Raw genomic sequence first — 54,933 nt, 5'->3', positions numbered from 1 at the left:
GATACCCAGGAAGGAGGCTGCCGAGAGGTAGTCCCCCGCGATGGCGGTTCCGTTCTGAGAGCCGGTGAAGGAGCGGCCGGCCGCGTAGTAGTCGGCTGCCGTTTTGTTGTTCCGGCTGGCGCGGAAAACAATCACCATGGTGACGGCGACGAACAGGCCGAAAATGCCCATGTTCAGCAGGGTGCTGTCCTTGAGGGCGGCGACGTCCACGGCTGTGGCGATCCCGATCATTTGTTTACCCCGCCCACTCGGTTGCCGTCCTTATCAAATTCGTGCCCTTCGATCTCGTCGCGGATTTCAGCGGCGATGGGGTCCAGCCGCCGGTTGGAGTAGCTGACGTACCAGCTGGTGATCGCAAACGTCGAGACGAACTGGAGCAGGCCCAAAATCAGACCAACGTTGATGTTGCCCCAGACCTTGGTGGACATAAAGCCCACGGCGTAGTCCGCCAGCAGGACGTAAGCGAAGTACCACAGCAGGAATGCGACTGCCATGGGAAAGACAAAGCTGCGGTGACGCTTGCGCAGTTCCTGGAACTGCCCGGTCGACTGGACTTGTTCAAAGTCCACGGACGCCGCTGCGTCCGGAGTATGGGCATCGTTACCCATCGTTCCTCCTCGTTGAGACTTGCCTGAACACACCCAACGGCGTGCCCGGTAAAAAGGGGTACCGCAAATGTGACTGCAATCACTGTGCTTTCTGCCGGGCACCGGATTCCAGACCCTACCGGCGGGCGGTCGCTCAACGGTCGGGATGCTGCGACAAACGGCACCCGCAGCTACGCTGGGCACCATGCCGGACTCCCCCCTCCTGACCGCCGCTGCTGTTGCCGTGATCGCCATGGCCGTCGCCGTCGTCGTCGGCCTGGGGCTCAAGGTGCTGCGGTCCTTCAGGGACCTCGGCACGGACGCCGAACGCGCCACCTACCACACCCTGCACGCCGCGTCCCAGGCCGGGCAGCATCTCCGGCGCGGCCTCAATCCTGCAGGCGCGGCGAAAGCCAGCCGCCAGCTGCGCACGCTGTTGGCCTGCGAGGCATTCGCCATCACAGACACCACCGGGGTTCTTGCGTGGGATGGCGCGGCAGAGGAGCTGAAGCCCGAGTTGATGCGGCTGGCTGAAGGAGTGCTGGCGGGCGGGCGGACGGCGGTGCTTCCGGCAGGGCGCCCCACAGGGCCGGGCGGCGCTCCACGGGACGGTACCGGCGGCCCTCTCGCCGCGGTGATCGCCCCGGTGCGGGCCGGGACGCGGGTCGTGGGCGCCGTCGCTGCCTTCGCGCCGTCGGCGGGTGCGGGACTGGTCCGGGCCACCGGCGAGGTGGCCGACTGGGTGGCCGTGCAGGTGGAGCTCGCGGAGCTGGACGCATCCCGGACGCTGCTGATGGAGGCGGAGGTACGGGCACTCCGCGCCCAGATCAGCCCGCACTTCATCTACAACTCGCTCAACGCGATTGCGTCCTTCATCAACACCGACCCCGCCCGCGCCCGGGAACTGGTGGTGGAGTTCGCCGATTTCACCCGCTACTCCTTCCGCCGGCACGGCGACTTCACCACGCTCGCCGAGGAGCTTCGCTGCATCGACCGCTACCTCCTCCTGGAACGCGCCCGGTTCGGCGAGCGCGTCCAGGTCAGCCTGCGGGTGGCGCCGGAGGTGCTTAGCACCGTCATCCCCTTCCTCAGCCTGCAGCCGCTGGTGGAAAATGCCGTCCGGCACGGGCTGGAGGCCAAGGAAGGGCCGGGGCACATCAGCATCAGCGCGAATGACGCAGGCGCGTTCGCCGAAGTGACTATTGAAGACGACGGCGTGGGCATGGACCCGGCCCAGCTGCAGTCCGTACTGGCCGGCCACACCGACGGCGAGCACGTGGGCCTGCGGAACGTGGACGCCCGCCTCCGCCAGGTCTACGGCAATGACCATGGCCTGGTCATCGACACCGCCCCCGGGGAGGGAACGCTGATCACCATGCGCGTCCCAAAGTCGCAGCCGGGCAACGATGCCTGATGTGCGGAACTGATATGGTGCCCTGGAGCTCCCCCTGATCCGGCTGCGGGCGGCGGAAGCTAACCTAGGAACATGATTAACGTCCTCGTCGTTGATGATGAGCTGCCCGCCGTTGAGGAACTGGCTTTCCTCCTGGGGCGGGACGACCGCATCGGCACCGTCCTCCGCGCCACCTCGGGCAGCGAAGCCCTCCGGGCTTTGGCAGCCGGCCCGGTCGACGCCGTCTTCCTGGACATCCATATGCCGGCGGTGTCCGGGCTGGATATCGCGCGCGCCATTTCGGCCAGCAGGAATCCCCCTGCAGTGGTTTTTGTGACCGCGGACGAGGACCACGCGCTGAAGGCCTTCGAACTCGCCGCCGTGGACTACCTGCTCAAGCCGGTCCGGGCCGAACGGCTTGCACGCTCGGTGGGACGGATCAGCGAACTGCGCGACGGCGGCACGGCGCCTGAGATGATCACCGTCGACCAGGGCGGTACCACCAGGATGATCAGGCGTGACGACGTCACCTACGTACAGGCCCAGGGCGACTACGCAAGGCTGCACACCGCCGATGCGAGCTACCTGATCAGGGTACCCCTGGCCGACCTCGAGCAGCAGTGGGCGGACGCCGGGTTCATCCGGACGCACCGCTCCTACCTCGTTGCCCTGAAGCATGTGACGTCCATGAAGCTGGCTGCGGACGGGCCCAGTGTCACTGTTGCGGGTGCCGGCCTTCCGATCAGCCGGCGCCACCTGCCAACGGTGCGGGAGAAGCTGGGCGCCACCCGGATCAGGCCGCACGCATGACGAGGGTTCGCGTCACGGCACCGCGCTCCGCGGCGCTTCCTCCCAGGGACAGCCGTGAAGCGGCGCAGGACTCCGAGGTGGGGCAGGTCTTCGTCCGGTCCCTGATCCGTTCCCAGCTGCGGCTGGCCCTGGTAGTCGCCGGCGGTTTCCTGCTGATCCTTGGGGCATTTCCGCTGCTGCTGGCCGTCGTTCCCGGCCTCACGGAGACGCGTATAGCCGGTATCCCCTTCGACTGGATTCTCCTGGGGGCAGGCATCTACCCGCTGATCGGGCTGAGTGCCTGGCTGTACGTCCGGACTGCCACCCGCAATGAGGCGCGCTACCGGGACCTGGCCAAGGACCAGTGACGGAACCATGAATCCAGGCGTGGCCATAGCCGCGCTCGCAGTGGTGTCCGTGGCCACTGCGGTCATCGGCTTCTACGGCCTGCGGATCTCGCGGACCACGGGCGATTTTTATGTTGCTTCCCGGACTGTCCGGCCCTGGTGGAATGCCTCGGCCATCGGCGGTGAGTACCTCTCGGCGGCAAGCTTCCTCGGGGTTGCCGGCCTCATCCTGCTGTCCGGGACGGACGCCCTGTGGTTTCCGGTGGGCTACACCGCCGGCTATCTGATGCTGTTGCTCTTTGTTGCAGCCCCGCTGCGGCGCTCAGGCGCGTACACAATCCCCGACTTTACCGAGGCCAGGCTCGATTCCCGGGCTGTCCGGAAGGTCACCAGCCTGGTGGTGGTGCTGGTGGGCTGGCTGTATATTGTGCCGCAGCTCCACGGCGCCGCTTTGACCATCCGGATCACCACCGGGTTGCCGTCCTGGGTGGGATCGGTGGCTGTGGTGATTGTTGTGTGCCTGACGGTGGTTGCCGGCGGCATGCGTTCCATCACTTTCGTCCAGGCTTTCCAGTACTGGCTCAAGCTCACGGCCCTGGCGGTTCCCATCCTGTTCATCATCTTTATGCTCGCTGGAAACGGGACGCCCGCCCTGTCTCCGCCTGCCGTGAACCCCACGAATCTTGCCCCCGCCGGGCTGTACCAGAACGTGTCGCTGCTGGTGGCCCTGCTCTTCGGCACCCTCGGGCTGCCCCACGTGCTGGTCCGCTTCTACACCAACCCGGACGGGCAGTCGGCCCGGCGGACCACGCTGATTGTCCTGGGCCTGCTGTCGGTGTTCTACCTGTTTCCCACCGCGTACGGACTTGTGGGCAGGATGTTTGCGCCTGGCCTCGCACGCGCCAACCAGGCCGATGCCATGGTGCTGCTGCTCCCCGGCGAACTGGTGGGCGGTGCCGCCGGCGATCTGCTGTCAGCTTTTGTGGTGGCGGGCGCTTTTGCCGCCTTCCTCTCCACCACGTCCGGCTTGGTGGTCTCCCTTGCCGGCGTCATCAGCCAGGACGTCCTGGGCGCCGGGGTGGGCGGCTTCCGGCTGGCGGCGGTGATCTCCATCGTGGTGCCCCTGGGGTTCGCCCTCATGACGGATTCGCTGGCCCTCGCCGGAAGCGTGGGTTTGGTTTTCGCGTTCACCGCGTCCACTGTGTGCCCGGTGCTGCTGCTCGGCATCTGGTGGCGGGGACTGACAGACGCCGGCGCCATCGCCGGGATGGTAACGGGCGGCGTTCTCTGCGGCGGCGCGATGATTGCGGGCTCCGTAGCGGGCGCGAACAACCTCGCGCCCTGGCTGGCCCAGCCTGCAGCATGGACAGTGCCGGCGGCCTTCGCAGTGATGGTCATGGTTTCCCGCGCCACCGTCCAGAGGGTCCCGAAGACCATGCCCCGGGTAATGACCCGCCTCCACACTCCGGAACGGCCACTCGCCACTGAAAGGTGACCCCCAACATCGTTCTTTCCCAGCCCGGCCGGAGCCTGGAACCAGGTCAGTCGATGGCCGCCATCAGTTCAACCACACGGTCCAGGAAGGCGTCCACCTGGGTTTCCTCGTACCCGTCCCGGCCAACAGCGGGACGGAAAACTGCGCGGCGGATGTTGTCGACGCTGAGCGGTTTGTCCTGTTCGAGGTAGGCGATGAGTTCGTGGCACAGCCGGTCGACGTCGGCCGTGTTGTAGCTACGGACCTTCTTCTTCGCCGGCCGGCGGAAGCGGTCGCCGTCGGGGCGGTGCAGCCGGCCGCGGAGGATGCCGGACAGGTTTCCAATCTCCCGCAGCCAGGCTTCCTCGCCACGGGCAGCGATCAGCTCGTCCCGCTCGCGGCGGGCGAAGGCGTCCTCGAGGCGGTCCAGTGCTGCGTCCACGACGGCGGCGGAATAACCGCCCTTGACGGGGTCGAATGAAACTGCCCTGACAACGGCACTGGTAACAGGTTGCGGCGCAGCCTCCGGGGTTTCAAGTGACACCCGCGCCCGCTGCAGGAACTGATCCACCTGCTTGGCGTTATAGCCGTAATCGCTGCGCTGCACGCGCTCAAAGGACGCAGGGATCTGCCGATGAATGTCCAATGCCACTTTTGATTCCTTCGATGCTCTTCAAGCCGTTACTCTGCACCAGTCTATTGGCGCCCGGGCCCGGCGGGGGTTGTGTGTCAGGCCCCGGAAACGAGCCCATACAGGACAAAGGCCGCCGGGGCTGCAAAAACGATGGAGTCCAGCCGGTCCATCACGCCGCCATGTCCCGGCAGGATGCTGCTCATGTCCTTGACGCCGAGTTCGCGTTTCACCATCGACTCGGCCAGGTCACCTGCAGTGGAAGCCGCCACCAGTCCCACCGCCAGGACCACGCCCACCCACCAGGGCTTGTCCAGCACAAAGAGACTGGCAAGGATGCCGATCAGTATTGCGCCGCCGATGGAACCGGCAAATCCTTCCCAGGATTTCTTTGGGCTGATCTTGGGCGCCATCGGATGCTTGCCCAGGGAGGCGCCCACCAGGTAACCGAAGGTGTCGTTGGACACGACCAGCAGCAGCATCACCGCCACCTGCCATGCTCCGTCCGGAATTGTTCCTCCCGGCCAGAGGCCCAGCGGAGTAGCGCCGCCCGAAGCGTGCAGCGGGAGTGCGGCGAAGCTGATGAAGAACGGCACCCAGCCCAAGGTGAAGACGCCTGCGAAGATGCTGTTGGCCGAGCCCGCAGCGCTTTCGATGGGCGGCCACAACAGCACTGCCACCGAACTGAGGAGCATGGCAAAGAGCAGGCTTTCAATCCCGCCGAGGTAGGCGGCAAAAGGCATTGCCACTGTGCCGGTCATGACCGGCACAATGGGCATCCTGGTGCCGTTCGCCTCCAGGGCGCGGTAGATTTCCCACACCCCAAAAACAGCGAACGAAGTGGTGACCGCAACAAATCCGAGCGGGAGGAACAGCAGTCCGCCGAGCACTGCGAAGAGCATGGCCAAACCCACCACCACCGCGGCCGGAAGGTTCCGCCCGGCCTTCGGCGTGGGGTTGGTCCTAGGCTGCTTCCCCCGTGTGCGCGCCCGTTGTGCCGGGGCCTGCTCTGCCTGGCCCATCAGACTTCGAGCAGCTCTGCTTCCTTGCGCTTGAGCAGCTCGTCGATGCCGTCCACGTGCGCCTTGGTAAGGCCGTCAAGTTCCTTTTCGGCGCGGGTGCCCTCATCCTCGCCGGCTTCGCCGTCCTTGACCAGCTTGTCCAGGGTTTCCTTGGCCTTGCGGCGGATGTTGCGGATGGAGACCTTGGCGTCCTCGCCCTTGGTCTTGACGATCTTGACGTATTCCTTGCGGCGTTCCTTGGTCAGTTCCGGAATGGTGATCCGGATGACATTGCCGTCGTTGGACGGGTTGGCGCCGACTTCGGAGTCGCTGAGCGCCCGTTCAATGTCGCGCAGGGCGGTCTTGTCGAACGGGGTGATGAGGATGGTCCGGGCGTCCGGGATGGCGAAAGAGGCGAGCTGCTGCAGCGGGGTGGGGGAACCGTAGTATTCCACCAGGACCTTGTTGTAGAGGCCGGGGTTTGCGCGGCCGGTACGGACGGCAGCGAAGTCTTCCTTGGCTACCTCAACGGCCTTGTCCATCTTTTCTTCGGCTTCGAGCAAGGTTTCTTCGATCACGGTCTCTCCTGACGATTCTGGTGCAGTCCGGGACGCCGGGGCCATGCACACACGTGGTTCTCTGTTGCTGCTTCCGCCCCTGGTCCCGAAGGCAGGGGCGGAACTGTCCTGAAAACATCCTAGCCGTAGCTAGGCGGTAACCAGGGTGCCCAGCTTTTCGCCCAGGATGGCCCGGGTAACGTTGCCTTCACCCTCCATGCCAAAGACCACCATCGAGAGATTGTTGTCCTTGCACATGGTCATCGCCGTCTGGTCCATCACGCGGATGTCGCGGCGGAGGGCATCGTCGTAGCTGAGGGTTTCAAGCCGCTCGGCGGAGGGATCCTTCTTCGGATCTGCCGTGTAGACGGCGTCCACACCGCTCTTTGCCATCAGGACGACGTCGGCATGGACTTCGAGTGCACGCTGGGCGGCCACGGTGTCGGTGGAGAAGTACGGCAGGCCGGCCCCGGCGCCGAAGATGACCACGCGGCCCTTTTCCATGTGCCGGATGGCGCGGCGGGGAATGTAGGCTTCGGCTACCTGCCCCATGGTGATGGCGCTCTGGACGCGGGTTTCGACGCTGGCCTGCTCCAGGAAGTCCTGCAGGGCCAGGCAGTTCATCACCGTTCCGAGCATGCCCATGTAGTCGGCCCTTGAGCGGTCCATGCCGCTCTGGGAAAGTTCTGCGCCGCGGAAGAAGTTGCCGCCGCCAACCACGATCGCCACTTCCACCTGGGGGACGGCTGCCGCGATCTGCTTGGCGACGTCGCGGACAGTTTCCGGGTCAACGCCAAGCTTTCCGCCGCCGAAGACCTCGCCGGAAAGCTTCAGGAGGACCCGGCGTCGACTTTTCTCTGGCTGGATTACAGTGTTGACGGCTTCCATGATGCCTTCCCGTTGGTGAGTCTGAAAAAAGGTTATCCTGCTGGGGCCAGTGCTCGGAACCGGCCGCGTGCATGCAAAAGGGGCGGCCACCGAAGTGGCCACCCCCTTGCAGTTTCGACTAGGAGCCGACGCGGAAACGCGTGAACGCGGTTCCCTTGACACCGGCCTCTTCGAGGACCTGTGCAACGGACTTCTTGGCGTCCTTCGCGAATGCCTGGTCAACCAGGACCTCACCCTTGTAGAAGCCGGTCACGCGGCCTTCGACGATCTTGGTGAGTGCGGCTTCGGGCTTGCCCTCGGCCTTGGCGGTCTCTTCGGCGATGCGGCGCTCGGACTCTACCAGCTCGGACGGGACGTCGTCGCGGGTCAGGTAGTTCGGTGCCATGGCAGCAATGTGGACTGCAACATCGTGGGCGGCAGTGGCAGCGGTTTCGCCTTCACCGTCAACAGCGAACAGCACGCCAACCTGGGCCGGGAGGTCCTTGGAGGTCTTGTGCAGGTAAGCGTCAACCGTTGCGCCCTCGACGCGGGAGATGCGGCGGACAACAACCTTCTCGCCCAGGACAGCGCCTTCTTCGACGACGACCTCGGAGAGCGGCTTGCCGTCAACTTCGGTGGCGAGCAGGGTCTCGAGGTCGGCTGCGCCGGATTCAACGGCAACGGCCAGGACCTTGTCAGCCAGCTGGATGAACTTGTCAGCCTTGGCCACGAAGTCGGTCTCGCAGTTGACCTCGATCATAACGCCGACGCCGTTGCTGACCTTTGCGGCCACCAGGCCTTCAGCGGTGGAGCGGCCCTCGCGCTTGGTAGCACCCTTGAGGCCCTTGATGCGGATGATTTCGATGGCCTTCTCGGCGTCACCGTTGGCTTCGTCAAGAGCCTTCTTGACATCCATCATGCCGGCGCCGGTGCGCTCGCGCAGGGCCTTGATGTCCGCGGCAGTGTAGTTCGCCATGTGAACCCCTCTGTCTAGAAATTTGTTGTGGTGTACGGACCGACAGGACAGCAGCCCACGTGGTGGGCCGCCATCCTGTCAGCAGCTCCGGCACCGCAGGCGGCGCCGGAGAATCCGGATTTACTTGTGTTACTTGGCGTCTTCAGCCGGAGCAGCAGCGTCTTCTGCGGGAGCAGCTGCCTCGGCAGCAGCCGGTGCTTCAGCTTCCTCGGCGGGAGCAGCAGCTTCTTCAGCCTTGCTGCCTTCGAGGAGCTCGCGCTCCCACTCGGCCAGCGGCTCTTCCGGAGCTTCGGTGGTGCCGGTGGCGCGGTTGTTGCGGGCGATGAGGCCTTCGGCAACGGCGTCGGCAACAACGCGGGTCAGGAGGTTCACGGAGCGGATGGCGTCGTCGTTGCCCGGGATCGGGAAGTCGACCTCGTCCGGATCGCAGTTAGTGTCCAGGATGGCCACAACCGGGATGTTCAGCTTCTTGGCCTCGTCAACGGCGAGGTGCTCCTTCTTGGTGTCCACGATCCAGAGCACGGAGGGCGCCTTGGTGAGGTTGCGGATACCGCCGAGGTTGGACTCGAGCTTGGTGAGTTCACGCTTGAGGAGCAGGAGCTCCTTCTTGGTGTACGCGGAGCCGGCGACGTCGTCGAAGTCGATCTCTTCGAGTTCCTTCATGCGCTGGATGCGCTTGGCGACCGTCTGGAAGTTGGTCAGCATACCGCCGAGCCAACGCTGGTTCACGTAGGGCTGGCCAACGCGGGTTGCCTGCTCGGCAATCGCTTCCTGGGCCTGCTTCTTGGTGCCGACGAAGAGGACGGTGCCGCCGTGTGCAACGGTGGCCTTCACGAACTCGTAGGCGCGGTCGATGTAGGACAGCGACTGCTGCAGGTCAATGATGTAGATGCCGTTGCGCTCGGTGAAGATGAAGCGCTTCATCTTCGGGTTCCAACGGCGGGTCTGGTGTCCAAAGTGGACGCCGCTGTCAAGCAGCTGGCGCATAGTTACGACGGGCATGCCGACGCTCCTTCCGGCAGGTCATTCATGAGAAAGCCCCAAGGCTTCTTACCCTGCCAATAGTTGACGGTTGATTAGCGTGGCCCGGGCGGGCCGTGCTCCTGGCATCCATCGCGCTTCTCATCAGCACCCGGGGGCGCTGACCGCAAGAAGCATGATCCTCCACTGGAGGGCTGGATGCGCGTAGTCAGCTGCCGCTCCCCCACACTCCTGAATGAGACGTGCCGACGCAAACCCGGACAGGGGCGTATACCGTTGGAAAAACCGTTGGGATAGCCGCCGGACGGAAAGCGTTGAGGGCGCAGCAAACTGCTCCATCAAGTGTACTACAGGCGCCCGCACCCGGAGGACAGCAACGGCGCCGGCCGCCAGCCTTATCCACATAGGCCAACCGGCCCCTGCCGGCCCTTCTCGAACCGGCGCACGCTGGGCATATGACACCACCTGCACTGCTTGCAGCCCTGCTCCTGCTGCCCGCTTCACTTGCCCCCACCGGGGAGACGCTGGCCTTCGCTCCGGTACCCATGCGCACGGAGGCGGCGCCCTCCTGGCAGTGGCCGCTCTCCCCCCGCCCTCCCGTTGTGCGGGACTTCGACCCGCCGCCCAAGCCATGGCTCAGCGGCCACCGCGGCGTGGACCTGGGAACAGCGTCCGACGGCGCCCAGGTCACCTCGCCGGCGGCGGGCACCGTGAGCTTCGTGGGAGTTGTGGTGGACCGGCCGGTCATCACCATCGACCATGGCAACGGCCTTCGCAGCAGCTTCGAACCGGTAGAGAGCAGCCTTGCCGCCGGCAGCGCGGTGGGCGCGGGCCAGGCAATCGGCACGGTCCTCCCCGGCCATTGCCCTGCCGCTTCGTGCGTGCACTGGGGCGTCCGGCGTGGCGAGGACTACGTGAATCCGCTGCAGTTTGTGATGGACCTGCGGCCATCCATCCTGCTGCCGCTCGGAGCGCCGCCATAGAGCCCGGACCGTGCAGGGCTGGACCGGTCGGAAACGCGTCAGACGATGGCGGAGATACCGGTAATGGCCCGGCCGGTCACCAGGGTGTTGATTTCGTGCGTCCCCTCATAGGAATAAATGGCTTCGGCGTCGGCGAAGATCTTGGCCATTTCAAAATCGGTCACGATGCCGTTGCCGCCCAGGAGGTTCCGGCCGATGGCCACGCTTTCACGCATCCTTGCAGTGGTGAAGGCTTTAGCCAGGGCGGACTGCTCGTCTTTGGCCGTGCCGGCGTCCTCCAGCTGGGACAACCTCACCATCATGCCCATGGAACTGACGGCGTTGCCCAGGATCTGCACCAACTGGTTTTGGACGAGCTGGAAGGAGGCCAGCGGCCGGCCGAACTGGTGCCGCTCCACGGCATAGCGCCGGGCTACGTCGAACGCGGCCAGCTGCTGCCCCACGGCCTGCCAGGCGACGCCGAGGCGCGTGACTTTCAGGACCTTGTTGACGTCGCGGAAACTGTTGGCGTGGGCGAGCTTGTAGAAGTCCGGCACCACCACGTTGTCCAGCGTAATGTCGGCGTTCTGGACGGTGCGGAGGGCGATTTTGTTCTCGATCTTCTCCGCACTGAAACCCTCCAAAGTGGTGTCTACCAGGAAGCCCTTGACCTTGTTGTCGTCAAGGTCCCGCGCATAGATGACGACCCAGTCCGAGAAGGTGGCGTTCCCAATCCAGCGCTTGGCGCCGTTCAGGATCCACGAATCACCTTCGCGGCGCGCCGTAGTCCGTGTTCCGCCGGCCACGTCGGAGCCTCCGAGGGGCTCGGTCAGGCCAAACGCGCCGATCTTCTTGAGCGCGTAGATGTCAGGCAGCCACGCGTCCTTTTGCTCCTGGGAAGCCAGCGCTTCGATGGAACCGGTGAAGAGCCCGTCGTGGACGCCCATAAAGGTGGAGATGGACGCATCGGCGCGCGTTACCTCGGCGTGCATGAGGCCCGCAAACAGGTTGGAGTGACCCTGCCTGCGCACCGGACTGACCAGGTCAATGTCCGCCAGCTTCGGAATCAGGTCCATGGGGAATTCGCCGCGGTTCCAGAAGTCAACAGCGATGGGACGGACCTCGCGGGCCAGGAAATCCCTGACCTCTGCCAGCCGGTCCTGCTCTTTTCCGCTCAGCAACTGCTCGAAGGAATAGAAGTCGCCATCGGCATAGGGAAGGTTGTTGAGGTCGGCGGCAGAAGTGGACATGGTTACCTCGCAGGTGATCAGCGGTGACCGGGGCTCTCCGGGAAGGAGCACCGTATGTTACTGCTCAGTAACATACCTCAGTTCGGAGGCTTAGGAAACAAGAACCTGCTCGCGCCTAAATACCCCAGGCGGAAACACGCCGCTGTCCTCCTTGACGTCGCCGGGAAGGAGCTTGCAATGGCGATGGCTCATGCCAACGTTAATGACCGGCCAACGTCGAACTAAGACGCATCATCAGCTGCTTCGCCGGCCGCTATCCGCTCAGCAGTCACCCGGTACGCCTGCTCGATGTAGTCCTCCAGGTCCCTGGCAGCAACGCGCCAGGTACGGTGGACGCCGATCTGCAACCCTCGCAGCTCACCCGCCGTCAACAGCTGGCGGACAGTCGGCTCACGGATAGCCAACTCCTCGGCTACCTGCTCAACCGTCAGGAATCTGGCGCGCTTCGGCACTGCTTCATTGGTTACAGTCATCTGGCCACCATAACCAAGGTCAGGGTGCCTTGGAACTACTCGGCACCATCACCGGTCCGGGCGTCCGGCGACAGAGGTAGTTCCATAAATTCATACAACTCCCGCCATGCGTTATCCAGCCGCATCTCAGCCAGGACGGCCTCCTCTTTACCTGCAGCCGTACCGCGCTGCCGCAACTCTTGGAGCTCGTTGTACAACGCCTCAACCTGGTCCAAACGCTTTTTAAACTCCATGTCCGCCATCGCAAAAGACTAACCGACCAACTCGTGAAAGTGGGCGGTCGTGCCGGTGCTGTCGTATGAAGGCAGTCTTATGAAGCGCGAGGCAGTATTCCTGTGGAAGCGCCGTTTGCCGTTCCTGGCGTCCAAGGGCAAAAGAGCCCTGCTTCCCTTCTGTGCAAGGGAAGCAGGGCTCTCTCTGAGGTAGGGCTACTCGGACTTGAACCGAGGACCTTAGGATTATGAGTCCCGCGCTCTAACCAGCTGAGCTATAGCCCCCTATGCCCTGGCTGGTCTCCGCGAAAGGGATGTGCCTGCAGGGCAGAATTACTCTAGCAAACCCCGGAAAGCGTTCAGACCACTTTGTCCTCGAAGCTCGCGCCCCGGTACAGATCCTCGAAGGTCTGCAGGGTCCCCTCGATGCTGTGGGGTTCCACCATCTGCCGGCTGACCTGGCCCATGGCGGCGCGCTGGTCGGCGGGCAGCTCAAGAACCATGGTGATCTTCTTGGCGAGGTCATCGCTGTCGTTCGGGGTGAACAGGTACCCGTTCTCGCCGTCGCGCACCAGGTGCGGCAACGCCATGGCGTCCGCCAGCACAACCGGCGTGGAGGCGGACATCGCCTCGAGGGTTACCAGCGACTGCAGCTCTGCAGTCCCGGGCATGCAGAAGAGGTCGGCCCTGATATACGTCTTCCGCAGGTCCTCGTCGCTGACCAGGCCCAGGAACTTCACCCTGTCCCCCAGCCCGAGGCGCTGGACGAGGTTTTCGAGGGAGGAACGGACCTCGCCGCCGCCCACGATCTCAAGGTGAACGTTCAGCTCGGGGGGTGTTTTGCTGATGGCCTGAATGAGGACATCCACATGCTTTTCCTCGGCGAGGCGGCCGGCAAACACCACGGTGGGGTGCGGGTGCGGTTCGATGTGCTCCCCCGGCTGGAGTTCGTAGGCCGCCGAATCGATGCCGTTGGAGAGCGGGAGGACCTTGCGGAGGAAGGCGTGCTGGTGCATGGCCTTGGCCGCCAGCGGGGTGGGCGTGGTGACCACGTCAGCCCGCCCCATGACCTTGCCCATGTCCTTCCAGGAGATCCGTCCAATGATGTTTTTGAACCACTGCGGGAACGGCAGGAACGGATTGAGGTTCTCCGGCATGAAGTGGTTCGTGGCGACGATCCGGATGCCCCGCTTGTCCGCCTCGTACAGGACATGCTCGCCGATCATGTAGTGGCTTTGGATGTGGACGACGTCGGGCTTGACCCGGTCAAAAAGGAGGCTGATCTCCTTCTTGATTTCCCACGGGAAGCACAGGCGGAAGTACTCATGGGTGGGGGCGGCGTGCGAGCGGAGGCGGTGCACGGTGGCTTCTGACCGGAACTCGGTGAAGCTCTTCCCGTTGTCCGCACGGCAGGCCAGCACGTGCACGTTGTGGCCCCGGCCGGTCATTCCTTTGGCCAGCCGGTAGCCGAACTGCGCGGCACCGTTGATGTGGGGCGGGTAGGTGTCCGCGGCGATCAGGACGGTCAGGGGTTGCTGGTCTGCGGGCGTGGTCACGTGGAGAACTCCTGATGGTCACGGTGCGGACAGTGGCACTGACAGCACGGTTGGCCGGTGGCATGGCGCCGGGGCCTCGTGTAGTTGCTGGCGAAGGGACTAGTGGGACGGCCTGCCCGCGGCCTTCCGAGCGTCTTTTTTGCGCTTGGTGACCTCGGGGTGGTGCCGGGACAGGGCTATAACTCCCACGATAGCAAGGGATGCCGCCGTTCCCATCGCAATGGCCATGACGGCGTGGACATCCGGGCGGAGTTCACCAAGGATGGCAATGCCGATGGCTATCCCTACAAGGGGATCGATCACCGTGAGTCCTGCGATCACCAGGTCCGGCGGACCCGAGGAGTAGGCGTTTTGGACAAACCATGACCCCAGACCTCCGGCAGCAAGAAGGGCCACCACGGAGTACCACTGCACGTTCAGCAGGAACAGCCCGTTGGGATCGAGCAGGTGCTTGCCGATGATCCGGGTGAGGACGGCCACGAATCCAAAGAGGACGCCGGCGCCCAGGATGTAGACGAAAGCGTTGATCCGGTGCTTGAACATTACGGCCAGCGTGCCGAAGAGTCCGACGGCGAGGGCGAGCAGCAGCACAATGGTGAGTTCGGCGTCGGGGCTCACATGGTTGTTTTCCTGGGTGACGTTGACGGCCAGGAGGACAAAGAGCGCAGAGCCCGTCACACACGCGGCGATGGCCACCACGGTTGCCCGGTTGATGGTGAGGTCCTGGTCCTTGGCGTTGATGACGGTTGTGATGACAAGCGCGATGGCGCCGATTGGCTGGACTACGGTGAGCGGGGCGGACACGAGGGCCACGGCGTTCATGGCCATGCCGGCACACAGCAGCAGGAGGCCGAAGACCCAGCGCGGGTTCCGAAGGAGGCGGAGGAAACCGTTCGAGCTAAGTGCCAGGCCGCCGGTGTCGGCTTTGACGGCGCTTCCCTGGCGCTGGGCTCCAAGGGCAAGGCAGAAGGCTCCAAGCAGCGCAAGCACAACGGCCACCCACACCATCAGGCGGTCCCGCCGTCGTGGTGCTGCTGCATCCTGCCTTTGCGCAGGATGGCCCAGAAGTAGTTGTAGGCGGCGATCCAGTGGCCGATCAGTCCAAGGCCCAGCACTATCCACGCGGCGACGAACAACCCATCCGAGAATGGGGTGTCCAGCCGGGACAGGACAAGCATCGGCGTGCCCAGGAGCAGCAGCCCGGTGCGCACCTTGCCCACTGCGCTGACGGGAAGGTCCGGATGGCCGCCGAAGAAGGACAGGGTGAGGACCAGCAGCACGGCGTCCGGGATCACCAGCGCTGCCAGGTACAACCAATGCACGACGCCGGCAATCACCAAAGTGACGGCGACGGCGATCAGCGCCAGCCGGTCGGCAATGGGATCAAGGACCCTGCCGAGCTTGGAGGCCTGGTCGAAGCGCCGCGCGACGTAGCCATCAATCCAGTCGGTGCTTGCCATCACGGCGAGGACCACCACACCGGCGCCGTATTCCTTTTGGGCCAGGACCAGCCAGACAAAGAGCGGCACCCCCATGAACCGCACGACTGTCAGCAGGTTGGGGATGGTGAAAACGCGGTCGTGATCCACCTGCGGCCGTCCGGGACGGGAGCCGGCACCGATGAACTTCACGCCGTCCCCCTTTCCTTCCTGCTGCCCTCCGGGCGCGGACTTATGATTTCTGCCTGCGCCCCTGCCGCGCGCTGCCCGCCGCCAGGGCCGTCGAAAAGGCGGCTGCTAGTAGGTCCGGAGGAGCTTGCGGACCAGGACTACGAACACGGTACCGGCAGCCGCGAGGGCAGCCAGCGGTTTCCAGCGGCTGCCCAGGCCGCCTGCGGACTCCGACAGAGCTGCCAGCCGGTGCCCGGCAAGATCCTTGCCCCGCACCGCGAGAACCTGGCCCTGGCGGAGTTTGCCCTGGGCGGCAGCCAGCAGGAACTGCGCCTGGGTTTTGACGTCGAGCTCTTCGCCGAGATCGTCGCGGACCTCGGTGAGGTGGTGGCGGCGCTGGTTCAGGCGGCGGGCGAGTTCCGGCTCGGATGCCTGCGGGAATTCCTGGTTGTGCTCCGCCGCCTTTGCTTCCTTTTCCGCCTTGGCTTTCGCAGCGGCCTCCGCCTTGGCCGCCTTGGCAGCTTTGGCTTCGGGACTCTGCGGATCGAGGATTGCGGGGTTGAAGGCCGAACCCTCCTTCGCGATGCCGATATCGTGCTTGATGCCTCGGATGGTTTCCTCGGGCAGCAGGGGCATGGCCTTCTTGAACTTACGCATGCCGATGAGGCCGCCGATGAGTGCTATCAGCAGGAATGCTGCGGAGACCAGGAGGGCGGCCAGCCACGCGGGCATGATGGTGGCCAGGCCCATGATGGCGGCAACAATCAGTCCAACCACAAGGAAGAGGAGGAAGACGAGGGCTACGGCGAGGAAAGCTGCGGCAACCCCGACCTGGATGCCCTTGCGCTTGAGCTCTATTTTCGCGAAAGCGACTTCGTCATTCAGCTGGCGGGGCGCCAACCGGAAAAGGAGTTTAAGCGTCCTGGGCAGCGCAGCGATACGCAATCCCTGGCTGGTCCGCCCGCTGTGACGTCCGCTCATCGGTTCCGCCTTACTGTTTCATGGTCGATTCGGCTTCCATGTGCTGCGGGAAAGTGCAGCTGCACAGTCCCCGGCACCAAAACTATCATTCAGGTTAAGGGCGAACCTCCGGGCTTGCCGGACGGCGCGGCCTACAACGCTGCAGAATTCCTGTGTGCCCCGGCCTAGGATTGATTTCCGTGACCATCCCCAGCAATCCGGGCGATCTGTTGAGCCGCCGCCGGAAACTTTTGTACATCCTCCTACTCGGCGCCCTGACGGCCTTGGGTCCGTTCACGATCGACCTCTACCTTCCTGCCTTTCCCGCGCTGGAAGCGAGCCTGGGCGTAACCGAGGCCCAGGTCCAGCTGACCTTGGCCGGGACCACCGTAGGCTTTGCCCTTGGCCAGTTGGTGGTGGGTCCGTTCAGCGACAGGTTCGGCCGCAGGACTCCCCTGATCCTGGCCACCGCCCTGCACATCGCAGCGTCCCTCGGCGCCGCCCTGTCCACGGACATCACCACCCTGGGCATTTTCCGCGTCCTGATGGGCGTGGGTGCCGCCGGCGGAGGCGTTGTGGCGATGGCCATGGTGCGGGACCTGTTTTCCGGCTATGCCTTGGTCAAGATGTTTTCCCGCATGTCCCTGGTCAGCGGACTGGCACCGATCCTGGCCCCCGTCATCGGCTCACAGCTGCTGCTGGTGATGCCGTGGCCGGGGATCTTTGTGTTCCTCGCCGCGTACGGCACGCTGGTCATCGTGGCCGCCCTGTTCCTGGTGCGCGAGACGCTGCCGCCGGAGAAGCGCCAGCAGAGCGGGCTGACTGCCCGCCAGCGCTACCGGATCCTCTTCACGGACAGGGTCTTTGTTGGCCTGCTGATGGTGGCTGGCCTGAACTTCGGCGGCCTGTTCACGTACCTTTCGGCCTCACCCTTCCTGTTCCAGGACGTTTTCGGTTTTTCCGCCCAGGAATACGGCCTGCTGTTCGGCATCAATTCCCTGGGCATCGTGGCCGGCATCCAGACGAGTTCGCGCCTCATCCGGCGGGTGCCGCCACAGTGGATCCTGGTCGGCGCCACGGCCTGGATGTTCGTTATGGCCATGCTGATCGTGGTGTTCGACCAGCTGGGATTCGGACTCTGGGGCGTGTTGGTGCCGCTGTGGTTCTACATCATGGGCACCGGCTTTATGTTCCCCTGCGTTCAGGTACTCGCCCTGGCAAGCCATGCCGCCCAGGCCGGCACCGCGGCCTCCCTGCTGGGTTTCGCGACCTTCATGATGGCCGGGCTCATCTCCCCTGTCGTTGGCTGGCTGGGCATCACCAGCGCCGCTCCCATGGGCGCCGTCCAGGGAGCCTGCATCCTGCTCGCCATCGCGGCCCTCTGGCTTGTGGTCCGGCCGCGCACCGTGCCGTCGATCCACTGAGCGGTCCGCCCCGTGAAAAACATGAAACGAAAGCCGCACCGGAACGGACGGGGACTTTTCCTCGGCGTGGTGCTGGGCGCCGTCGCCGGCTACTTCGCGGGACGGGCCCTGGGCAATCCGGCCATGGGGATCGCCCTGGGAGTGGTGGCCGGCGCGGCCCTGCTGTACCGGGTCAACCCGGGTCCCTGGAAACGGCGTGACGAGCCCTAGACGGTAGCCGCCGCGCGTTCCGCATCCAACCGGCGTACCTGCCCTCCGCATCTGCGCGGGCATCTGCCTGTGCCGCCACTCCCGGGATAAAATAGTGTCCGTGCCCAGCTGGCAGGATCATCCGCCGCTTCCGGCCACGTGGCAACGGTGCGATACCGGGATACTGCCACTGTGGTGGGACCGGTTGTGTGCCCAGAGCGGCGAGCAGTCCGCAGCCCTCTACGCGGCAGGACTCTTCACTGAGGACCGCCGCCGGCCCATCGCCCAGTGGCACAACCCCGCCTTCGCAGCGGCCCTGCTGGTGGCTCCTGAAACCTCTCCGGAGTGGCCTGTGCAGCGCTTCGGCATCTTCTACGCGCCGCCGGACACGGGCTTTGTCCGCGTCCATTCCGCGCCCCATGAATGGAACCCGCGCCAGCCACGGAAGTCGCCCACCGAAAAGGAGGCATTCCTCGCCGCGATCGCCGAGGCGGAGCGGTTCCTTCAGGTGGAAATGGACTTCGTCTAGGAAAGAAAAAACCCCCGTCCCTCCAGTGGAGGAACGGGGATTTTTCTGTTGGCTCCTCCTGCTGGACTTGAACCAGCAACCCTTCGATTAACAGTCGAATGCTCTGCCAATTGAGCTAAGGAGGAATGAAGCAGGTATGACATTAGCAAAGGATTCCGGCCTAGGGAAATCGGCGCTTTTGCCGGCCAAGTTATGGTTCGCGGCCATAAAAAATCCCCGTTCCGGAGACCCGGAACGGGGATTGTGCGCTCCTCCTGCTGGACTTGAACCAGCAACCCTTCGATTAACAGTCGAATGCTCTGCCAATTGAGCTAAGGAGGAATGAAGCGGGTATTAGCCTAGCAAACACCCTTGCTGGAAGCGAAATCGGGAACAGCAGCGGCGCGGCCTAGGCATCAGAACGCAGGGCGCGGCGTTCCATTTCCAGCATCATGAGCTCCCGGTTGAGCCGCTGGTACGTTTCCGGATCTGCGGCCGGGTCCAGCCGTTGGAGCTGGCCCATCTTCTCAGCCTTGACCCGGGTGATCTGGAGCTCGAAAAGCCGCGACAGGATGTCCCGGCAGTATTTCTGCACTGCTTCCTCCGTGCTGGCAGGCAACGGCACCACGGCCAGTTCAGATACCAGCGGCCGCAGCGGCTCCGGGACCTCGTGCATCACGTGCTCCACCCAGCGCACGGGGTCAGCGGTGAGGGCAGGGTCGGTGGCCCGCATGGCGTCATGGACCGCCTGGAAAGCCGGGGTGGCGAAACGGGCCGCGGAGAAGCGTTCCCAGGTTCCGCCGGCAAGCAGAGCCGGCTCCTGCAGCGCAACCTCCAGCGCCTGCCGCTCCATGGACGCCACGGGATCACGCGGGTCCGGGCGGTGGAAGGACGGGACAGCGCCCGACGCCGGCCCGGCAGCCACCCCGGGCCCGCCCGGTTGGGGGGCGCCTGAGGCAGTCCGGGGACCGGGGGCGGGAGGCCCGCCCTGGTCGCCGCGCTTCGCGGCGTTCTTCACTTCTGCGGTCACCAGGCGCAGCACCTCGTTCGGGTCCGGCATACCCAGCCAGCCCGTGAGCGCCTGGCAGTAGCCCGTGCGGGTGGAAGCGTCGCGGATGGCTGCAACCACCGGAACCGAAGCCTTCAGTCCCTGCACGCGGCCTTCCACGGTGTCCAGGTTGAACTGCTTGAGCGTGGTGCGGATGGCGAATTCAAACAGCGGACGCCGGGACTGCACCAGCGCGTGTACTGCCTCGTCGCCCTTGCTTTGGCGCAGGTCGCACGGATCGGCCCCCGAGGGCTCCACGGCCACAAACGTTTGCGCGGTGAAGCGCTGGTCCTCTTCAAAGGCGCGCAGGGCTGCCTTCTGGCCGGCGGCGTCGCCGTCGAAGGTGAAGATCACCTCTCCCCCGGTGCCGTCATCCGAAAGCAGCCTGCGGGCAATCTTGATGTGCTCGGTGCCGAACGCGGTGCCGCAGGTGGCCACCGCCGTCGGAATCCCCGCCAGGTGGCACGCCATAACGTCCGTGTAGCCCTCCACCACCACCAGCTGCCGGTCCTTGGCGATGTTGCGCTTCGCGAGGTCAATCCCGTACAACACCTGGGATTTCTTGTACAAGGTGGTCTCGGGGGTGTTCAGGTACTTGGGGCCCTGGTCGTCCTCGTAAAGCTTGCGGGCACCGAAGCCGATGGTGTCCCCCGCGATGTCCCGGATCGGCCAGATGAGGCGGCCACGGAACCTATCGTAGATGCCGCGGTTCCCCTCGGAGAACATGCCGGTAAGTTTCAGCTCGGCGTCCGTGAAGCCCCGGCCGCGGAGGTGCTTGAGCAGCGCATCCCAGCCTTGCGGGGCGTATCCCACGCCAAACTGTTCTGCGGCGGCACGGTCGAACCCGCGGCCGTGCAGGAAGGTCCGCGCCTCCGCGGCGCCGGGTGTCAGCAGCTGCGCCTGGAAAAATTCGTCGGCGATTTTGTGGGCATCCAGCAGCCGCTGCCGCCGCCCGACTTCCTCGCGGCTGGGACCGGTCCCGCCGTCCTCGTACCGGAGCTCATAGCCAATCCGGGAAGCCAGTTTTTCCACGGCCTCCTGGAAGGAGCTGTGGTCCTGCTTCTGGACGAAGGCAATGACGTCGCCGTCCTCGCCGCAGCCGAAGCAGTGGTAGCGGCCCACCTGGGGCCGGACAGTGAAGGACGGCGACCGCTCGTCATGGAACGGGCACAAACCCTTGAAGGTGCCCAGCCCGGCGCCCTTGAGCGTGACGTAGCCGTCAACCACTTCCTTGATGTCCGTGCGCTGGCGTACTTCGTCGATATCTTCACGTTTGATCAGCCCAGGCACAGAGCCATCCTAGCCCCGGGCACTGTCAGCACCGGCCGGGCGTAACGGCACCCTATTGCGTTCCTCACCACAGCGACGGAAGGCTCCCCACCAGCCGTTCGTACATGGCCAGCGCCGAGCCGTCAGTGAGTGACGCCACCTGGTCGATCACCACGCGAAGGCGTGCGCCGTCGTCGGGCCCGTCCCGCCAGTCAGCCGCGAACATCGGCTCAAGGTGCCGGTCGCCGGTGGCGCTCAGCGCCGTGACCAGGGCGTGCAGCACTTCGCGCTGGCGTTCGTAGATGGGCTGGCGGTGCTCGGTAGTCATCACAAAGGTGGTGGCCAGGCCCTTCATGACGGCGATCTCCATCACGGTCTCATCCGGCACCATGAGCTGGGCGTTGTACCGGGTGAGGTTCTCCGGACCGTAAACGGCACGGGTGGTTTCCAGGGCGCTCTGGCAGAACCGGCCGATCAACTGGCTGGTCATGTTCTTCAGTGCCGCCATGGACTTGCGGCTTCCGTCCGCTTCGCGCACCCACACGTCCGTGGCCTCCAGCCGCGCCAGGGCGGCATCGATGGCGGCGGGATCGTTGTGCGGGAGGTACCACTGCTTGGCGTACCCCACTACCCGGGCACGGTGGTCCGGGTTGTCCATCCAACGGAGCTGGAAGTGTCCGGCGACGATCGCGTCCTCGACGTCGTGCACAGAATAGGAGATGTCATCGGCCAGGTCCATCACCTGGGCCTCCAGGCAGGACCTGCGTTCTGGGGCACCTTCGCGGATCCAGTTGAAGATGGGCAGGTCGTCCTCGTAGGCGCCGAACTTGCTGGTGCGCTGTCCGTGAATCACCGGGGCTTCCAGCGCCGACCAGGGGTACTTGGCTGCGGCGTCAAGGCTGGCCCTGGTGAGGTTGAGCCCGGCCGGCTGGTTGTCCGCCGTCAGCACCTTGGGTTCCAGGCGCGTCAGCAGCCGGAGGGTCTGGGCGTTGCCTTCGAAGCCGCCGATGGCGTGTGCAACCTCGTTCAAGGCCGATTCCCCGTTGTGGCCAAACGGCGGGTGGCCCAGGTCGTGGCTTAGGCAGGCGGTATCCACCACGTCCGGGTCGCAGCCCAGGGCGCGGCCCAGCTCGCGGCCCACTTGGGCCACCTCGAGGCTGTGGGTGAGGCGGGTCCGAACGAAGTCGTCGGTGTCCGGCGCCACCACCTGGGTCTTGGCGCCCAGCCTGCGGAGCGCGGAGGAATGCAGGACCCGCGCGCGGTCACGCTCAAAGTCGGAACGGTAAACGCTTTTGGGCGGTTCCTCCACCCAGCGGGCCGAATCATGGGTCTCGTAGCCCGGCAGCACCGGTGCGCTGGTCCTGGTCTCAGCCACCGGAGACATCCAGTTCCGCGGCCGAAATGTCCCGCGACTGGTCCGCGTTCAGCGCCCGGGATTCCAGCCAGTCCTTGGGCAGGGCCGGCTTCTTTGGGGAACCGGCGCGGCCGCGGGGACCTTCGGCGTCGCCTCCCGGGTATGGCGAGTCCAGGTCCAGTTCGGCCAGGGTGTCCCGCAGCACCTGGAGGCTGGTTACCAGCGCCAGCCGGGTGCGCAGTTCGCCGCCCACCACGTAGCCCTTGAAGTACCAGGCGATGTGTTTGCGGATCTCGCGCAGGGCCTTGCCTTCGTCACCGAAGGTTTCCACCATGAGTTCAGCGTGGCGGTACACCCCCTCGGCCACCTGGCGCAGGTTCGGCCGGAAGCGCGTGTCGCTGCCTTCGAACGCGGCCTGCAGATCGCCGAACAGCCAAGGCCGGCCCTGGCAGCCGCGGCCCACCACCACCCCGTCAACACCTGTTTCGCGCACCATCCGGACGGCGTCTTCAGCGGACCAGATGTCACCGTTGCCGAGCACCGGAATGTCGGGCAGCGCCTCGCGGAGGCGTGCGATCGCGGACCAGTCGGCCTGTCCGGAGTAGAACTGCGCTGCCGTCCGGCCATGGAGGGCGACGGCGGCAACGCCGGAATCGCGTGCGATCCGGCCGGCGTCGAGGTAGGTGAGGTGGTCGTCGTCGATGCCCTTGCGCATCTTGATGGTCAGCGGGATGTTGCCCTTGGAGGCTTCCTTGACGGCGGTCTGCACGATAGAGGTGAAGAGGTCGATCTTCCACGGCAGGGCCGAGCCGCCGCCGCGCCGGGTCACCTTGGGCACGGGGCAGCCGAAGTTCAGGTCGATGTGGTCCGCCCGGTCTTCCTCCACCAGCATCCGCACGGCCTGGCCCACCGTCACCGGGTCCACGCCGTACAGCTGGACGGAACGCACTTTCTCGTCGTCGTCGTGCGAAATGATCCGGAGGGATTCGGGCGTCCGCTCCACCAGGGCGCGGGAGGTGACCATCTCCGCCACATACATGCCGCCGCCGTATTCGCGGCAGAGCCTGCGAAAAGCCGAGTTGGTGATGCCGGCCATGGGCGCCAGGATCACCGGGGTGTCCACGGTGATGGGGCCCAGCTTCAGGGGCGGGAGTTCCAGCCTGGGTGCGGGAGTAGTTGCTGCAACAGTCACTTATCCATTGTTGCAAAGCCGGGCAAATCGGGAGTGCCGTCAGTTCCGGCCCGTCCCCAGGCAACCGGTGCCGGCAGTTCCGGCCCGAACATGGTGCCCAGGAGGGCGGTGGAAGTCCGGGCCGAGAAGCCGTGGGCGAAGTAGGCCTTGGCTTTGTTCAGCGGAAGCCTGCTGGCCTTGCTGGGCCACACCCTGCATGCAGTTTTCGGTGGCCACGCTTTGGATGGTGCCGGTGTCGAAGATAACACCCGGCGCGGCGGAGTAGGGGTTGGCCAGGGAAATTCCCTCCTTGCTCCCGGAGGACCACTACATTGCCATGCCGGCCAGGGTCAGGAGGGTCAAGGGAATCAGCACCGCCGCGAGGATGCGGTTTGCCTTCCGGCGCGCGGCCATCGCCTGGGGCGTCGGCTCCGAATGACCTGTAGAAGCGTGGGAGTGACCGGACCCCATCAGCAGTAGAACCTCATACGTTGCACTCTACGTCCGCCACCATAGGGTTGATAAATGGATCGCCAGAACCGGGAGGAACAGGGCATGGCCAACGGCAGCACCGAGGAAAATCACAGTTCTGACACCGCACGGATGCCCGCCGAAACGGACCACCAGGCCGTCCTCAGCGTGCTTCCATCGTCCGGGCCTACCTTGGGCATTGCCCTGGTGCTGCACGGCGGAAAATCGCACAGCCGCGAGCCGGTGGAGGCGCGCCACCTGAGCCCAGCGAGGATGGTCCCCTTCGCAAGGCACCTGCACCGGGCCGGCAGAAAGCATGGCCTTGCGGTCTGGTCCCTTCGCAACAGCGTGCGCGGCTGGAACGGGGCGGACATGACGCCGCTGCAGGACGCACGCTGGGCCCTGGAGCAGATCAGCAGCCGGCATCCCGGCGTTCCCGTGTTCCTGGTGGGGCATTCGATGGGTGGCCTGACGGCTGTCTGCGCTGCCGATCACCCGCAGGTGGAAGCAGTTGTGGCACTGGCGCCCTGGCTCAGCCCCGGGACTCCGGTCTCGGCCGTGGCTGGCCGGAAGGTGCTGATCGTCCACGGCACCATCGACAGGTGGACCAGCCCGTCGGCGTCGCTCGTTTTTGCCCGGCATGCCGCCGCAGAGGCTGAATCCATGCAGTACGTAGCACTGAAAGGCGCAGGGCATTTTATGTTCCGCAAAGTCCGGCTGTGGCACACGCTCTCCACCGGGTTTGTCCTGAAGGCCTTCGGCGAATCAACCGGGGCTGACGTCGAATTGCCGCGGGGGTTTGAGCAACTGCTGCCGGCATCATCGGTTCAGGTGACCCTGTGAGTCCCTTCCCCTGGGCGGACTTTGCGGCCGCCCTGCCCTGGACGGTGCTGACCGTCGTCGCAGTCCTCGCGGTGACGTACGCCGTGGCCGTCCGGCAAAGACGCCACTCGGTGATGGACGTGGCCTGGGGACCCGGGTTCGTGGCGGTTGCCGCGGTGTCCTGGTTCCTCTCCGCCGGGGAAGGCGATGACGCCAGGCGGCTGCTGCTCCTCCTCCTGACCGCGGTGTGGGGCCTGCGCCTGGGCACCCATATCGGCTGGCGCGCCCGCGACGGCCACGAGGACCCGCGGTACGTTGCTTTGCTTGGCGCTGCCCCCGGCAACAGGGATATTTATGCGCTGCGGCGGGTCTACCTGCCCCAGGGGTTGGTGATGTTCTTCGTTTCCCTGTCCGTCCAGGTTGGAATGTTCGCCACAGGCGGGCTGGGCTGGCTTGCCGTCCTGGGCGTCCTGCTCTGGCTCACCGGATTCTTCTTCGAGGCCGTGGGCGACTGGCAGCTGCAGCAGTTCAAGCGGGACCTGCGCCGGCGCGGAACTGTCCTGGACACCGGCCTGTGGCGCCTGACCCGGCACCCCAACTACTTTGGCGACGCCGCCGTATGGACGGGGTTGTTCCTGATCGCCGCCGACTCATGGCCGGGAATCCTGACCGTCCTCTCGCCTGCATTGATGGTGTGGACCCTGGCGGCGAAGACGGGCAAGCCGCTGGCGGAGCAGGCGATGTCCGGACGGCCTGGTTACCGCGAGTACGTTGAAGCGACCAGCAGCTTCATCCCCTGGCCGCCTAAACGAACCTGACGCAGTAAGTGACTCGCAGTTAACGTCCCGGCACCGCGTTATGGGAGCGTCAACTGCGAGTCACCTGGATGCTGCCTAGTCCGAGACCACCAGGGTTTCCGGCCCGGCGAGGCGTGCCTTGCCATTGTCCAGCAGGGGCTCGACGGCGGCGCGGAGGGCCGTCATCGAATCGTCCAGTTCCAGCATCACCGGGTGCTGGTAGGCAATCAGGGCGAGCATGTCCCGGACCGCCTCGGCAGCATCACCGGCGTCCAGCGCGGGCTCGTGGCCGACGAAGACGTCCGTGGGCGTTTCCGGCCCGGCATCCTCCTGGTTTGGTGCCGCGTCAGGGTTTGCCGGCGCCGCATAGCTGACGGCAAAGGCACGGATCCGGCCCCTCTTGCTTGGGGCCACACCGGCGCCAAAAGCGGATTCCGGGCGGGCGCGCAGCACGATGGCGCCATGGGCGCCGGTGAGGTCGTCCAGGAACAGCCGCTGCACCTGGCCCACGGACAGCACGCCCGGGGAATCCCAACCGTGGATCGCGGTGTAGTAGCGGCCCACAACGTCGGTCAGTTCCACTGAGCCGGTGGCCAGGTCCATTACGACGTCGGAGCCGGCGTTTTCGTCGTTGGCCGGCCTGCCGCCGTCGTCATCCGCGGGGAACACCGGAAGCCGGAGGGCGCCCGGTTCAACTACCACCAGCCGGGAACGCTGGATGGGCGAAAGGCCGAAGTGCTCAGCGAAGGCGGCGCCCGGGGTGCCCGGCTCCACCTTGGCGCGGAGTTTTGACACGCCCGACGGCGACTGCTCCGCTTCCCGGCGCAGCATGGTCAGGAGCGTCGCGCCGATGCCCGAGCGCCGGTGGTCGCGCGCCACCTCGATGTAGGTCCAGAGCCGCTCCGGGTGCAGGGAGGCCTCGTAGACGACGCCCGCCGCGACCGGGATTCCGACGCCGTCCACTACATCCTCGGCCACGATGCAGCGGCGCCAGGGCGTACCGCTGCCCCCGGCCGATGAGACCGCCAGCGCGCCGCGGAACTGCCGCGCCTGGTACGTTTCGGGGCCGCCCCAGATCTCCAGGAGGGCCAGGTCATCGCCCTCGCGCCATGCGCGGTATTCGATGGCCACTGCTACGCGCCGATCAGGCGTGCGGCCAGGTAGCCCTCCACCTTGTCCAGGGAAACGCGTTCCTGGCTCATGGTGTCCCGCTCGCGGATGGTCACGGCCTGGTCCTCAAGGGTGTCGAAGTCCACGGTGATGCAGAACGGGGTACCGATTTCGTCCTGCCGGCGGTAGCGGCGGCCAATGGCGCCGGCATCGTCGAAGTCGATGTTCCAGTTCTTTCGCAGCTGCGCGCCAAGGTCCTTGGCCTTCGGTGACAGGTCCTCGTTGCGGCTCAGGGGCAGCACGGCGGCCTTGACCGGGGCCAGGCGCGGATCCAGCTTCAGGACGGTGCGGACGTCCACGCCGCCCTTGGCGTTGGGCGCCTGGTCCTCGGTGTAGGCGTCCACCAGGAACGCCATGAAGGAGCGGGTGAGGCCGGCGGCCGGTTCGATGACGTAGGGGGTGTACCGCTCGTTGGTGGCCTGGTTGAAGTAGCTCAGGTCCTGGCCGGAGGCCTTGGCGTGGGTGGAGAGGTCAAAGTCGGTGCGGTTGGCGATGCCTTCCAGCTCGCCCCATTCCGAGCCCTGGAAGCCGAAGCGGTACTCGATGTCCGTGGTGCCCTTGGAGTAGTGGCTCAGCTTTTCCTGCGGGTGCTCGAAGAAGCGCAGGTTTTCCTCCCGGATGCCCAGGCCGGTGTACCAGGACATGCGCTCCTTCATCCAGTACTGGTGCCATTCCTCATCGGTGCCGGGCTCGACGAAGAACTCCATTTCCATCTGCTCGAACTCGCGGGTACGGAAAATGAAGTTGCCGGGCGTGATCTCGTTGCGGAAGGACTTGCCGATCTGGCCGATGCCGAACGGCGGCTTCTTGCGCGAGGTGGTGAGGACGTTGTTGAAGTTCACGAAGATGCCCTGGGCCGTTTCCGGGCGCAGGTAGTGCATGCCTTCCTCGCTGGCCACCGGGCCAAGGAAGGTCTTCAGGAGGCCGCTGAATTCCTGCGGCTCGGTCCATTCACCGCGGGTACCGCAGTTGGCGCAGGCAATGTCCTTCAGGCCGTTCTCGGCGGGGCGGCCCTTCTTTTCCTCGTATTCTTCCTCGAGGTGGTCCGCGCGGTAGCGCTTGTGGCAGGAAAGGCACTCCACCAGCGGGTCGGAGAAGACCTCAACGTGGCCGGAGGCTTCCCACACCTGGCGGGGGAGGATGACGGAGGAGTCGAGGCCCACCACGTCCTCGCGGCCGCGGACCATTGACTGCCACCACTGGCGCTTGATGTTTTCCTTCAGCTCGGCGCCGAGGGGCCCGTAGTCCCAGGCAGAGCGCGAACCTCCGTAGATCTCACCGGCCTGGAACACAAAGCCCCTCCGCTTGGAGAGGGAAATGACCTGGTCGAGAACGGATTTTGCTGCCATGGGGTAACTCCAATTTCTACAGGGCCGCTGGGTGCGGTCCGCGGTTTTCAGGCCCCGGGCAAGCCGGAGGCGCATGACCGCTGGCTGCCGCGGGGGCGGATGAAGGAAAGATGCGAAAAAGCTGCGTGTCCTAGCCTACCGGTGCCTACCTGCGGAGCGCGCCCCGCGGCCAGGGCAGGGTTGCCAGGATGATGGCGGCCAGTGTCAGGATGGTGCCGAGCACTGTGGCCGGGGCAACCACGGTCCCCGGCGCCGGCAGGACCACGTCAAGGGCAAGCGAGCCGAGCAGCTGCCCGGCGATCATGCCCAGGCCCGTGACCAGGACGCCCAGGCTGCGGACCAGCAGTGCGCCCAGGCCGATGAACACGCATCCCATCGGGCCGCCGACGTAGTACCACCACTCCCCCGGCAGCGGGTTGCCGGCGCCAACCACGGCCAGCTTGATGGCGTACGCCGTCCAGAGAACCACCGAACCGGCCACGAAATTGACCAGGGTGGCGGCGATCGGTGTGCCGTAGTGAACGGTGGCTGTTCCGTTCATGGCCTGCTGGAAGCTCATCAGGAACCCGGCGGCGACGGGGAGCAGAAGCGGAAGCAGCAGGTCCGCCGGCCCGCCGTCGGACGCTGTTCCGGGCCCTGCGCCCGCGGCGAACCGCGGGGACACTGCCCAGGCGACGGCGGCAATGGTCAGCAGGCAGCCGACGATCCGGATCCCGGTGACCGGCTTCCGGCCTGCCGGCCCAATCCCCAGCCGGTCCACGAGCAGCCCGCTGACGGTCTGCCCGGTGACGGTGGCAACCGTGAAGAGGGCCACGCCCAGGATGCCCACCGTAAAGGACTGAGCAAAGACGAACAGCGCCCCGATGCCGCCGGCAAGGACGTAGATCCGGGGAAACGCCCGGGTGCGGACGGCCGGCAGGATGCTGGCCAGGCCGGCCCGGCCGCGCGGCAGGAGCAGCGAGATCAGGATCATCACCACGAGCCCTGTGCTGAAGCTCACCACGGAAGCGGCGATGCCGTCGTTCAACCGGGCACCCAGCGCACCGTTAATCCGGCCCTGCAGGGGAATGGCAAGGCCTGCGCCCACCGCTAAGGGAAGGCCTGCAAGCAACGGCAGGCGATGGGTGGAGGTCACTGAATCCACCTTACGTCAGGCATTATTGCTTCATGAGCAACCGTGTTGAAGACATCCCCATCCGCGACAGCATGATCCGCCTTGGCCAGCTGCTCAAGCTCGCCAACCTGGTGGAAGACGGCGTTGAGGCGGCGGACCTCATCAAGAACGGGCTCGTCAAGGTCAACGGGGAGATCGACGACCGCCGCGGCCGCCAGCTGCACAATGGCGATACCGTCACGGTCAACGGGCAAACGGTCCGGGTGGTGGCACCCCAGGCTGGCTAACCTGCCGGGCCCGCACCCGTCGTCGTCCGCCTACTTCTTGAGGACCTCGTGGGTGAGGAATTCACCCACGTGGCCGATCTCCTGCTGGTTGATTCCGTGCCACATGCCTGTGTACTGGACCTTGGTGAGTTTGACGTGCTTGCGGACCCAGCCCATGGTGTAGTCGATCTTGTCCGGGGTGATCACAGGGTCCTGCTGGTCCCGGCCCCAGAACAGGGGAACGGTGCCGTCCAGTTCGTCGTCCCTGAAGCTGGGATCGTCGCCGGCGTCCACCACAAAGCCTGAGAGCCCGACGACGGCCGCGAAGTCGGTGGGCCGCTGCCGCAGGAGCGTGGTGGCCATGGCCATTCCCATCGAGAAGCCGAGCAGGGAAACCGAGGGATGCCCCACCTTGATGGTGTCGATCCAGTCCAGCACAAAGGACGACGCCGCCTTGACCCGCTCCACGGAGTAGTCAATGGACGCCGTCAGCGGGAACCAGGTGAACCCCGGGCCCATGGCGATGGGAGCCCGGATGGAAGCGACGGCGAAGTCCCCGGGCAGCAGGTCAGCCAGACTGAGCAGGTCCTGTTCGTTGGCGCCGTAGCCGTGCAGCAGTACCAGCAGCGGCCTGCCGTCGCGCTGGTCCTCCTCATGGGACCACAGGACAACAGGGGCAGGAAATACTTCGGCTTCAGTCATGGTTTCCATTGTTACAGCTACCGAAAGGTAACAACCTACGTTCGCGTAGCCAGTGAAGCGGAAGGCAGGATAGGACCGTGACTGACACAAGTGCCATTCAATCCCCCACTGCCCGCGCCGGATCCCACCCCTGGACCCGCTACGTGGCAATGGGCGATTCCTTCACGGAGGGCATCGGCGACCCCGAGCCCTCACGCCCAGGCGGCTACCGCGGCTGGGCGGACCGGGTGGCGGAGGAACTGGGCCGTACGCAGCCCGACTTCGCCTACGCGAACCTGGCCGTGCGCGGCAGGTTGCTGCAGCAGATCGTGGACCAGCAGCTTGCCCCGTGCCTGGCGCTCAAGCCGGACCTCGTCACCCTTTCGGCCGGCGGCAACGACCTGCTGCGCCCGGGCGGCGACCCTGATGCCCTGGCTGAAAAGCTCGACTCGGTGGTGCAGATCCTGGCCATGGGCGGTGCAACGGTGGTCCTCTTCAACGGACCGGACACCGGCTCCTCGGTGCTGGGCAGGATCCGCAGCAAGGTGGCCATCTACAACGAAAACCTGCGTACCGTGGCTGCCCGGCATGATGCCGTTATCGCCGACATGTGGTCGCTGCGGCAACTCAGCGACCCGCAGATGTGGGACCGGGACCGGCTGCACTTCTCCCCTCTTGGCCACCATACGATTGCAGCCATGGTGCTGGACTCGCTGAATGTGGAGCACACGCTGGAGCCGCTGCAGCCCAAACCACTGCCGCCCCGCACCTGGCGCGAGGCGCGCTCCGGGGACCTGGTGTGGGCCCGCGAGTACTTTGTGCCGTGGGTACTGCGCAGGCTGCGCCACCAGTCTTCGGGCGACGGGATCACCGCAAAGCGTCCGACGCCGGGTCCCATCTTTGGTCCGGGCGTTCCACTGGGATCCGGCGAGGGTCCGCTGGGCACCGCTGAGCCTGCCCGGCGCTAGCGCCCGGGCGATGCTTCCGGACAGGCGGCGGCCCGCCGCGTCACGAACCTCTCTCAATACAGCTAACTGGCGATGGATATGGAACCGGATGCGGTAGTACGGCAGCGGCTTTCCTCCCAGCTGCTCCGGGAACCAGGCGCTCCCTCGCCGGAGGCCGCCCTGCGCAACCTGCTGGCCGTGCAGGCACAGGAATTTCCCTACGCCAGGTGGAGCCTCGCCCAGCGGGTATCACGCAGTGTTGAGCCGCCGGTGACGGCAGCGGACATCGAGGGCGCAGTGGCCGATGGCCGGATCCTGCGCACTCATATCCTTCGCCCCACCTGGCATTTCGTCCACCGGGACGACCTCCGCTGGCTGTCAGCCCTCTCGGCCCCACGGCTCCACCAGGCCAACGCGGCGACGTACCGTCTCACCGGAATCGATACAGCAACTGCCACCCGGGCCGGGGAGGTGCTGGCCGGGGCTGTGGCGGGCGGCAACCACCTCACCCGCGAGCAACTTGCCGCTAGGCTGCAGGCGGCCGGAATCAGGGCCAGTGGACTGCGCCTTGCGTACATCATCATGCACGCCGAGGTCAGTGGCGTCCTTGTCAGCGGCACGCCTGTCCGCAGCCGCGGCGGGGCGCTAAAACAGACTTATGCCCTCTTCGACGAGCGGGTTCCGGCCGCCAGGCAGCCACCGCCTGCCCGCGAGGAAGCGCTGGCTGAACTGGCCTTCCGCTATTTCTCCAGCCGCGGGCCCGCCACGGCCAAAGACTGCGCCGGCTGGTCGGGTTTAACTTTGACAAACGTCCGGAAGGGGCTACAGGTGTCCAGGGAGGCTCGGCCCAATGCCCTGGCCGCCAACGTGATCGACGGCGTCGAGCATTACTTCGCTGCCGACCAGCCCCGTCCGCGGGCACAGGCCGGACGGGCTACGGTCCAGGGTCCCCTGGTGGACCTGGTCCAGTGCTACGACGAATACATCATGGGCTATTCCGCCACCCGGCATTACATGGGCGGCGGAGCTCCCGCATTTCCTTTCGAGGGCCAACCGATGCACGTGGTGCTGCTGGACGGGCGGATGGCCGGTTCCTGGCGGCATACGCTGCTTCCCGGTCGGTGTGAGCTGGATATCCGGCTCTCCAGTTCCGATGACCGGCCGGGTTCCCCGCTGGCAGCCGCAGTGCAGGAGGCAGTGGACCGGTACGGCGCCTTCACTGGGCTCCCGGCCGTCCGCGTGCACTACGGGGCTAAGCTGGAAGGACACACATGAGAGGCACGGCACCGTGAGCAACTTGTTTTTCTGGATCATCATTTTGTCATTCCTGATCCCGATGGCCATGCGGATGTACCGGAAGTCTGTCGCCCGCAGGAACCATGAGCAAAGCTTTTCCGGGCGCTACCCTGAGCAGTTTCCCGGCGGAGGGCAGTTCCCGGGCGGCGCCCAGTTCCCCGGCGGCGGCCAGTTCCCCGGCTCGGCCGGCCCGCAGAGCAAACAGCCCCGGGACGGCTACACCCAGCAGGACTATTTCGGCGGCGGATTCCGCGAGCTTGACCGCCCACAGCCGCTGCCGCCCATCCAGCCGGTTCCACCCATGGACCAGCAGTTTCCGCCGTACGGGCAGCCCCAGCCGGAACAACCCCGGCAGGGGCAACCCCAAGCCCCGCAGCAGCCCGCGGCACCTGCCACTCCCCCGCCGCCGTCGGCCCCGCAGGGCTACCGCGCACGCAAGCTCGCCGAACTGGATGAGAAATACAGCAATGGGGAACTTTCCGTGGAGGAGTACATGGCCCGCCGCGGCGAGATCATGAACGGCTGACCTGCGTCAGACCACCTGCGTCAGTCCACCTGCGTCAGTTCACCTGCGTCAGTCCACCTGCGGAAAGCCCAGGTCGATCACGGAGGTCGCCGGGTCCGGCCACCGCGTGGTGACCACTTTGCCCCTGGTGTAGAAGCGGATGCTGTCCGGCCCGTACATGTGCGTATCGCCGAACAGGGAGTTCTTCCAGCCGCCGAAGGAGAAAGTCCCCACCGGCACCGGGATGGGCACGTTGACGCCCACCATGCCCGCCTCGACGTCGAACTCGAATTGGCGGGCGGCGCCGCCGTCGCGGGTGAAGATGGCAACGCCGTTGCCGAACTCGTTGTCGTTGACCAGGCGGACCGCATCGCTGTAGGTATCCACACGGACCACGGACAGGACGGGGCCGAAGATTTCGTCGTCGTACACCTTCATGCCCGGCTTCACGTGGTCCACCAGGCTGACCCCGATGAAGAACCCCTTGGAATCGAACTGCTGCGAACGGCCGTCGACAACCACCGTGGCACCCTCGTTTTCGGCCCCCGCCACATAGGAGGCCACCCTCTCCCGGTGTTCGGCGGTGATCAGCGGGCCCATCTGTGATGCCGGGTCGGTGCCTGGTCCGATGGTCAGGGTAGCCATCCGGCTCTGGATGGCCGCCACAAGGTCGTCCGCGATGGCGCCGACGGCGACGAGAACGCTGACCGCCATGCAGCGCTCGCCTGCCGAGCCGTAGGCAGCCGAGATGGCGGCATCGGCCGCCATGTCCAGGTCCGCGTCCGGCAGGACCACCATGTGGTTCTTGGCCCCGCCAAGGGCCTGGACCCGCTTGCCGTGGTCGGCAGCACGCTTGTAAATGGACTGTGCGATGGGCGTTGAGCCCACGAAGCTGACGGCTTTGACGTCCGGGTGTTCGAGCAGGACGTCCACCGCTTCTTTGTCGCCCTGCACCACGTTCAGCACACCGGCCGGCAGTCCCGCTTCAGCGAAGACTTCCGCAATGAACACGGCGGAGGACGGATCCTTTTCACTGGGCTTCAGGAGCACGGTATTGCCGCATGCCAGGGCACTGCCGATCATCCAGAGCGGCACCATGGCCGGGAAGTTGAACGGGGTGATGCAGGCCACGACGCCCACGGGCTGCCGGACGGAGTGGACGTCCACGCCGCTGGAGACCTGCTCGGAGCGTTCCCCCTTGAGCATGTGGGACAGCCCCGTGGCGAACTCGATGTTCTCGAGCCCGCGGGAGATTTCCCCTTCGGCGTCGGAGAGTACTTTGCCGTGCTCACTGGTCAGGATGGCGGCCAGCTCGGACTTGCGCTGGGTCAGGATTTCGCGGACGCGGAAGAAGATGTTGGTCCGTTTGGCCAGGCTCGTTGCCCGCCAGGCCGGCAGCGCTGCCGCGGCGGCGGCAATGGCTTCTTCTACCCGGGCAGCGGAAGCCAGTGCCACCTGCTTTTCCTGCTCTCCGGTAGCAGGGTTGTAGACGGGGCCGAAGCGCTCGGCATCGGCAACGCGGCTGCCGTTGATGTAATGCGGAATGGTGTGCATGGAGGTCTCTCTTCTACTTTGCTGAATCCAGGGATCCGTCGGCGAGCTTGATGATCATGGAGCAGTCCTTGCCGGACTCGCCCGCATCGATGAGGCGCTGGTACAGCTGCTGAACGTGCTTGCCGATTTCGAGCGGCGTGCCCGTGTCCTCGGCAGCGCTGATGGCCAGGCCGATGTCCTTGTTGGCCAGCTCGGCGGTAAACGTGGGTGCGAAGTCATTGTTGGATGCAGCGGTGGGGACCACGCCGGGAACGGGGTACCAGGTGCGCAGGGCCCAGCTGTCCCCGGAGGAAACGGAGGCGATGTCCCAGAACACCTTCTTGTCCAGGCCCAGCCGGTCCGCCAGCACGGCACCCTCGGCAGTGGAGGCCAGGTTGATCAGGAGCATCAGGTTGTTGCAAATTTTCGCCGCCTGGCCGGTGGTGGCTCCGCCGGTTGGGATGATGTTGGCTGCCATGGGCTCGATGTAGCGCGTGGCGTCGGCCACGGCGCCCTCTTCACCGCCCACCATAAACGTGAGCGTTCCTGCCTTGGCACCGCTCATCCCGCCCGAGACAGGGGCATCAACGAAGCGGAAGCCGGCGGCAGCGGCGGCGTCGTGCAATTCCCTGGCGGCGGCGATATCGATCGTGGAGGAATCGATCAAGAGTGTGCGCGCATCCGCGTGCGCCAGCACCCCGTCCCCGCCCAGGTAGACAGCCTTGGCATGTTCGCCCTTGGGAAGCATGGTGAAGACGACGTCGGCGCCCGCCACTGCCTCGGCGATGCTCCCGACCGGCTTCACCCCGCCCGCCTCCGCAGCGGCGAGAGCGGCTGGGTTGAGGTCGAATCCCCGAACGTCGTGACCCGCCTTTGCGAGGTTTCCCGACATGGAACCGCCCATGTTTCCCAAACCGATCCAACCGACTACTGCCATGGCATAAGCTCCTTTGCTGTGCCTCCGGCCGAGGGCAGCCGAAAGGTCTGTGTCCACCATCACACCCTGCTAGAGTGCAATCAAGGGGAAAAATCACAGATGGCATGTGCACTGATGCACACGAAGGAAAGGGCACCGGGTGGCGCGGCTTCCGAGTCCGGACGACTTACTGATTTTGCTCACGGTGGCCCGCCTTGGACGCTTCAACGCCGTCGCGGAAACGATGGGCACCACCCACACCACCATCTCCCGCCGGATCCTCGCCCTCGACAAGCAACTCGGCGGCCGCACCCTGGAGCGCAGCCCGCACGGCTGGGAATTGACGGAGCTGGGGGCTTCGGCCGTGGCGGCGGCGGAAACGATCGAAGAAACGCTGGGGTCATTGGCTGCCGTTACGGGCCAGGACCGGGACGCCCTGTCCGGCATGGTTCGCCTGAGCACCTCCGACGGTTTCGGCGCCGAATTCGTAACCCCTGCGCTGGTCCGCCTCCAGCAGCGGCATCCCATGCTGAATGTGGAGATGCTCAGTGCCACGCGCAAGGTCAGCCAGAACCGCTCCGGTGTGGACCTGGAGGTGGTGGTGGGCCGCACTGACGTGAGCAACGCACAGGCCATCTTCCTGACCAACTACTTCCTCCGGCTCTACGCCAGCCCGGCCTACGCCGCCGAGCGGGGCCTGCCGGAAACGCCCGACGGCGTGGGGCAGCACGGCTTCGTCTCTTACGTTGAGTCAGCCCTCCAGGTTGCCGAACTGGGCCACCGGTCCTCGCAGCTGCCCACGCCGAAGTCCAGCTTCCAGGCGACGAGCATCTTTGCCCAGGTGGAGGCGGTGCGCCGCGGCGCCGGCATCGGTTTGCTTCCAAACTTCATGGTGGCGCGGAATCCGGAGTTCGTTCCGGTGCTCCCCCACGCCTTCCAGCGCCAGGTGCCCATCTGGGCCGTGGCACGGCCGGAATCGCTGCGGTCCGCCCGGGTGCAGGCCGTGATCGCTGCGCTGAAGGAAGAAGTTACCGAACGCCAGGACTTGCTGGCTGCCTAGGTCTTGGTCATCCGGAGCCGTGTTTCAGGCTTGGAAGAGCCGCCTCACAACCTGTCCCGCGGCCAGCGCGTCGAGGCCCTCGTTGATCTCGTCAAGCGGCCGGGTGTCGGTGTGCAGCAGCTCAACGGGAAGCCTGCCCTCCCGCCAGTACGACAGGTACAAGGGGATGTCCCGGCCCGGAACGGCGTCGCCCATATACGAGCCCAGCAGCCGCTTGCCCGCCCCCGCGAACTGGAGCGCGGGCACAGTCAGTTCCGCTGTGGGGTGCGGCAGGCCCACCGAGACCACGGCGCCGCCACGCGTCACGTGCTCGAGGCATGATGCGATGACCCGGGCTGACCCCACAGCTTCAATGGCGGTGTCCACGCCGTCCCCGGCGGCCTCCTGGATCAGGCGGGGAGCCTCGTCCGGGGTCCCCACGGCGGTTGCCCCGCATTTCAGGGCGAGGCCGTGCTTGCCGGCGTTCGGATCGATGGCGATTACGGAGGAGGCACCAGCGAGCGCCGCGGCCATGACGGCCGAAAGCCCCACGGCGCCGAGTCCGAAGACGGCTACGGACTGGCCTTGCTGGACGGCCGCCGTGTTGAGGACGGCTCCCATCCCGGTGAGCACGGCGCAACCGAACATTGCCGCAACAGTGTCGGGGACGTCCTCGTCGATGACCACCACAGATTCCCGGGCCACCACCGCGTAATCGGCGAAGGCCGAAACCCCCAGATGGTGGTTGATCCGCTCCCCCGCGGGCGTCCGCAGCAGGGCCTCACCATGCAGCAGGTCCCCCGACCCGTTGACTTCCGCCGCGCGGTGGCAAAGTGCAGGGCGGCCCGCCCTGCACGCCCGGCAGTCACCACAGCTGGGAACGAAGACGAGGACCACGTGGTCCCCGGGGGAGACATCCGTCACCCCTTCACCCACCGCGGCAACCCGCCCAACAGCCTCATGTCCCAGTGCCATGGGAAGGGGCCTGACGCGGGAGCCGTCCACCACGGACAGGTCCGAGTGGCACAGGCTCGAGTAGGTGATCGTGATGCCCAGCTCACCGGCGCGGGGTTCCGGCCGGTCAAGCTCCTCGACCCGAAGGGGATGCGCTTCGGTGTAGCTGGTGCCGGACGGGACGGTGGAGTAAAGGACGGCTGCTTTCATGGGAGATCCTGACTTCGTCGAAGGTGCTGACACCCAACTGCCCGGGCCTGCGGGGTCGCGGGTCCGGGCAGTTGGTGCTACGTGGCTCTGGTGGTGCCAGTGACTATTTCTTGCCGGCCGCGAGCAGGTCGGCGGTGCCCTTGGCGTCGGCTGCGTCCACATCGTGGAGCGAGATGCCGCGGGTCTCCTTGAGGAAGAACACGGAGATTGCGGTCACGATGCAGGCTCCCAGCAGGTAGAGCGCCACCGGAGTGGAGGACTTGAAGCTATTCAGCAGCGAGGTGGCGATGATCGGTGCCAGCGATCCGGCGACGATGGAGGTCACCTGGTAGCCCAGGGAAACACCGGAGTACCGCATACGGGTGGGGAACATCTCGGCCATGATGGACGGCTGGCCCGCATACATCAGCGCGTGGAACAGCAGGCCGATGGTGATGGCGGCCAGGATGACGATGTCGTTGCCGGTGTCCATCATGGGGAAGGCGAAGAAGCCCCAGGTGCCGCCGAGGATGGCGCCTGCCATGTAGACCGGCCGACGGCCGAACGCGTCCGACATCTTGCCAACGAGCGGGACGGCGCAGAAGTGGATGAAGTGCGCCACGAGCAGGAGCAGGAGGATGCGGGAGGTGTCAGTCTGGACGACGATCTTCAGGTAGGTGATGGAGAAGGTCACCACAAGGTAGTACAGGATGTTCTCGGCAAAACGCAGGCCCATGGCGGTGAAGACACCGCGCGGGTAGCGGCGGAAGACTTCGGCCACACCGTAGCCCTTCTTCTCCACCGTGACTTCCTTGCGGGCTTCAATGAAGATCGGCGCATCCTGGACCTTGGTGCGGATGTAGTAGCCAATGATCACGATGACGGCAGACAGCCAGAAGGCGACGCGCCAGCCCCAGCCAAGGAATGCTTCCTGGGAAAGCGTGGCCGAAAGGGTGAACAGCACGCCGGTGGCCAGGAGGTTGCCCATCGGTACGGCTGACTGTGGCCAGCTGGACCAGAACCCGCGGGACTTGTTGGGGCTGTGCTCGGCAACAAGCAGCACGGCGCCGCCCCATTCACCGCCGACGGCGAAGCCCTGCACGAAGCGCAGGAACACCAGGAGGGCCGGAGCCCAGTAACCGATCTGGGCGAAGGTGGGCAGGCAGCCCATCAGGAAGGTGGCAACGCCCACCAGGATGATGCTTAGCTGCAGCAGCTGCTTGCGGCCGAACTTGTCACCGAAGTGGCCAAAGACGATGCCGCCAATGGGGCGGGCCACGAAGCCCACGGCATAGGTGACGAAGGCGGCGATAATGCCATCCAGTTCGGTCCCGGAATTGGGGAAGAACATTTTGCCGAACACCAGGGTGGCGGCGGAGGCATAGAGGAAAAACTCGTACCACTCAACAACAGTGCCGGCCATGGAGGCCGTAACGACTTTCTTCAGGCCTGAGGCCCTGACGTCGGTTTCCTCGGGCCGCTGTGCGGCGGAGCTTTCCGTACTCATTTAGTGAACTCCTTCGGCGTCGTCTTCGACACCACTGGGACAGGCTGTGGCGGATACGCGTGATTTCGCCACGAACCGCCGGGTCCCATTGAGTATGGTCTGCCTCTCCGCCCAGCTCAACGGCGAATCATGCAGAGCCCATCTGCATTAATGCACATATTCGGGCTTTCGGGAGGTCGGCCTATGCCAAAAGGTGCTCGCGGAGCTGCGATCCGAGCTGGCCGATCTCGGTGAGGAACCCGTCGTGCCCGATGGGCGCCTCGATGACGTGGACGTCCACCTCCCCGGGAAGCGCCCGCGCCAGCTCCCGCGACTGGGACGGGAAGTAAAGCCGGTCCGAGTCCACAGCGGCGATGAAAAAGCGCGCATTGACGCTGGACAGGGTCTGGGCGAGCGGCCCCCGTCCCCGGCAGATGTCGTGGCTCATGAGCGCCTCGGTGATCGCGATGTAGCTGTTGGCGTCGAAGCGCTGGACCAGCTTGCTGCCCTGATGATCCAGGTAGCTCTCCACCTGGTAGCGCCCGCGGGCTGCCAGCTGCTCGCCCCGAAGCGGCGACTCGGGGGCCTGCGGCGCGCGCCCGAACCGTCCGTCCAGTTCCACCGGGGAGCGGTACGTGATGTGCGCGATGCGCCGGGCAAGGGCCAGGCCTTCCTCGGGGGCGGGTCCGTTGTAGTAGTCACCGCCGTTGAAGTTGGCGTCCTGCCGGATGGCGAGGGTCTGTGCCTGGGCAAAGGCGATCTGCTCGGCAGTACTCGCGGCGCCCACGGCAATCACAGCACAACGCCGCACCCGCTCCGGGTACATAACAGCCCATTCCAGCGCCCGCGCCCCTCCCATCGATCCGCCCAGCACGGCAAACCAGCTCTCGATCCCCAACTGGCCGGCCAGGCGGGCCTCCGCCACAGTGCTGTCCCGCAGGGTCACCAGCGGAAAACGCGAGCCCCAGGGCGCTCCGTCCGGAGCAAGCGACGACGGGCCGGTGGACCCATAGCAGCCGCCCACGATGTTGATGGACACTACGAAGAAACGGTTGGTATCCACCGGCGCACCCGGCCCGGCGAGTTGTTCCCACCAGCCGGGTTCTTCGGTATCGCCCCGGGTTACGTGGGTGCTGCCGGTAAGGGCGTGTTCGATGAGGACGGCGTTGCTGCCGTCCTCGTTCAGGGTGCCCCAGGTTTCGTAGGCCAGGGTGACGTCCGGCAGGTATCCGCCGGCTTCCAGCTTCAGTCCTCCGATGGAGGCGTAGCGGACAATCCCGTGTTCGGGGACGGTGGTACGGGTGACGGTAACCGTCATGGCAAGACCTCTTCTACGCGCTTGCCCGCCGTCGAATGACCGGCAGGCCAGGTCTTCACCCGGGGCACCCCACCGCGGAAGGAGGGTTGCCGGCCAGCAAGCCGGGGCTGTCACTGGCACTCATGACCTGGTTCGAGTGTACGAAACAGGCCCTGCCTGCCGCCAAGAGTGTGACTGGTTGTGACTTCCCCGGCCCGCCGCCGCGCTGGTGCCCTGGGTACGGTTAGGCGCCGGTGGCCTCCTTGGCCGCCCGGAAGCCGGCCTCGAGGTCAGCCAGGATGTCATCGATGTGCTCGATCCCCACGGACAGCCGCACCAGGCCGGGGTTTACGCCGGCAACCACCTGCTGCTCCGGTGAGAGCTGGCTGTGGGTGGTCGACGCTGGGTGGATCACCAGGGAACGGACGTCACCGATGTTTGCCACGTGGGAGTGCAGCTCCAGCGCGTCCACAAAGCGCTTGCCCGCCTCCGCGCCGCCGGCGAGGTTGAACGACACAATGGCGCCGGTGCCCTTGGGGCCGTACTTGCGTCCGCGCTCGTACCAGGGGCTGGACGGCAGCCCGGCGTAGGCGACGGATTCGACGTCGTCACGCGCTTCCAGCCATCGGGCAACTTCCAGGGCATTGGCCACGTGCCGTTCCACCCTCAGGCTCAGCGTCTCCAGTCCCTGGGCGATAAGGAAGGCGTTGAAGGGCGACACTGCCGAGCCAAGGTCGCGCAGCAGCTGCACCCGGGCCTTCAGGATGTAGGACAGGTTGGCACCCAGGGCACCTTCGGCGCCAAGGTCCCGGGCGTAAACCAGCCCGTTGTAGGTGGGGTCCGGGGTGTTGAAGCCGGGGAATTTGGCGGGGTCCTTGGCGAAGTCGAACTTTCCTGAGTCCACGATCACGCCCGCAATGGCAGAACCATGGCCGCCCAGGTATTTGGTGGCCGAGTGCACCACGACGTCCGCACCCCATTCCAGCGGGCGGATCAGGTACGGGGTGGACAGGGTGTTGTCCACAATCAGGGGAACCCCGGCCTCGTGCGCAACCTGGGACACGCCTTCGATGTCCAGGACGTCCTGCCGCGGGTTGGAGACCACCTCGCCAAAGAACAGCTTGGTGTTGGGCTGCACTGCGGCACGCCACTGGTCCAGGTTGTCCGGGTCCGCCACAAACGTGACGGAGATGCCGAACTTCTTCAGCGTGTGGGCGAAGAGGTTGTAGGTGCCGCCGTACAGGCTGGGGCTGGCAACGATATGGTCCCCCGACTCGGCGATGTTCAGGACCGCGAAAGTTTCAGCGGCCTGGCCGGAGCTGAGCAGCAGGGCTCCAAGACCGCCTTCGAGGCTTGCGATCCGCTGTTCCACGGCTTCCTGTGTGGGGTTGCCGATCCTGGTGTAGATGGGCGCCAGTTCAGCAAGGGCAAAGCGGTTCGCTGCGCTCTCGGCGCTGGGAAACACAAAGGACGTGGTTTGGTAAATGGGGAGGGCACGGGCACCCGTGGCAGCGTCTGGCTCCTGCCCTGCGTGGATCTGGCGGGTTTCGAAAGACCATCCGTTGGACAATTAAGGCTCCTTTGACTTGGGCCCGGCATGCTCGAAGCACCGCGGGCCGCGCTTGCCATCCAGCCGTTGCCGGACAGCCAGGTCCTCACCCGGGGCACCCCACCGCGGATGGAGGGTTGCCGGCCAGCGAGCCGGGGCTTGGCGCTGGCGCTCATGACCTGAGCTCAGTGTAGGAACAGGACGCAGTGGTTGACAGGATTATGACGAACATAGTCCTCTTGACTGCCGGCAGCGGGGCCTTGGATTGATGCCGTTTCGGAACTGAAATCCCAGTAAGGCTACCCTTAGCTGAGAGCCCGATCACAAAGTGCCAAGATGTTGCCATGCGCATGGATCACGTCTCTTACGCCTGTGAACACGATGGCCTGGCTGCCACCACCGAACGTATTTCCTCTGCCCTCGGCGTTGAGGCAGTGAAGGGTGGAATACACCCGCGGTTCGGGACCCGGAATATGATCATCCCGCTCGCCGGGCACAAGTACCTCGAAGTCGTCGAGGTCCTGGACCACCCCGCCTCGGACAAGGCTCCCTTCGGCCAGGCAGTGCGTGCACGGTCTGCAGCCGGGGGCGGTTGGATGGGCTGGTGCGTGGAGGTTGACGACCTCGTTCCCTTTGAAGAACGGCTCGGACGCGCCGCTGTCAACGGAAACCGCAAGTTTCCTGACGGCCGCGAACTGGTTTGGAAGCAGATCGGTATCCTGGGGTTGATTGCCGACCCGCAGGTTCCGTACATGCTCAAGTGGGAGGGCGACCCGTCGCTGCACCCGTCCAACGCCTATGAGAGCAACGTTAAGATGAGCTGTCTGACCATTGCAGGCTCGGCAGCACGGGTTACCGAGTGGCTGGGCGAGCCGGTGGAGAAGCCGCTCGAAGACGTTGCCGTGGAATGGGTGGCACCACACGGGACCCCCGGAATCCTTTCGGTGACATTCGAGACCTCCAGCGGAGCTGTCACGATCTGATCCTCCTTCATAGGCCCGGGCAGTCCTGCCCGGGCCTCGGCTTGGGCAGATTGCCTTTCTAAACTTCGGCCGCCATCAGCTTGTGACAACGGCGTCACCTGCCGATGGCGGCCGAATCCATTTTCCTGGCCGAACCGGTGGTTGAGAGCGGCGAAACCTGGTACCTGATTCGACAATAAGCAGCCCCTGCCCAGCTGATGGAGGGTGGCACCCGAAATGTCAGACCCCCTCGCCATGATGGAGGTATGGAAACGAAGGCGGCAGTGGCAGCGGCTGAGGAAGCCGTTGTGGCTGCCGTCGCTGCGTTTGCTGCGGTCCTCGCTGGCAGTGATGTTGCTGTTTCCGGTGGCCCTGGCGAACTTGACGCCGGGGCTGGCCCGTACCCTGCCGTGGGGTTTGCTGATCATCCGTTGCCGCGGGTTGCTGATGGGGCTTTGGATGTTCTGGCCGCGGTTGCACGGTCGGAAGCGAAACTGGCGGCGGCGAAGGTGCAGGCCGTGGCGGTCTTCGCGAAAGCCACGAAAGCGCTGAACGCTCCTGTTTCGTCGCCGTACGAGGCGACGGCGCAGGACCGGAGCCTGGTGGCCGAGGTGGGGTGTGTGCTGGCGATCGGTGACCGGGCCGCCGGAGCCTTGATCGCCGATTCCCATGCCCTAACCACGTTCCTGCCGGGGACCCTTTCGGCTTTGCAGGCCGGGACGGTTTCCTGGGCGCACGCCCGGGCCATGGTGGACCAGACCGCGGGCCTTGACGCTACCGGGGCGGCGGCGTTGGAGGCGTACTTCCTGGACCCGGACACGCCGAGACCGGCCGCAGCCGCCAGGATCGGGGAGATGCCGGCGTACCGGTTCAAAGCCAAGGCCAGGGACTGGCGGGAACGCCACCACCCGGAGAGCCTGGAGAAGCGGCACGCCAAAAGTGTGGCGGACCGGCGGGTCGAATACTGGCCGGACAACGACGGGATGGGCTGGGTCGCAGCGTGCCTGCCCGCGGACCAGGCATCCGCGATCTGGGACCGGCTCACCACCATCTCCCGGGAAATGCAGGGACCGGACGAACCCCGCACCCTCACCCAACTCCGGGCCGACAACTTCGCTTCAGGGCTCCTCAACACCAGGCCCGGCGTCAGCGCCGGAAACAGTTCCAGCAACGGCGGGAATGGTTTTGGCAACGGCGGGGCCTACAGTGCCCGCAGCGCCGGTGGCGGCGGGGAGGGATCTTCGATTCGGGCCCAGGTCCTGGTCACCGTGCCCGTGTTCTCCCTGCTGGGCCTGACCGATGAACCGGCGATGCTGGACGGGTCCGGCCCGATCCCGGCGTCGATGGCCCGTGACCTCGTCGCGAACGGGGCAGGCTCTTTTTACCGGGTTCTGGTGGATCCGCGGGACGGGGCTCCACTGGAGATCGGCCGCACCAGCTACCGGCTGACCAAAGCGATGCGGAACTGGGTGCGGCTGCGGGACGGCAAATGCCCGTTCCCCGGCTGCAGCAACAACTCCCTGGACAACGAAGCCGACCACATCCTCGTCTGGCACAAAGGCGGCACCACCGGAATATCCAACCTCGGCCAACCCTGCCCCAAACACCACAAACTCCGACACACCAGCGGCTGGAAACCAACACCAGCCACCACAAACGAACCACCCGGCTGGACCTCACCCACAGGCCGGCACTACAAAAGCGAACACCAGGACTGGGAACCACCCCACTGGCCGGATTCTGCCGTGCCAGAAAGCATCCGCGCCTTTGATGACCTCCTGGCACTATGGCCCCCACCCGAAGACCCGTCAGAGCTGTGGCCACCGCCCGACGACCCGTCAGATCTGAGGCCTGCGCCAGACGGTTCCGTCCAAGGGCCACTGTCCGACGACGTGCAGATCGCACATACCGGGCACGGGGTGCCGGGCGGATAAGCCCTCCGGCACGGGATGAACGCCGTCGACCGAACCCTTACCGCGTCAGATTGGCTGTGGCAGCTGCCCGCCTCGTCAACTTGGCTGCCCTACCCCAGCCCCACGGCCTTGCCGAACAGGCTGAAACCGACAAATGCCACGATGTTCAGCAGTGCATGGGCAATCACGAGTGGCATGACACGCCGCGTGCGGGTGTACAGCCACGCGAAAACGATGCCCATCACCACGTTGCCAATGAAGGGGCCGAACCCTTGGTACAGGTGATACGTGCCGCGCAGCAGCGAGCTCACCATGATGGACAGCGGAATGCTCCAGCCGAACTTTCCGAAACGGTTCAACAGGTAACCCACCACGATGACTTCCTCCACCACGGCATGGCGGATTGCGGACAGGATCAGCACGGGCACCGTCCACCAGTACGCGTCCAGGGCGCTGGGAATGATCGCCGTCGTGATTCCGAGAGCCCTGCCCGCGGCGTAGAGGCCAAGGGACGGTATACCAATCAGCGCGGCCAGCCCCAGCCCCTGAAGCATGTCCCGCCCGGGCCGCTCGAAGTTGAAACCGAGCTTGCGGAAAGCCGAACCGGCGTTGCTGCCGTCGCCCGAGAAGGCCTGCCGCTGGTCGGTAAGGAAGTAGATCACCAGCAGCACCGGCACCAGCGCAAAGATGATGTCCAGCAGCTGGTAGGTCAAGTCGAAGTACTCGCGGGTACTTTGCGACCGGTTGAGCGTCGAGGTGCCTTCCGCCAGCGGTGCGCGGGTCATCTTGTCCAGGAGCTGCACCACTGAGTACACGGCAGACTGGCCCAAGGACAGGCCCAAGACAATCCAGACTTCTATCCGCAGGCGACGGCGGGAGGGAACCAGCATGTACCCATCTTGCCTGCAGTTTCTGGATCCGGCCTGATTGCCCTGCGGTGTCCGGCTGCCGAGGGCGCACCGGCGCGCTGGATGCTTCAATCCCAGCTACAACCGGCTTCAGCCCGCGGCCACGATCACTTCCGTGCCGTTGGCCTCAAAGGCCGCCTTGTCGTGCGCCGAGATCCCCGCATCCGTGATCAAGCGGGTGAAGTTGTAGCCGTCCATGGTGGCAAAGGCGCGCACCCCAACCTTGGACGAGTCGGCCAGCACGTAGGAGACACGCGCGCGGCTGGCCAGCAAGGCGTTCACGGACGCCTCCCCCTCCCCTGTATTCGTTGGCCCAACTTCGGGATCGATGCCGTTGACGCCGATGAAGGCGATGTCCAGCACCACCTTCTGCATGATGATGTCCGTGTACGGCCCCACCAGTTCGTAGGACCGCGGATTGAGGATCCCGCCGGTGACCATGACTTTGATGTTGGGCCGCACCGCCAACTGTCCGGCGATATTGATGGCGTTGGTAACCACGGTGAGGGTGGGCTGGTTGGAAGGTGCGTTGAGGTCCTCGCGAGTGGCCAGGATCTGTGCCAGTGCAGTGCTGGTGGTGCCACCGCAGAGCCCGATCACGGCGCCGGGGGCAATCAGTGTAGAGGCCGCCTGGGCAATCTGCTCCTTGGCCTCGGCGTGATCGTCGCGGTTGTACCGGCCTGGCAGGTCGTAGGCCAACGCACCTGTCGTGGCACCACCCCGGGTCCTGGTGAGCAACCGGCGCTTTGCGAGGCTGTCCAGGTCGCGCCGGGCGGTGGCCGGGGACACGTTGAGGGTGCTGACGATCTCTTCGACCTCCACCTGGCCGGTCCTGGCCAGGAGATCGAGTATGGCCGTCAGCCGGTCAGTGCGGGTCATGCAGGGGCCTCCAGATACTCCCGCCATCGGGTGAGATGACGCTTTCTGATCATAACAGAAGCCTAATGATCAACTAACGTCAGTTTGTCGGCGGGATTTACCTGGCCCTTGTACCGGCCCGCCAAACAGCGTACGTCAGCGGCATGCCCGGACGGTAAGCCAGGTGGGTAGCCGACGGCGCATTGAGCAGGTGAAGGTCCGCCCGGTGTCCGACGGCAATTGAACCCACCGCGCGTTCGCCGTCGGCGTCGTTTCCCTTGTCCTTGTGCAGTGCAAGGGCCCCGCCGTAGGTCGCCGCTCGGACAGCTTCATGGACACTGAGGCCCATCTGCAGCACCGCGGTTGTGACGCAATACGCCATCGAGCTGGTGTAGGACGTGCCCGGGTTGCAGTTGGAGGCCAGCGCCACCTGGACGCCGGCGTCAAGCAGTGCCCGCGCGGGGGCAAGGGGCTGGCGCGTCGAAAGATCGCAGGCGGGCAGGCAGGTTGCCACAGTCCCCGTCACACCGGTTCCGGAAGCGGCGTCCCACCCACTCCAGGTTCCGGCCAGGGCGTCAACATCCTTTTCCGCGAGGTAATTCACGTGGTCCACGCTCGCAGCTCCAAGTTCGACGGCGAGCTGCACGCCCGGGCCTTCACCCAGCTGGTTTCCATGGACGCGCAGCCCCAGGCCTGCGTCACGGCAGGCCAGCAGGACCCGCCGGGACTGTTCAGCGGTGAAGGCCCCCTCTTCGCAGAATACGTCGGCCCACTGCACGTAGGGCCGGACGGCGGCGAGCATTGGGCCGCACACGAGGTCGGTGTACTCGTCCGCGTCCCGTCCGGCAGGGACCAAGTGCGCTCCGAGGTACGTCACCTGATCTGCCACCGTAGAGGCGATGCGAGCGCTCCGGGTCTCGTGTTCAACATCCAGGCCGTAGCCCGTCTTCGTCTCGATGTAGGTGGTTCCCTGCGAAACGGCTTCGTCAACGCGGGACAGCGCCAGGCGGGTGAGGTCGAAATCGGATGTGGCACGGGTGGCGTTCATGGTGACGGCGATGCCCCCGGCCGAGTACGACTCCCCCGCCATCCGCGCCTCGAACTCCGCCGTCCGGTCACCAGCGAAGAGGAGGTGCGTATGGGAGTCCACCCAGCCCGGGATCATGGCCCGGCCGGCCGCGTCTACGGCGTCATCGGCAGCGGGAGCATCCGCAGCGGCGCCGATCCACGAAATCCGCTCCCCCTCCACCACCACCGCGGCGTCCCGCAGGACCCGGCGCTCCAGGTCCTGCGTCATCAGCTCGGCGATATTGGTGATCAGCGTACTCATACGACCATTCTTCAGCGCCGGACTGACCAGCGGGTGGCCGCGAGCGCCTCAGCTGTCCGGGATGCCGGACCATCGTCAGCTGCCTGGGCGACATTGCCTTCGGATTCGAGACCGGCGAGGATCTGCCCAGCCGCGAGCTCCGCCATGGCGGACGATGTCTGGAAGCCATAGCCACCCTGGCCGGCGAGCCAGTAGAAGCCGGGGGCTTCGGCGTCGAAGCCGGCCACGGGGACGCCGTCGGCCGCTTCGGTCCGCAAGCCGGTCCAGGCCCGGCGGACTTCCGTGATGCCCAGCGTGGTCAACTCGTTGAGCCTGGCTACCAGGCGCTCCACGTCACCCGGGCGGGGCTTGGCATCCTCTGGGCCGCTGGGCACCGATTCGGACGGGGAGATCAGCACGTCGTCGCCCTCGCGCCGGAAGTAGAACGTGTTGTCCGCTGCCGCCACCATGGGGCTTTGCGGCGGCAGGGAACGTTCGACGGCGGCAATGGCCGCGGTGCGCCGGTACGGCTGCAGCCCGAGCTTCTCCACTCCGCTGATCACAGCCAGCTCGTCCGCCCAGGCGCCGGCCGCGTTGACCAGGACGCCGGCTTCGAATGCCTCCATCCCGGCCCCCACCTGCCAGCCGGAGCCAAGGCGCTGCGCGGAGTGAACCCGCGCGCCCGTAATGATGTCCACCCCGGCTGCCAGCGCCTGCTGGCGGTGGTCCGCGAGCAGCAGGGGTGCGTTACAGCCAAAGGATCCGGTGTCCAGCCCGGCGGCGGTGAACGAGTCCGGGACCAGTGCCGGGCAGAGTTCCAGCGCCTCGGCCGGGGTGACGGAGCGCATGTGGCCGCTGGCTTCCGCTGCCACCGCCTCCTCGGTCCCGATCAACATAAAGCTGCGGGGCATGAGCACTGGTTCGGGCAGCCCGGCATCGCGGGCTGCGATCAGTTCCAGGGTGCGGACCGTCAGTTCCTGGACCACGGGCGGACCGTAGCTGGGGATGAGCTGGCGGGCTGAGCGGGAGGAGGTGTGGTACGCCAGCTCCTGCTCGGCCTCCACCAACGCCACGCTGCAGGTGCCCGCCAGCGCCGAAGCCAGGGAAAGCCCGGCAATTCCGCCGCCGACGATCAGGACGTCATAGTGTGCTGCCATGGCACCATCCTTGCAGAGTTAGGGGCGGGCGGTGAGTGCCGTCACGCTGCCACTTCGCCACGGCTGGCGACGAAGGCACGCACGCAGGCTTCGACGTCGTCCGCTGAATGCGCAGCCGAAAGCTGCACCCGGATCCTGGCCGCCCCGCGCGGAACCACGGGAAAGCTGAAAGCCGTAACGAAGACGCCGTGCTGCAGCATCCGGTCAGCCACCTTCGCGGCCAGGACGGCGTCGCCGAACATCACCGGGACGATGGCATGCTCGCCGGGGAGGAGGTCGAACCCCTCCTCGGTCATGCGGCGGCGGAACAGTGCGGCGTTGTCAAAAAGCGTGCGCCGCAGCTCCGCCGAGTTCTCCACCAGGTCCAGTGCCTTGATGGTGGCGGCGACGATAGCCGGGGCAAGGGAGTTGGAAAAGAGGTAGGGGCGGGCCTTCTGCCGCAGCATGGCCACTACCTCTGCGCGGCCGGACACGTATCCCCCTGATGCCCCACCCAGTGCTTTCCCGAAGGTCCCGGTATAGATATCCACCCGCTGCGACACACCTGCGTGTTCGGGTGTGCCTGCGCCGGTTGCGCCCATGAAACCGACGGCGTGGGAGTCGTCCACCATGACCAGGGCGTCGTGCTTCTCGGCGAGATCGCAGATGGCCTCCAGCGGCGCCAGGTACCCGTCCATCGAGAAGACGCCGTCGGTGACGATGATCTTGCGGCGGGCATCCTTTGCCTCAATGAGCTTCGCCTCGAGGTCAGCCATGTCCTGGTTGGCGTACCGGTAACGCTGCGCTTTGCACAGGCGGATGCCGTCGATGATGGAGGCGTGGTTAAGGGCGTCGGAAATGACAGCGTCCTCCGGGCCGAACAGGGACTCGAAAACGCCGCCGTTGGCGTCGAAGCAGCTGGAGAACAGGATGGTGTCCTCGGTTCCCAGGAACCGCGAAACACGTGCTTCAAGTTCCAGGTGCAGGTCCTGGGTGCCGCAGATGAACCGCACGCTGGCCATGCCGAAGCCGCGTTCGTCCATGGCGCCCTTCGCTGCGCTGATGATTTCAGGATGGTCCGCCAGGCCCAGGTAGTTGTTGGCGCAGAAGTTCAGCACGTTGGCATCCTGCTGGCCGATGAGGCCCGCGGTGATGTGGCTGGACTGGGCCGAGTTGATGCTGCGCTCGGTTTTGAAGAGCCCCGCGGTGCGGATGTCCTCCAGCTCGGTGGTCAGCTGTTCCTTGATCGAGGTGTACATGGTGTTCCTTAGAGTTGGGTCCAGTCGAGGACAACTTTTCCGCCTGCGCCGCTGCGGGCCAGGTCGAAGCCTTTTTCCCACTGGGCGGCCGGGAGCGTATCGGTGACGACGGCGGAGATGCCCGCGTGCAGCACGGGGTTGGACGAGAGCATGGCACTCATCGCGTACCAGGTCTCGTACATCTCCCGCCCGTAGATGCCCTTGAGCGTGAGCATGTGGGTCACTACTTTGCCCCAGTCAATGGTGATGTCCTGGCTGGGCAGTCCCAGCATGGCAATCCGGCCGCCGTGATTCATGTTGTCGATCATCTCCGGCAGGGCGGTGGGGTGGCCGGACATCTCCATCCCGATGTCGAAACCTTCGCGCATCCCCAGCTCCCGCTGGGCTTCCCGGACGCGGGTGGTGGAGACGTCAATGGCAAGGTCTGCGCCGAGCTGCCGGGCCAGGTCCAGCCTTGGCCGCGAGACGTCCGTGATGGCGATCTTGCGGGCTCCGGCGTGGCGGGCGACGGCGATGGCCATCAGCCCGATGGGGCCCGCTCCGGTAATGAGCACGTCCTCCCCCACCAGCGGGAAACTGAGGGCGGTGTGCACGGCATTGCCGAAGGGATCGAAGATGGCGCCGAGCTCGGGGGTAACAGACGGATCGTGATGGACCCAGACGTTGGTTTCCGGGATCACCACGTACTCCGCGAACGCGCCGTCGCGCTGCACGCCCACACTGACGGTGTGGATGCACATCTGGCGTCGACCCGCGCGGCAGTTCCGGCAAATCCCGCAGACCACGTGACCTTCCCCGGAAACCCGGTCGCCGACCTTGACGTCACGGACGTCCTCGCCGATGTCGACTACTTCACCGTAGAACTCATGGCCGGGGATGAGGGGAGCTTCGATGATCCCCTGCGCCCAGGAATCCCAAGACTGGATGTGGAGGTCGGTGCCGCAGATGCCGGTGGTCATGACCCGGATCTTCACGTCAGCGGGCCCTGCTGCCGGTTCGGGGCGGTCCACCAGCTCGAAGCCGGCCTGTGGGCCGGCCTTGTACAAAGCCTTCATCGGCTTCCTTACTCTTTGTGCGTCGTTGGCAGGTCCTGCCCTCCTCATTACAGCGAGGAAGAAGCTTTAGCACAACAGCGAAGTTCTCAATCGACGATGTAGCCAAAGCTAACGCATAGACTGGACCAGTGGACATACACCAGCTTGAAATCCTGCGTGAACTGGGAGCCCTGGGAAGCGTCAAGGCAGTGGCGGAGACCCTGATGGTCACCCCCTCTGCCGTCTCCCAGCAACTGGCCCTGCTGCAGCGGAAAGTCGATGTTCCGCTCACCCGCAAGGAAGGCCGCAACCTGGTGCTCACCGACGCCGGGCAGGTACTGGCCGACGCCGGAGCCGCCGTGGTCAGCGCGATGGCTGATGCCCGGGATGCCATCGGCAATTACCACGGCTCCGCGGCGGGCCGGGTAACCCTGTGCGGGTTCCACAGCGCAGGACAGGCGGTGTTCGCGCCGCTGGCCAGGATCCTCGATGCCCCCGGCCAGCCGCGGATCGAGCTCTCGGATGAGGACGTCGCCCAGCAGGACTTCCCCGCCCTGACGGCACGCTACGACCTGGTCCTTGCCCACCGGATGGACCACAGCCCGCGGTGGCCTGCGGAGCGGGTGACGGTGATTCCGCTGGCCCACGAACCGCTGGATGTTGCCTTGCCCGCGGGCCACCCCCTTGCCGGGAAAGCGGCCGTGACGGCGGACGACGTCGGCGGCGAGGCGTGGGTGACCAGCCACACCGGTTACTCCCCCGCGGATGTGTTGTCCGCCGTCGCCGCTGTTTCCAGCCGAGAACTGAACATCGTGCACCGGATCAATGACTACTCCACGGTGGCGGCGCTGGTGGCAGCGGGCGGAGTAGTGGGGCTGCTGCCGAGGTACACCGCAGGACCGGTTCTCAACCCGGACATTGTGCTGAGGCCCCTTGAGGGGATCAGCACCCGCCGCCGGATTGACTTGTTGGCGCGGCCCGAGAACCTGAAGCGCCGTTCCGTCATGACAGTCGCCGAAGCACTGCAGGGCATTATGGCGGGGCTGGTGGAGCAGGGCTGACCCAACTGGGTAGCACAGGCGTTTTGGGCGTCCAAAACGACTGCCGCTACCTACTTTGAGTGGCCCTTGCCGTGGCCGTGCCCGCGGCCCGTCCCCAAGCCCGGTCCCGGACGGTCACCGCCCTCAACGATCCGCTCCGCCGTGACCTGGTCCCCGCTTTTCACCCCGGAAATCCGGACAACGTCACCCGTGGCGATGTCCGCAATAGACCCCGCTGCCCGCTTAGGCCGCTTGCCGCCGTCGGCCATTCCCGGGGTGCTGTCCGCCGGCGGCACCTGAGCAATTTTCGTTTCGGCAGTGACGCTGTAGGCCTGCGAGTAGCCGTCCTCGCTCTTGACGGTGACGGAGGTACCGCTGACGGCCTCCACCGTGCCGCGCTGGCCCAGCTCTGTTACGAACGTGCCGTCGGCCTTCTTGACCACGCTTTCCCCGTGCAGGTGCTGCGGGCGCTGGGCCTTGTCCGCCTTGTTGGACCCCTGGGCTTTGTCCGGCTTGTTGTGCCCCTGGGCCTTGTCCGAATTCCCCGGGGCCGAGGACGACGGCGGGGACGGGTCGGCGGCCCAGGCGATAGCGACGCCGGTGCCCGTCAGCGCGAGTGCCACCGCGCCTGCAAGCGCGGCCTTGCGGAATTTCAACGGTTCCCGGACGGACATGCCCATACCTCCCACAGCGACGGCAGGGCCTGTTTCCCGTCAAGCGGCGCCCTGGAGCTTCAGTGTAGGGCCGGCGTGCGCCGCCGCACACGAGTACTCCGCGGCATGTGGAAAGTGAGTACTACTTAAACCTCAACCGGGCCGCAGCCAACGCCGCGAAAAGGGATTTCACGGCGTTACCAGCGGCCCGGCCGGTGAGGAGTGGCTAGACAGGTAGGAGGGATTAGACGCTGACGCCCAGCTTCTCCAGGATCAGTTCGCGGACACGGGCGGCGTCAGCCTGGCCGCGGGTGGCCTTCATCACGCCGCCCACGATGGCCCCGATGGCCTGGACCTTGCCGCCGCGGATCTTGTCCGCAACATCAGGCTGCGCGGCCAGCGCGGCGTCAATGGCTTCGAGCAGTGGCCCGTCGTCAGACACAACGGCGAGGCCGCGCTTCTCCACGATCTCCGCCGGAGCGCCTTCGCCGGCCAGGACGCCGTCCAGGACCTCCGACGCCATCTTGTTGTTGATCTTGCCTTCTTCCACCATGCGTGCCAGCTCCACGATGGTGGCAGGCTGGACGCCGAGCTGGCCCGGGTCGACGTCGGCATTCTTGGCGCGGCCGACGATCTCACCCATCCACCACTTGCGGGCAACCGAGGCTGAGGCACCGGCGGCGATGGTTTCCTCGATCTCGTCCATCACGCCGGCGTTCACGACGTCCCGGAATTCGAGGTCTGAGTAGCCCCAGTCAGCCTGCAGGCGCTTGCGGCGCGCGGCCGGCGGCTCGGGCAGCGTGGCCCGGAGTTCCTCAACCCACTCCCGCGACGGAACCACGGGAACCAGGTCAGGTTCCGGGAAGTAGCGGTAGTCGTCGGCGTCGGACTTGGCCCGTCCGGACGTGGTGGTGCGGGTGTCCTCGTGCCAGTGGCGGGTCTCCTGGATGACGGGCTCGCCGGCGTCCAGGACAGCAGCGTGGCGCTGGATCTCGTAGCGGACGGCGTGTTCCACCGCGCGCAGCGAGTTCACGTTCTTGGTTTCGGATCGGATGCCGAAACGCTCACGGCCGTGGGGGCGCAGCGAGACGTTGGCGTCGCAGCGGACGTTGCCGCGTTCCATCTTCGCGTCGGACACGCCCAGGTTCTTCACGATCTCCCGCACCGCTGCCACGTAGGCCTTGGCGAGTTCCGGAGCACGCGAACCGGCGCCCTGGATGGGCTTGGTGACGATTTCCACAAGCGGCACGCCGGCACGGTTGTAGTCCACCAGCGAGAAGTCGGCGCCCTGGATACGGCCTGTAGCGCCGCCCATGTGCGTCAGCTTTCCGGCGTCCTCTTCCATGTGGGCGCGCTCGATCTCCACGCGGAACACGGTGCCGTCGGAGAGTTCGATATCCAGGTAGCCGTCGTACGCGATGGGTTCGTCGTACTGCGAGGTCTGGAAGTTCTTGGGGGTGTCCGGGTAGAAGTAGTTCTTCCGGGCAAAGCGGCAGGACTCCGCGATTTTGCAGTTGAGGGCGAGGCCGATCTTGATCGAGGACTCGATTGCAGCCTTGTTGACCACCGGCAGCACGCCGGGGAGCCCTAAGTCCACTTCGTTGACGTTGGTGTTGGGCTCGTCGCCGAAGACGTTGGGGGCGGAGGAGAACATCTTGGTCTTGGTGTTGAGCTCCACGTGGACCTCGAACCCCAGGACGGGATCGTACTTCTCCATGGCCTCTTCGAAGCTCAGGATTGCGTCAGTGTTCATTATTTTGCCTCCTTGGCTTCGACGAGCTCACCCAGTTCCGGGGCCTGGGCCAGCAGCGGGCCGCCCCACTTGGCCTCAAGCAGCGACTCCAGGACGGCGCCCACCCGGTACAGGCGTGCGTCCTCCCGTGCGGGGGCG

Annotated in this window: 56 protein-coding genes, 3 tRNA genes, 1 pseudogene and 2 riboswitches (2 of these 62 only partly in view); of the genes and pseudogenes, 18 read left to right on the top strand and 42 right to left on the bottom strand. The window is 65.7% G+C overall.

The window, feature by feature from the left end; all coding sequences use genetic code 11:
* Together M8J71_RS05525 and M8J71_RS05520 are read right to left on the bottom strand one after the other, a co-directional pair.
* Positions 1 to 231 carry the 5' portion of a solute symporter family protein gene (locus M8J71_RS05525; protein WP_256246961.1) on the bottom strand. It extends 1,386 nt beyond the left edge of the window, so the window shows 231 of its 1,617 coding nt (coding positions 1–231); its start codon is at positions 229 to 231; its stop codon lies beyond the left edge, outside the window.
* Entirely contained in the window at positions 228 to 608 is a 381-nt protein-coding gene (locus M8J71_RS05520; protein WP_256246960.1) for a DUF485 domain-containing protein, read from the bottom strand. Before M8J71_RS05520 ends, M8J71_RS05525 begins: the two co-directional genes overlap by 4 nt.
* A 184-nt stretch (positions 609 to 792) precedes the next feature.
* Between M8J71_RS05520 and M8J71_RS05515 the strand changes: the two genes are divergently transcribed.
* The 4 genes from M8J71_RS05515 to M8J71_RS05500 all read left to right on the top strand — a co-directional run bounded on the left by M8J71_RS05515 (position 793) and on the right by M8J71_RS05500 (position 4,611).
* Entirely contained in the window at positions 793 to 2,001 is a 1,209-nt protein-coding gene (locus tag M8J71_RS05515; protein ID WP_256246959.1) for a sensor histidine kinase, read from the top strand.
* 72 nt (positions 2,002 to 2,073) lie between these two features.
* Positions 2,074 to 2,790, top strand: coding sequence for a LytR/AlgR family response regulator transcription factor (locus tag M8J71_RS05510; RefSeq protein ID WP_163164420.1), 717 nt, complete (start codon positions 2,074 to 2,076; stop codon positions 2,788 to 2,790).
* A complete protein-coding gene (locus tag M8J71_RS05505; RefSeq protein ID WP_163164418.1) occupies positions 2,787 to 3,137 on the top strand; it encodes a DUF485 domain-containing protein in 351 nt (116 codons plus the stop codon). Before M8J71_RS05510 ends, M8J71_RS05505 begins: the two co-directional genes overlap by 4 nt.
* Before the next feature lie 7 nt (positions 3,138 to 3,144).
* A complete protein-coding gene (locus tag M8J71_RS05500) occupies positions 3,145 to 4,611 on the top strand; it encodes a sodium/solute symporter (protein ID WP_256246958.1) in 1,467 nt (488 codons plus the stop codon).
* Between the two features lie 46 nt (positions 4,612 to 4,657).
* Here the strand turns inward: M8J71_RS05500 and M8J71_RS05495 are convergent, their stop codons facing one another.
* The 6 genes from M8J71_RS05495 to rpsB all read right to left on the bottom strand — a co-directional run bounded on the left by M8J71_RS05495 (position 4,658) and on the right by rpsB (position 9,624).
* The gene (locus M8J71_RS05495; RefSeq protein WP_256246957.1) at positions 4,658 to 5,242 is read right to left on the bottom strand and encodes a DivIVA domain-containing protein; all 585 of its coding nucleotides are present in this window, start codon (positions 5,240 to 5,242) and stop codon (positions 4,658 to 4,660) included.
* Between the two features lie 77 nt (positions 5,243 to 5,319).
* The gene (locus tag M8J71_RS05490; RefSeq protein WP_256246956.1) at positions 5,320 to 6,243 is read right to left on the bottom strand and encodes a phosphatidate cytidylyltransferase; all 924 of its coding nucleotides are present in this window, start codon (positions 6,241 to 6,243) and stop codon (positions 5,320 to 5,322) included.
* Positions 6,243 to 6,800, bottom strand: a complete 558-nt coding sequence (gene frr, locus M8J71_RS05485) for a ribosome recycling factor (protein WP_163164410.1) — start codon at positions 6,798 to 6,800, stop codon at positions 6,243 to 6,245. Before frr ends, M8J71_RS05490 begins: the two co-directional genes overlap by 1 nt.
* 129 nt (positions 6,801 to 6,929) lie before the next feature.
* A complete protein-coding gene (gene pyrH / locus M8J71_RS05480; RefSeq protein ID WP_256246955.1) occupies positions 6,930 to 7,667 on the bottom strand; it encodes a UMP kinase in 738 nt (245 codons plus the stop codon).
* Between the two features lie 118 nt (positions 7,668 to 7,785).
* On the bottom strand, positions 7,786 to 8,622 hold the full coding sequence (gene tsf / locus M8J71_RS05475; RefSeq protein ID WP_163164406.1) for a translation elongation factor Ts: 837 nt from the start codon (positions 8,620 to 8,622) through the stop codon (positions 7,786 to 7,788).
* A gap of 129 nt (positions 8,623 to 8,751) precedes the next feature.
* The gene (gene rpsB / locus M8J71_RS05470) at positions 8,752 to 9,624 is read right to left on the bottom strand and encodes a 30S ribosomal protein S2 (protein ID WP_256246954.1); all 873 of its coding nucleotides are present in this window, start codon (positions 9,622 to 9,624) and stop codon (positions 8,752 to 8,754) included.
* A 434-nt stretch (positions 9,625 to 10,058) separates the two neighbouring features.
* Here rpsB and M8J71_RS05465 point away from each other — a divergent pair, with 434 nt between their 5' ends.
* Complete coding sequence (locus M8J71_RS05465) at positions 10,059 to 10,586, top strand: M23 family metallopeptidase (protein ID WP_256246953.1); 528 nt, start codon at positions 10,059 to 10,061, stop codon at positions 10,584 to 10,586.
* Positions 10,587 to 10,624: 38 nt separating this feature from the next.
* On the opposite strand, the gene M8J71_RS05460 is transcribed toward M8J71_RS05465, so the two are convergent.
* The 8 genes from M8J71_RS05460 to M8J71_RS05425 all read right to left on the bottom strand — a co-directional run bounded on the left by M8J71_RS05460 (position 10,625) and on the right by M8J71_RS05425 (position 16,647).
* Positions 10,625 to 11,815, bottom strand: coding sequence for an acyl-CoA dehydrogenase family protein (locus tag M8J71_RS05460; protein WP_256246952.1), 1,191 nt, complete (start codon positions 11,813 to 11,815; stop codon positions 10,625 to 10,627).
* 221 nt (positions 11,816 to 12,036) lie between these two features.
* Positions 12,037 to 12,288 (bottom strand): helix-turn-helix domain-containing protein, encoded by a 252-nt coding sequence (locus tag M8J71_RS05455; RefSeq protein WP_256246951.1) that lies wholly within the window; start codon positions 12,286 to 12,288, stop codon positions 12,037 to 12,039.
* Positions 12,289 to 12,323: 35 nt separating this feature from the next.
* Complete coding sequence (locus M8J71_RS05450; RefSeq protein ID WP_163164397.1) at positions 12,324 to 12,530, bottom strand: hypothetical protein; 207 nt, start codon at positions 12,528 to 12,530, stop codon at positions 12,324 to 12,326.
* A gap of 181 nt (positions 12,531 to 12,711) precedes the next feature.
* A tRNA-Ile gene (locus M8J71_RS05445) sits at positions 12,712 to 12,785 on the bottom strand.
* A gap of 74 nt (positions 12,786 to 12,859) precedes the next feature.
* Positions 12,860 to 14,056, bottom strand: coding sequence for a glycosyltransferase (locus M8J71_RS05440; RefSeq protein WP_256246950.1), 1,197 nt, complete (start codon positions 14,054 to 14,056; stop codon positions 12,860 to 12,862).
* Between the two features lie 99 nt (positions 14,057 to 14,155).
* Positions 14,156 to 15,064 carry a DMT family transporter gene (locus M8J71_RS05435; RefSeq protein WP_256246949.1) on the bottom strand — a complete coding sequence of 303 codons (909 nt, stop codon included), beginning with the start codon at positions 15,062 to 15,064 and terminating at the stop codon, positions 14,156 to 14,158.
* Complete coding sequence (locus M8J71_RS05430; RefSeq protein ID WP_256246948.1) at positions 15,064 to 15,687, bottom strand: CDP-alcohol phosphatidyltransferase family protein; 624 nt, start codon at positions 15,685 to 15,687, stop codon at positions 15,064 to 15,066. Before M8J71_RS05430 ends, M8J71_RS05435 begins: the two co-directional genes overlap by 1 nt.
* A 105-nt stretch (positions 15,688 to 15,792) precedes the next feature.
* The gene (locus M8J71_RS05425; protein ID WP_256246947.1) at positions 15,793 to 16,647 is read right to left on the bottom strand and encodes a phage holin family protein; all 855 of its coding nucleotides are present in this window, start codon (positions 16,645 to 16,647) and stop codon (positions 15,793 to 15,795) included.
* Positions 16,648 to 16,826: 179 nt separating this feature from the next.
* Here M8J71_RS05425 and M8J71_RS05420 point away from each other — a divergent pair, with 179 nt between their 5' ends.
* The 3 genes from M8J71_RS05420 (at position 16,827) to M8J71_RS05410 (ending at position 18,768) form a co-directional block, all read left to right on the top strand.
* Positions 16,827 to 18,050, top strand: a complete 1,224-nt coding sequence (locus M8J71_RS05420; RefSeq protein ID WP_256246946.1) for a multidrug effflux MFS transporter — start codon at positions 16,827 to 16,829, stop codon at positions 18,048 to 18,050.
* 21 nt (positions 18,051 to 18,071) lie between these two features.
* Positions 18,072 to 18,260, top strand: a complete 189-nt coding sequence (locus tag M8J71_RS05415) for a hypothetical protein (RefSeq protein WP_256246945.1) — start codon at positions 18,072 to 18,074, stop codon at positions 18,258 to 18,260.
* Between the two features lie 100 nt (positions 18,261 to 18,360).
* Complete coding sequence (locus M8J71_RS05410; protein ID WP_256246944.1) at positions 18,361 to 18,768, top strand: hypothetical protein; 408 nt, start codon at positions 18,361 to 18,363, stop codon at positions 18,766 to 18,768.
* A gap of 49 nt (positions 18,769 to 18,817) precedes the next feature.
* On the opposite strand, the gene M8J71_RS05405 is transcribed toward M8J71_RS05410, so the two are convergent.
* The 7 genes and pseudogenes from M8J71_RS05405 to M8J71_RS05375 all read right to left on the bottom strand — a co-directional run.
* Positions 18,818 to 18,893: transfer RNA gene (locus M8J71_RS05405), tRNA-Asn, on the bottom strand.
* A 123-nt stretch (positions 18,894 to 19,016) separates the two neighbouring features.
* Positions 19,017 to 19,089 (bottom strand) — tRNA-Asn (locus tag M8J71_RS05400).
* A gap of 67 nt (positions 19,090 to 19,156) precedes the next feature.
* Positions 19,157 to 21,085, bottom strand: a complete 1,929-nt coding sequence (gene dnaG / locus M8J71_RS05395; protein WP_256246943.1) for a DNA primase — start codon at positions 21,083 to 21,085, stop codon at positions 19,157 to 19,159.
* 64 nt (positions 21,086 to 21,149) lie between these two features.
* Positions 21,150 to 22,448 carry a deoxyguanosinetriphosphate triphosphohydrolase gene (locus M8J71_RS05390; protein WP_256246942.1) on the bottom strand — a complete coding sequence of 433 codons (1,299 nt, stop codon included), beginning with the start codon at positions 22,446 to 22,448 and terminating at the stop codon, positions 21,150 to 21,152.
* The gene (gene dusB, locus M8J71_RS05385) at positions 22,432 to 23,610 is read right to left on the bottom strand and encodes a tRNA dihydrouridine synthase DusB (RefSeq protein ID WP_163164388.1); all 1,179 of its coding nucleotides are present in this window, start codon (positions 23,608 to 23,610) and stop codon (positions 22,432 to 22,434) included. Before dusB ends, M8J71_RS05390 begins: the two co-directional genes overlap by 17 nt.
* Positions 23,607 to 23,801, bottom strand: a complete 195-nt coding sequence (locus tag M8J71_RS05380; RefSeq protein WP_256247075.1) for a hypothetical protein — start codon at positions 23,799 to 23,801, stop codon at positions 23,607 to 23,609. Before M8J71_RS05380 ends, dusB begins: the two co-directional genes overlap by 4 nt.
* Positions 23,755 to 24,003: pseudogene (locus tag M8J71_RS05375) on the bottom strand (YibE/F family protein); the annotation flags it as partial. The pseudogene M8J71_RS05375 and the gene M8J71_RS05380, both read right to left, overlap by 47 nt.
* A gap of 189 nt (positions 24,004 to 24,192) precedes the next feature.
* On the opposite strand from M8J71_RS05375, the gene M8J71_RS05370 reads away from it, so the two are divergent.
* The gene (locus M8J71_RS05370; protein WP_256247064.1) at positions 24,193 to 24,903 is read left to right on the top strand and encodes an alpha/beta hydrolase; all 711 of its coding nucleotides are present in this window, start codon (positions 24,193 to 24,195) and stop codon (positions 24,901 to 24,903) included.
* A complete protein-coding gene (locus tag M8J71_RS05365; protein ID WP_256246941.1) occupies positions 24,900 to 25,700 on the top strand; it encodes a DUF1295 domain-containing protein in 801 nt (266 codons plus the stop codon). Before M8J71_RS05370 ends, M8J71_RS05365 begins: the two co-directional genes overlap by 4 nt.
* Positions 25,701 to 25,775: 75 nt before the next feature.
* On the opposite strand, the gene M8J71_RS05360 is transcribed toward M8J71_RS05365, so the two are convergent.
* The 3 genes from M8J71_RS05360 to M8J71_RS05350 form a co-directional block, all read right to left on the bottom strand.
* Positions 25,776 to 26,810, bottom strand: coding sequence for a GNAT family N-acetyltransferase (locus M8J71_RS05360; RefSeq protein WP_256246940.1), 1,035 nt, complete (start codon positions 26,808 to 26,810; stop codon positions 25,776 to 25,778).
* Positions 26,811 to 26,812: 2 nt separating this feature from the next.
* The gene (locus tag M8J71_RS05355; protein WP_256246939.1) at positions 26,813 to 28,198 is read right to left on the bottom strand and encodes a glycine--tRNA ligase; all 1,386 of its coding nucleotides are present in this window, start codon (positions 28,196 to 28,198) and stop codon (positions 26,813 to 26,815) included.
* A 145-nt stretch (positions 28,199 to 28,343) separates the two neighbouring features.
* Positions 28,344 to 29,333: a DMT family transporter gene (locus M8J71_RS05350; RefSeq protein ID WP_256246938.1), complete on the bottom strand. Its 990-nt coding sequence runs from the start codon at positions 29,331 to 29,333 to the stop codon at positions 28,344 to 28,346.
* 32 nt (positions 29,334 to 29,365) lie between these two features.
* On the opposite strand from M8J71_RS05350, the gene M8J71_RS05345 reads away from it, so the two are divergent.
* Complete coding sequence (locus M8J71_RS05345; protein ID WP_256246937.1) at positions 29,366 to 29,599, top strand: RNA-binding S4 domain-containing protein; 234 nt, start codon at positions 29,366 to 29,368, stop codon at positions 29,597 to 29,599.
* Between the two features lie 30 nt (positions 29,600 to 29,629).
* Here M8J71_RS05345 and M8J71_RS05340 read toward each other — a convergent pair whose 3' ends face one another.
* Positions 29,630 to 30,280 (bottom strand): alpha/beta hydrolase, encoded by a 651-nt coding sequence (locus M8J71_RS05340; protein ID WP_256246936.1) that lies wholly within the window; start codon positions 30,278 to 30,280, stop codon positions 29,630 to 29,632.
* Between the two features lie 77 nt (positions 30,281 to 30,357).
* Here M8J71_RS05340 and M8J71_RS05335 point away from each other — a divergent pair, with 77 nt between their 5' ends.
* The 3 genes from M8J71_RS05335 (at position 30,358) to M8J71_RS05325 (ending at position 33,028) form a co-directional block, all read left to right on the top strand.
* On the top strand, positions 30,358 to 31,227 hold the full coding sequence (locus M8J71_RS05335; protein ID WP_163164380.1) for an SGNH/GDSL hydrolase family protein: 870 nt from the start codon (positions 30,358 to 30,360) through the stop codon (positions 31,225 to 31,227).
* A gap of 72 nt (positions 31,228 to 31,299) precedes the next feature.
* Positions 31,300 to 32,481, top strand: coding sequence for a winged helix DNA-binding domain-containing protein (locus tag M8J71_RS05330; protein ID WP_308292946.1), 1,182 nt, complete (start codon positions 31,300 to 31,302; stop codon positions 32,479 to 32,481).
* Positions 32,482 to 32,494: 13 nt separating this feature from the next.
* On the top strand, positions 32,495 to 33,028 hold the full coding sequence (locus tag M8J71_RS05325) for a hypothetical protein (protein ID WP_256246935.1): 534 nt from the start codon (positions 32,495 to 32,497) through the stop codon (positions 33,026 to 33,028).
* Positions 33,029 to 33,076: 48 nt separating this feature from the next.
* Here M8J71_RS05325 and M8J71_RS05320 read toward each other — a convergent pair whose 3' ends face one another.
* Positions 33,077 to 34,561, bottom strand: a complete 1,485-nt coding sequence (locus tag M8J71_RS05320; protein ID WP_256246934.1) for a CoA-acylating methylmalonate-semialdehyde dehydrogenase — start codon at positions 34,559 to 34,561, stop codon at positions 33,077 to 33,079.
* Between the two features lie 13 nt (positions 34,562 to 34,574).
* Positions 34,575 to 35,477, bottom strand: a complete 903-nt coding sequence (gene mmsB, locus M8J71_RS05315) for a 3-hydroxyisobutyrate dehydrogenase (RefSeq protein ID WP_256246933.1) — start codon at positions 35,475 to 35,477, stop codon at positions 34,575 to 34,577.
* A 139-nt stretch (positions 35,478 to 35,616) separates the two neighbouring features.
* Between mmsB and M8J71_RS05310 the strand changes: the two genes are divergently transcribed.
* Complete coding sequence (locus M8J71_RS05310) at positions 35,617 to 36,516, top strand: LysR family transcriptional regulator (protein WP_256246932.1); 900 nt, start codon at positions 35,617 to 35,619, stop codon at positions 36,514 to 36,516.
* Positions 36,517 to 36,540: 24 nt separating this feature from the next.
* Here M8J71_RS05310 and M8J71_RS05305 read toward each other — a convergent pair whose 3' ends face one another.
* The 4 genes from M8J71_RS05305 to M8J71_RS05290 form a co-directional block, all read right to left on the bottom strand.
* A complete protein-coding gene (locus M8J71_RS05305; protein ID WP_256246931.1) occupies positions 36,541 to 37,659 on the bottom strand; it encodes a zinc-dependent alcohol dehydrogenase family protein in 1,119 nt (372 codons plus the stop codon).
* A gap of 103 nt (positions 37,660 to 37,762) precedes the next feature.
* Positions 37,763 to 39,145, bottom strand: a complete 1,383-nt coding sequence (locus tag M8J71_RS05300) for an MFS transporter (RefSeq protein WP_256246930.1) — start codon at positions 39,143 to 39,145, stop codon at positions 37,763 to 37,765.
* Positions 39,146 to 39,326: 181 nt separating this feature from the next.
* Positions 39,327 to 40,442 carry a homoserine O-acetyltransferase MetX gene (gene metX / locus M8J71_RS05295; protein ID WP_256246929.1) on the bottom strand — a complete coding sequence of 372 codons (1,116 nt, stop codon included), beginning with the start codon at positions 40,440 to 40,442 and terminating at the stop codon, positions 39,327 to 39,329.
* A gap of 12 nt (positions 40,443 to 40,454) precedes the next feature.
* A riboswitch (SAM riboswitch) is annotated at positions 40,455 to 40,570 on the bottom strand.
* A 95-nt stretch (positions 40,571 to 40,665) separates the two neighbouring features.
* Entirely contained in the window at positions 40,666 to 41,991 is a 1,326-nt protein-coding gene (locus M8J71_RS05290; protein ID WP_256246928.1) for a bifunctional o-acetylhomoserine/o-acetylserine sulfhydrylase, read from the bottom strand.
* A 43-nt stretch (positions 41,992 to 42,034) separates the two neighbouring features.
* A riboswitch (SAM riboswitch) is annotated at positions 42,035 to 42,150 on the bottom strand.
* Positions 42,151 to 42,314: 164 nt separating this feature from the next.
* Between M8J71_RS05290 and M8J71_RS05285 the strand changes: the two genes are divergently transcribed.
* Positions 42,315 to 42,953 (top strand): VOC family protein, encoded by a 639-nt coding sequence (locus tag M8J71_RS05285; RefSeq protein ID WP_256246927.1) that lies wholly within the window; start codon positions 42,315 to 42,317, stop codon positions 42,951 to 42,953.
* A gap of 245 nt (positions 42,954 to 43,198) precedes the next feature.
* Positions 43,199 to 44,866: an HNH endonuclease signature motif containing protein gene (locus M8J71_RS05280; protein ID WP_256246926.1), complete on the top strand. Its 1,668-nt coding sequence runs from the start codon at positions 43,199 to 43,201 to the stop codon at positions 44,864 to 44,866.
* 89 nt (positions 44,867 to 44,955) lie between these two features.
* On the opposite strand, the gene M8J71_RS05275 is transcribed toward M8J71_RS05280, so the two are convergent.
* The 6 genes from M8J71_RS05275 to tdh form a co-directional block, all read right to left on the bottom strand.
* The gene (locus M8J71_RS05275) at positions 44,956 to 45,735 is read right to left on the bottom strand and encodes a CPBP family intramembrane glutamic endopeptidase (protein ID WP_256246925.1); all 780 of its coding nucleotides are present in this window, start codon (positions 45,733 to 45,735) and stop codon (positions 44,956 to 44,958) included.
* A gap of 108 nt (positions 45,736 to 45,843) precedes the next feature.
* The gene (locus tag M8J71_RS05270; protein ID WP_256246924.1) at positions 45,844 to 46,632 is read right to left on the bottom strand and encodes a DeoR/GlpR family DNA-binding transcription regulator; all 789 of its coding nucleotides are present in this window, start codon (positions 46,630 to 46,632) and stop codon (positions 45,844 to 45,846) included.
* A 97-nt stretch (positions 46,633 to 46,729) separates the two neighbouring features.
* The gene (gene hutI, locus M8J71_RS05265) at positions 46,730 to 47,941 is read right to left on the bottom strand and encodes an imidazolonepropionase (protein WP_256246923.1); all 1,212 of its coding nucleotides are present in this window, start codon (positions 47,939 to 47,941) and stop codon (positions 46,730 to 46,732) included.
* Between the two features lie 11 nt (positions 47,942 to 47,952).
* Positions 47,953 to 49,077 carry an NAD(P)/FAD-dependent oxidoreductase gene (locus M8J71_RS05260; protein WP_256246922.1) on the bottom strand — a complete coding sequence of 375 codons (1,125 nt, stop codon included), beginning with the start codon at positions 49,075 to 49,077 and terminating at the stop codon, positions 47,953 to 47,955.
* Positions 49,078 to 49,118: 41 nt separating this feature from the next.
* On the bottom strand, positions 49,119 to 50,315 hold the full coding sequence (locus M8J71_RS05255) for a glycine C-acetyltransferase (protein WP_256246921.1): 1,197 nt from the start codon (positions 50,313 to 50,315) through the stop codon (positions 49,119 to 49,121).
* 8 nt (positions 50,316 to 50,323) lie between these two features.
* On the bottom strand, positions 50,324 to 51,370 hold the full coding sequence (gene tdh, locus M8J71_RS05250) for an L-threonine 3-dehydrogenase (RefSeq protein ID WP_163164363.1): 1,047 nt from the start codon (positions 51,368 to 51,370) through the stop codon (positions 50,324 to 50,326).
* A gap of 128 nt (positions 51,371 to 51,498) precedes the next feature.
* On the opposite strand from tdh, the gene M8J71_RS05245 reads away from it, so the two are divergent.
* Positions 51,499 to 52,410: a LysR family transcriptional regulator gene (locus M8J71_RS05245; RefSeq protein ID WP_256246920.1), complete on the top strand. Its 912-nt coding sequence runs from the start codon at positions 51,499 to 51,501 to the stop codon at positions 52,408 to 52,410.
* A 50-nt stretch (positions 52,411 to 52,460) separates the two neighbouring features.
* On the opposite strand, the gene M8J71_RS05240 is transcribed toward M8J71_RS05245, so the two are convergent.
* From M8J71_RS05240 to gatA, 3 genes are all read right to left on the bottom strand, one after another.
* Positions 52,461 to 53,063, bottom strand: coding sequence for a hypothetical protein (locus M8J71_RS05240; RefSeq protein ID WP_256246919.1), 603 nt, complete (start codon positions 53,061 to 53,063; stop codon positions 52,461 to 52,463).
* Between the two features lie 223 nt (positions 53,064 to 53,286).
* Complete coding sequence (gene gatB / locus M8J71_RS05235) at positions 53,287 to 54,795, bottom strand: Asp-tRNA(Asn)/Glu-tRNA(Gln) amidotransferase subunit GatB (RefSeq protein WP_256246918.1); 1,509 nt, start codon at positions 54,793 to 54,795, stop codon at positions 53,287 to 53,289.
* A protein-coding gene (gene gatA, locus M8J71_RS05230) for an Asp-tRNA(Asn)/Glu-tRNA(Gln) amidotransferase subunit GatA (RefSeq protein WP_256246917.1) crosses the window boundary here: on the bottom strand, positions 54,795 to 54,933 show its 3' end. It continues 1,418 nt past the right edge of the window; only the last 139 of its 1,557 coding nucleotides appear in the window; its start codon lies off the right edge, out of view — the gene reads right to left on this strand; the stop codon is at positions 54,795 to 54,797. Before gatA ends, gatB begins: the two co-directional genes overlap by 1 nt.

It is taken from the genome of Pseudarthrobacter sp. R1 (genome assembly GCF_024494415.1).
In the GTDB taxonomy this organism is placed as follows: domain Bacteria; phylum Actinomycetota; class Actinomycetes; order Actinomycetales; family Micrococcaceae; genus Arthrobacter.
This window is presented reverse-complemented; position numbering and strand designations above follow the sequence as displayed.

Excerpts from the sequence above, each read along its gene's own strand:
- M8J71_RS05435 (WP_256246949.1), bottom strand. The coding sequence starts at position 15,064 with ATGGTGTGGGTGGCCGTTGTGCTTGCGCTGCTTGGAGCCTTCTGCCTT.
- M8J71_RS05425 (WP_256246947.1), bottom strand. The coding sequence starts at position 16,647 with ATGAGCGGACGTCACAGCGGGCGGACCAGCCAGGGATTGCGTATCGCT.
- M8J71_RS05240 (WP_256246919.1), bottom strand. The coding sequence starts at position 53,063 with ATGTCCGTCCGGGAACCGTTGAAATTCCGCAAGGCCGCGCTTGCAGGC.
- M8J71_RS05515 (WP_256246959.1), top strand. The coding sequence starts at position 793 with ATGCCGGACTCCCCCCTCCTGACCGCCGCTGCTGTTGCCGTGATCGCC.
- M8J71_RS05270 (WP_256246924.1), bottom strand. The coding sequence starts at position 46,632 with ATGACCCGCACTGACCGGCTGACGGCCATACTCGATCTCCTGGCCAGG.
- M8J71_RS05460 (WP_256246952.1), bottom strand. The coding sequence starts at position 11,815 with ATGTCCACTTCTGCCGCCGACCTCAACAACCTTCCCTATGCCGATGGC.
- M8J71_RS05510 (WP_163164420.1), top strand. The coding sequence starts at position 2,074 with ATGATTAACGTCCTCGTCGTTGATGATGAGCTGCCCGCCGTTGAGGAA.
- M8J71_RS05450 (WP_163164397.1), bottom strand. The coding sequence starts at position 12,530 with ATGGCGGACATGGAGTTTAAAAAGCGTTTGGACCAGGTTGAGGCGTTG.
- M8J71_RS05340 (WP_256246936.1), bottom strand. The coding sequence starts at position 30,280 with ATGACTGAAGCCGAAGTATTTCCTGCCCCTGTTGTCCTGTGGTCCCAT.
- M8J71_RS05285 (WP_256246927.1), top strand. The coding sequence starts at position 42,315 with ATGCGCATGGATCACGTCTCTTACGCCTGTGAACACGATGGCCTGGCT.
- M8J71_RS05390 (WP_256246942.1), bottom strand. The coding sequence starts at position 22,448 with ATGTCTCCGGTGGCTGAGACCAGGACCAGCGCACCGGTGCTGCCGGGC.
- mmsB (WP_256246933.1), bottom strand. The coding sequence starts at position 35,477 with ATGGCAGTAGTCGGTTGGATCGGTTTGGGAAACATGGGCGGTTCCATG.
- M8J71_RS05455 (WP_256246951.1), bottom strand. The coding sequence starts at position 12,288 with ATGACTGTAACCAATGAAGCAGTGCCGAAGCGCGCCAGATTCCTGACG.
- M8J71_RS05300 (WP_256246930.1), bottom strand. The coding sequence starts at position 39,145 with ATGAGTACGGAAAGCTCCGCCGCACAGCGGCCCGAGGAAACCGACGTC.
- M8J71_RS05490 (WP_256246956.1), bottom strand. The coding sequence starts at position 6,243 with ATGGGCCAGGCAGAGCAGGCCCCGGCACAACGGGCGCGCACACGGGGG.
- M8J71_RS05415 (WP_256246945.1), top strand. The coding sequence starts at position 18,072 with ATGAAACGAAAGCCGCACCGGAACGGACGGGGACTTTTCCTCGGCGTG.
- metX (WP_256246929.1), bottom strand. The coding sequence starts at position 40,442 with ATGACGGTTACCGTCACCCGTACCACCGTCCCCGAACACGGGATTGTC.
- M8J71_RS05320 (WP_256246934.1), bottom strand. The coding sequence starts at position 34,561 with ATGCACACCATTCCGCATTACATCAACGGCAGCCGCGTTGCCGATGCC.
- M8J71_RS05345 (WP_256246937.1), top strand. The coding sequence starts at position 29,366 with ATGAGCAACCGTGTTGAAGACATCCCCATCCGCGACAGCATGATCCGC.
- rpsB (WP_256246954.1), bottom strand. The coding sequence starts at position 9,624 with ATGCCCGTCGTAACTATGCGCCAGCTGCTTGACAGCGGCGTCCACTTT.
- M8J71_RS05355 (WP_256246939.1), bottom strand. The coding sequence starts at position 28,198 with ATGGCAGCAAAATCCGTTCTCGACCAGGTCATTTCCCTCTCCAAGCGG.
- M8J71_RS05330 (WP_308292946.1), top strand. The coding sequence starts at position 31,300 with ATGGATATGGAACCGGATGCGGTAGTACGGCAGCGGCTTTCCTCCCAG.
- M8J71_RS05505 (WP_163164418.1), top strand. The coding sequence starts at position 2,787 with ATGACGAGGGTTCGCGTCACGGCACCGCGCTCCGCGGCGCTTCCTCCC.
- pyrH (WP_256246955.1), bottom strand. The coding sequence starts at position 7,667 with ATGGAAGCCGTCAACACTGTAATCCAGCCAGAGAAAAGTCGACGCCGG.
- M8J71_RS05275 (WP_256246925.1), bottom strand. The coding sequence starts at position 45,735 with ATGCTGGTTCCCTCCCGCCGTCGCCTGCGGATAGAAGTCTGGATTGTC.
- M8J71_RS05255 (WP_256246921.1), bottom strand. The coding sequence starts at position 50,315 with ATGTACACCTCGATCAAGGAACAGCTGACCACCGAGCTGGAGGACATC.
- M8J71_RS05520 (WP_256246960.1), bottom strand. The coding sequence starts at position 608 with ATGGGTAACGATGCCCATACTCCGGACGCAGCGGCGTCCGTGGACTTT.
- M8J71_RS05465 (WP_256246953.1), top strand. The coding sequence starts at position 10,059 with ATGACACCACCTGCACTGCTTGCAGCCCTGCTCCTGCTGCCCGCTTCA.
- tsf (WP_163164406.1), bottom strand. The coding sequence starts at position 8,622 with ATGGCGAACTACACTGCCGCGGACATCAAGGCCCTGCGCGAGCGCACC.
- hutI (WP_256246923.1), bottom strand. The coding sequence starts at position 47,941 with ATGAGTACGCTGATCACCAATATCGCCGAGCTGATGACGCAGGACCTG.
- M8J71_RS05305 (WP_256246931.1), bottom strand. The coding sequence starts at position 37,659 with ATGAAAGCAGCCGTCCTTTACTCCACCGTCCCGTCCGGCACCAGCTAC.
- M8J71_RS05500 (WP_256246958.1), top strand. The coding sequence starts at position 3,145 with ATGAATCCAGGCGTGGCCATAGCCGCGCTCGCAGTGGTGTCCGTGGCC.
- M8J71_RS05370 (WP_256247064.1), top strand. The coding sequence starts at position 24,193 with ATGCCCGCCGAAACGGACCACCAGGCCGTCCTCAGCGTGCTTCCATCG.
- M8J71_RS05280 (WP_256246926.1), top strand. The coding sequence starts at position 43,199 with ATGGAAACGAAGGCGGCAGTGGCAGCGGCTGAGGAAGCCGTTGTGGCT.
- tdh (WP_163164363.1), bottom strand. The coding sequence starts at position 51,370 with ATGAAGGCTTTGTACAAGGCCGGCCCACAGGCCGGCTTCGAGCTGGTG.
- gatB (WP_256246918.1), bottom strand. The coding sequence starts at position 54,795 with ATGAACACTGACGCAATCCTGAGCTTCGAAGAGGCCATGGAGAAGTAC.
- M8J71_RS05260 (WP_256246922.1), bottom strand. The coding sequence starts at position 49,077 with ATGGCAGCACACTATGACGTCCTGATCGTCGGCGGCGGAATTGCCGGG.